This window comes from Mesorhizobium sp. M0058 (genome assembly GCF_040323095.1).
GTDB lineage: Bacteria > Pseudomonadota > Alphaproteobacteria > Rhizobiales > Rhizobiaceae > Mesorhizobium.
The window spans coordinates 1-56,441 of record NZ_JAMYUQ010000016.1 but is presented as its reverse complement, the minus strand read 5'-3'; the positions used below and the strand labels follow the sequence as shown (position 1 = coordinate 56,441).

At 61.3% G+C, this 56,441-nt stretch carries 54 protein-coding genes and 3 pseudogenes (1 of these 57 running past the window's edge); 25 read left to right on the top strand and 32 right to left on the bottom strand.

The features are described from left to right. Positions 1–503, top strand: the 3' end of a protein-coding gene (locus NKJ75_RS25690) for an indolepyruvate oxidoreductase subunit beta family protein (RefSeq protein WP_352500338.1). 1,090 nt of this gene lie to the left of the window's left edge; only the last 503 of its 1,593 coding nucleotides appear in the window; the start codon falls outside the window, past its left edge; it ends in the stop codon at positions 501–503. Positions 504–636: 133 nt separating this feature from the next. On the opposite strand, the gene NKJ75_RS25685 is transcribed toward NKJ75_RS25690, so the two are convergent. Further along, complete coding sequence (locus NKJ75_RS25685) at positions 637–1,533, bottom strand: LysR family transcriptional regulator (RefSeq protein ID WP_023834934.1); 897 nt, start codon at positions 1,531–1,533, stop codon at positions 637–639. Between the two features lie 228 nt (positions 1,534–1,761). On the opposite strand from NKJ75_RS25685, the gene NKJ75_RS25680 reads away from it, so the two are divergent. The 4 genes and pseudogenes from NKJ75_RS25680 (at position 1,762) to NKJ75_RS25665 (ending at position 4,695) form a co-directional block, all read left to right on the top strand. Further along, on the top strand, positions 1,762–2,496 hold the full coding sequence (locus NKJ75_RS25680) for an SDR family NAD(P)-dependent oxidoreductase (RefSeq protein WP_031204609.1): 735 nt from the start codon (positions 1,762–1,764) through the stop codon (positions 2,494–2,496). 50 nt (positions 2,497–2,546) lie between these two features. Continuing rightward, positions 2,547–3,299, top strand: coding sequence for an SDR family NAD(P)-dependent oxidoreductase (locus NKJ75_RS25675; protein ID WP_023834936.1), 753 nt, complete (start codon positions 2,547–2,549; stop codon positions 3,297–3,299). 33 nt (positions 3,300–3,332) lie between these two features. Beyond that, entirely contained in the window at positions 3,333–3,932 is a 600-nt protein-coding gene (locus tag NKJ75_RS25670) for an NADPH-dependent F420 reductase (protein ID WP_023823598.1), read from the top strand. Positions 3,933–4,065: 133 nt separating this feature from the next. Continuing rightward, positions 4,066–4,695: pseudogene (locus NKJ75_RS25665) on the top strand (class I SAM-dependent methyltransferase). Between the two features lie 268 nt (positions 4,696–4,963). Here the strand turns inward: NKJ75_RS25665 and NKJ75_RS25660 are convergent. Then, a complete protein-coding gene (locus NKJ75_RS25660) occupies positions 4,964–5,557 on the bottom strand; it encodes a DJ-1/PfpI family protein (RefSeq protein WP_023686902.1) in 594 nt (197 codons plus the stop codon). Positions 5,558–5,717: 160 nt separating this feature from the next. Beyond that, entirely contained in the window at positions 5,718–6,416 is a 699-nt protein-coding gene (locus tag NKJ75_RS25655; RefSeq protein ID WP_023729141.1) for a GntR family transcriptional regulator, read from the bottom strand. Positions 6,417–6,590: 174 nt separating this feature from the next. Between NKJ75_RS25655 and NKJ75_RS25650 the strand changes: the two genes are divergently transcribed. Genes NKJ75_RS25650 through NKJ75_RS25640 form a run of 3 tightly spaced genes read left to right on the top strand, consistent with a single transcriptional unit; the run spans position 6,591 to position 10,184 of the window. Continuing rightward, positions 6,591–7,817 (top strand): iron-containing alcohol dehydrogenase, encoded by a 1,227-nt coding sequence (locus NKJ75_RS25650; protein WP_023834937.1) that lies wholly within the window; start codon positions 6,591–6,593, stop codon positions 7,815–7,817. Between the two features lie 58 nt (positions 7,818–7,875). Next, positions 7,876–9,324 (top strand): NAD-dependent succinate-semialdehyde dehydrogenase, encoded by a 1,449-nt coding sequence (locus NKJ75_RS25645; protein WP_245271347.1) that lies wholly within the window; start codon positions 7,876–7,878, stop codon positions 9,322–9,324. Between the two features lie 41 nt (positions 9,325–9,365). Continuing rightward, entirely contained in the window at positions 9,366–10,184 is an 819-nt protein-coding gene (locus tag NKJ75_RS25640; protein ID WP_245274197.1) for an alpha/beta hydrolase, read from the top strand. Between the two features lie 277 nt (positions 10,185–10,461). Here the strand turns inward: NKJ75_RS25640 and NKJ75_RS25635 are convergent, their stop codons facing one another. Then, the gene (locus NKJ75_RS25635; RefSeq protein ID WP_023745682.1) at positions 10,462–11,358 is read right to left on the bottom strand and encodes an NAD(P)/FAD-dependent oxidoreductase; all 897 of its coding nucleotides are present in this window, start codon (positions 11,356–11,358) and stop codon (positions 10,462–10,464) included. Positions 11,359–11,487: 129 nt separating this feature from the next. Between NKJ75_RS25635 and NKJ75_RS25630 the strand changes: the two genes are divergently transcribed. The 3 genes from NKJ75_RS25630 (at position 11,488) to NKJ75_RS25620 (ending at position 14,390) form a co-directional block, all read left to right on the top strand. Beyond that, entirely contained in the window at positions 11,488–12,117 is a 630-nt protein-coding gene (locus NKJ75_RS25630; RefSeq protein WP_023745683.1) for a TetR/AcrR family transcriptional regulator, read from the top strand. Positions 12,118–12,655: 538 nt separating this feature from the next. After that, the gene (locus NKJ75_RS25625) at positions 12,656–13,831 is read left to right on the top strand and encodes a zinc-dependent alcohol dehydrogenase (protein ID WP_352500337.1); all 1,176 of its coding nucleotides are present in this window, start codon (positions 12,656–12,658) and stop codon (positions 13,829–13,831) included. Between the two features lie 10 nt (positions 13,832–13,841). Continuing rightward, positions 13,842–14,390, top strand: a complete 549-nt coding sequence (locus NKJ75_RS25620; protein WP_023834940.1) for a hypothetical protein — start codon at positions 13,842–13,844, stop codon at positions 14,388–14,390. A 255-nt stretch (positions 14,391–14,645) separates the two neighbouring features. On the opposite strand, the gene NKJ75_RS25615 is transcribed toward NKJ75_RS25620, so the two are convergent. Then, a complete protein-coding gene (locus NKJ75_RS25615; protein ID WP_155922421.1) occupies positions 14,646–14,870 on the bottom strand; it encodes a hypothetical protein in 225 nt (74 codons plus the stop codon). A gap of 996 nt (positions 14,871–15,866) precedes the next feature. On the opposite strand from NKJ75_RS25615, the gene NKJ75_RS25610 reads away from it, so the two are divergent. Beyond that, the gene (locus NKJ75_RS25610) at positions 15,867–16,124 is read left to right on the top strand and encodes a hypothetical protein (protein WP_245274198.1); all 258 of its coding nucleotides are present in this window, start codon (positions 15,867–15,869) and stop codon (positions 16,122–16,124) included. A gap of 289 nt (positions 16,125–16,413) precedes the next feature. Here the strand turns inward: NKJ75_RS25610 and NKJ75_RS25605 are convergent, their stop codons facing one another. Next, the gene (locus NKJ75_RS25605; protein ID WP_023753939.1) at positions 16,414–16,881 is read right to left on the bottom strand and encodes a hypothetical protein; all 468 of its coding nucleotides are present in this window, start codon (positions 16,879–16,881) and stop codon (positions 16,414–16,416) included. Between the two features lie 414 nt (positions 16,882–17,295). Here NKJ75_RS25605 and NKJ75_RS25600 point away from each other — a divergent pair, with 414 nt between their 5' ends. Next, the gene (locus NKJ75_RS25600) at positions 17,296–17,895 is read left to right on the top strand and encodes an EF-hand domain-containing protein (RefSeq protein ID WP_031204614.1); all 600 of its coding nucleotides are present in this window, start codon (positions 17,296–17,298) and stop codon (positions 17,893–17,895) included. 209 nt (positions 17,896–18,104) lie between these two features. On the opposite strand, the gene NKJ75_RS25595 is transcribed toward NKJ75_RS25600, so the two are convergent. Continuing rightward, positions 18,105–18,269, bottom strand: a complete 165-nt coding sequence (locus NKJ75_RS25595) for a hypothetical protein (protein ID WP_023667766.1) — start codon at positions 18,267–18,269, stop codon at positions 18,105–18,107. A gap of 1,011 nt (positions 18,270–19,280) precedes the next feature. On the opposite strand from NKJ75_RS25595, the gene NKJ75_RS25590 reads away from it, so the two are divergent. Both NKJ75_RS25590 and NKJ75_RS25585 read left to right on the top strand, forming a co-directional pair. Then, positions 19,281–19,940, top strand: a complete 660-nt coding sequence (locus NKJ75_RS25590) for a L,D-transpeptidase (protein WP_023682764.1) — start codon at positions 19,281–19,283, stop codon at positions 19,938–19,940. A gap of 10 nt (positions 19,941–19,950) precedes the next feature. Beyond that, complete coding sequence (locus tag NKJ75_RS25585; RefSeq protein ID WP_023667764.1) at positions 19,951–20,463, top strand: OmpA family protein; 513 nt, start codon at positions 19,951–19,953, stop codon at positions 20,461–20,463. A gap of 305 nt (positions 20,464–20,768) precedes the next feature. Here NKJ75_RS25585 and NKJ75_RS25580 read toward each other — a convergent pair whose 3' ends face one another. The 9 genes from NKJ75_RS25580 to NKJ75_RS25540 form a co-directional block, all read right to left on the bottom strand. Beyond that, positions 20,769–21,638 (bottom strand): SDR family oxidoreductase, encoded by an 870-nt coding sequence (locus tag NKJ75_RS25580; protein ID WP_023707232.1) that lies wholly within the window; start codon positions 21,636–21,638, stop codon positions 20,769–20,771. 1 nt (position 21,639) lies between these two features. After that, positions 21,640–21,804, bottom strand: a complete 165-nt coding sequence (locus NKJ75_RS25575; protein ID WP_023834944.1) for a hypothetical protein — start codon at positions 21,802–21,804, stop codon at positions 21,640–21,642. 23 nt (positions 21,805–21,827) lie between these two features. Further along, positions 21,828–23,594: a thiamine pyrophosphate-dependent enzyme gene (locus NKJ75_RS25570; protein WP_023834945.1), complete on the bottom strand. Its 1,767-nt coding sequence runs from the start codon at positions 23,592–23,594 to the stop codon at positions 21,828–21,830. A gap of 9 nt (positions 23,595–23,603) precedes the next feature. Next, positions 23,604–23,747, bottom strand: a complete 144-nt coding sequence (locus NKJ75_RS25565; protein ID WP_023751762.1) for a hypothetical protein — start codon at positions 23,745–23,747, stop codon at positions 23,604–23,606. A gap of 493 nt (positions 23,748–24,240) precedes the next feature. Then, positions 24,241–24,486, bottom strand: coding sequence for a hypothetical protein (locus NKJ75_RS25560; RefSeq protein WP_023699894.1), 246 nt, complete (start codon positions 24,484–24,486; stop codon positions 24,241–24,243). 13 nt (positions 24,487–24,499) lie between these two features. Then, complete coding sequence (locus NKJ75_RS25555) at positions 24,500–24,715, bottom strand: hypothetical protein (protein ID WP_023667757.1); 216 nt, start codon at positions 24,713–24,715, stop codon at positions 24,500–24,502. A gap of 187 nt (positions 24,716–24,902) precedes the next feature. Beyond that, a complete protein-coding gene (locus NKJ75_RS25550) occupies positions 24,903–26,030 on the bottom strand; it encodes an NAD(P)/FAD-dependent oxidoreductase (protein ID WP_023834947.1) in 1,128 nt (375 codons plus the stop codon). A gap of 60 nt (positions 26,031–26,090) precedes the next feature. Continuing rightward, positions 26,091–27,632: an amino acid ABC transporter permease/ATP-binding protein gene (locus tag NKJ75_RS25545; protein WP_023695154.1), complete on the bottom strand. Its 1,542-nt coding sequence runs from the start codon at positions 27,630–27,632 to the stop codon at positions 26,091–26,093. Between the two features lie 94 nt (positions 27,633–27,726). Further along, entirely contained in the window at positions 27,727–28,569 is an 843-nt protein-coding gene (locus tag NKJ75_RS25540; RefSeq protein WP_023834948.1) for an ABC transporter substrate-binding protein, read from the bottom strand. A 213-nt stretch (positions 28,570–28,782) separates the two neighbouring features. Between NKJ75_RS25540 and NKJ75_RS25535 the strand changes: the two genes are divergently transcribed. Continuing rightward, complete coding sequence (locus NKJ75_RS25535; RefSeq protein WP_023834949.1) at positions 28,783–29,877, top strand: LacI family DNA-binding transcriptional regulator; 1,095 nt, start codon at positions 28,783–28,785, stop codon at positions 29,875–29,877. Positions 29,878–30,063: 186 nt separating this feature from the next. Here the strand turns inward: NKJ75_RS25535 and NKJ75_RS25530 are convergent, their stop codons facing one another. From NKJ75_RS25530 to NKJ75_RS25495, 8 genes are all read right to left on the bottom strand, one after another. Continuing rightward, complete coding sequence (locus NKJ75_RS25530; RefSeq protein WP_031204616.1) at positions 30,064–31,482, bottom strand: NAD(P)/FAD-dependent oxidoreductase; 1,419 nt, start codon at positions 31,480–31,482, stop codon at positions 30,064–30,066. Beyond that, positions 31,479–32,342, bottom strand: coding sequence for a PfkB family carbohydrate kinase (locus tag NKJ75_RS25525; RefSeq protein WP_023834951.1), 864 nt, complete (start codon positions 32,340–32,342; stop codon positions 31,479–31,481). The genes NKJ75_RS25530 and NKJ75_RS25525 overlap by 4 nt, the downstream gene beginning before the upstream one ends. Next, entirely contained in the window at positions 32,339–33,193 is an 855-nt protein-coding gene (locus tag NKJ75_RS25520; RefSeq protein ID WP_023699901.1) for a sugar phosphate isomerase/epimerase family protein, read from the bottom strand. The genes NKJ75_RS25525 and NKJ75_RS25520 overlap by 4 nt, the downstream gene beginning before the upstream one ends. Positions 33,194–33,214: 21 nt before the next feature. Continuing rightward, positions 33,215–34,075: a carbohydrate ABC transporter permease gene (locus NKJ75_RS25515; RefSeq protein WP_023834952.1), complete on the bottom strand. Its 861-nt coding sequence runs from the start codon at positions 34,073–34,075 to the stop codon at positions 33,215–33,217. Beyond that, a complete protein-coding gene (locus NKJ75_RS25510; RefSeq protein ID WP_023682778.1) occupies positions 34,072–35,031 on the bottom strand; it encodes a carbohydrate ABC transporter permease in 960 nt (319 codons plus the stop codon). The genes NKJ75_RS25515 and NKJ75_RS25510 overlap by 4 nt, the downstream gene beginning before the upstream one ends. A gap of 11 nt (positions 35,032–35,042) precedes the next feature. After that, positions 35,043–36,365, bottom strand: coding sequence for an ABC transporter substrate-binding protein (locus tag NKJ75_RS25505; RefSeq protein WP_352500336.1), 1,323 nt, complete (start codon positions 36,363–36,365; stop codon positions 35,043–35,045). A 28-nt stretch (positions 36,366–36,393) separates the two neighbouring features. Beyond that, complete coding sequence (locus NKJ75_RS25500) at positions 36,394–37,407, bottom strand: SIS domain-containing protein (protein WP_023686869.1); 1,014 nt, start codon at positions 37,405–37,407, stop codon at positions 36,394–36,396. Positions 37,408–37,580: 173 nt separating this feature from the next. Further along, entirely contained in the window at positions 37,581–38,603 is a 1,023-nt protein-coding gene (locus NKJ75_RS25495; RefSeq protein ID WP_023686868.1) for a LacI family DNA-binding transcriptional regulator, read from the bottom strand. Between the two features lie 1,013 nt (positions 38,604–39,616). Here NKJ75_RS25495 and NKJ75_RS25490 point away from each other — a divergent pair. The 6 genes from NKJ75_RS25490 to NKJ75_RS25465 all read left to right on the top strand — a co-directional run bounded on the left by NKJ75_RS25490 (position 39,617) and on the right by NKJ75_RS25465 (position 46,519). Further along, on the top strand, positions 39,617–40,696 hold the full coding sequence (locus tag NKJ75_RS25490) for a LacI family DNA-binding transcriptional regulator (protein WP_023667744.1): 1,080 nt from the start codon (positions 39,617–39,619) through the stop codon (positions 40,694–40,696). A 365-nt stretch (positions 40,697–41,061) separates the two neighbouring features. Next, complete coding sequence (locus NKJ75_RS25485; RefSeq protein ID WP_031204618.1) at positions 41,062–42,054, top strand: substrate-binding domain-containing protein; 993 nt, start codon at positions 41,062–41,064, stop codon at positions 42,052–42,054. Between the two features lie 80 nt (positions 42,055–42,134). Next, positions 42,135–43,649: a sugar ABC transporter ATP-binding protein gene (locus tag NKJ75_RS25480; RefSeq protein WP_050591314.1), complete on the top strand. Its 1,515-nt coding sequence runs from the start codon at positions 42,135–42,137 to the stop codon at positions 43,647–43,649. Then, positions 43,642–44,649: an ABC transporter permease gene (locus NKJ75_RS25475; protein WP_023667741.1), complete on the top strand. Its 1,008-nt coding sequence runs from the start codon at positions 43,642–43,644 to the stop codon at positions 44,647–44,649. The genes NKJ75_RS25480 and NKJ75_RS25475 overlap by 8 nt, the downstream gene beginning before the upstream one ends. Before the next feature lie 41 nt (positions 44,650–44,690). Continuing rightward, positions 44,691–45,671 (top strand): ABC transporter permease, encoded by a 981-nt coding sequence (locus NKJ75_RS25470; protein WP_027050208.1) that lies wholly within the window; start codon positions 44,691–44,693, stop codon positions 45,669–45,671. Beyond that, positions 45,668–46,519 (top strand): sugar phosphate isomerase/epimerase family protein, encoded by an 852-nt coding sequence (locus tag NKJ75_RS25465; RefSeq protein WP_031204621.1) that lies wholly within the window; start codon positions 45,668–45,670, stop codon positions 46,517–46,519. The genes NKJ75_RS25470 and NKJ75_RS25465 overlap by 4 nt, the downstream gene beginning before the upstream one ends. Before the next feature lie 204 nt (positions 46,520–46,723). Here the strand turns inward: NKJ75_RS25465 and NKJ75_RS25460 are convergent. Next, positions 46,724–47,005 (bottom strand): annotated as a pseudogene (locus tag NKJ75_RS25460) (ABC transporter permease subunit); the annotation flags it as partial. 246 nt (positions 47,006–47,251) lie between these two features. On the opposite strand from NKJ75_RS25460, the gene NKJ75_RS25455 reads away from it, so the two are divergent. Both NKJ75_RS25455 and NKJ75_RS32895 read left to right on the top strand, forming a co-directional pair. Beyond that, positions 47,252–48,598, top strand: coding sequence for a family 1 glycosylhydrolase (locus NKJ75_RS25455; protein WP_352500335.1), 1,347 nt, complete (start codon positions 47,252–47,254; stop codon positions 48,596–48,598). 271 nt (positions 48,599–48,869) lie between these two features. Next, positions 48,870–49,178, top strand: a complete 309-nt coding sequence (locus NKJ75_RS32895; RefSeq protein WP_155923233.1) for a MucR family transcriptional regulator — start codon at positions 48,870–48,872, stop codon at positions 49,176–49,178. Positions 49,179–49,350: 172 nt separating this feature from the next. On the opposite strand, the gene NKJ75_RS25440 is transcribed toward NKJ75_RS32895, so the two are convergent. The 7 genes and pseudogenes from NKJ75_RS25440 to NKJ75_RS25410 form a co-directional block, all read right to left on the bottom strand. Then, entirely contained in the window at positions 49,351–49,899 is a 549-nt protein-coding gene (locus NKJ75_RS25440) for a hypothetical protein (protein WP_023728077.1), read from the bottom strand. Positions 49,900–50,132: 233 nt separating this feature from the next. Then, a pseudogene (locus tag NKJ75_RS25435) lies at positions 50,133–50,363 on the bottom strand (Arm DNA-binding domain-containing protein); the annotation flags it as partial. 291 nt (positions 50,364–50,654) lie between these two features. Further along, complete coding sequence (gene guaA / locus NKJ75_RS25430) at positions 50,655–52,217, bottom strand: glutamine-hydrolyzing GMP synthase (protein ID WP_352497997.1); 1,563 nt, start codon at positions 52,215–52,217, stop codon at positions 50,655–50,657. A gap of 55 nt (positions 52,218–52,272) precedes the next feature. Then, positions 52,273–52,938 (bottom strand): 5'-methylthioadenosine/S-adenosylhomocysteine nucleosidase, encoded by a 666-nt coding sequence (locus tag NKJ75_RS25425; protein ID WP_031204112.1) that lies wholly within the window; start codon positions 52,936–52,938, stop codon positions 52,273–52,275. Continuing rightward, complete coding sequence (locus NKJ75_RS25420) at positions 52,938–53,396, bottom strand: PaaI family thioesterase (RefSeq protein WP_023686843.1); 459 nt, start codon at positions 53,394–53,396, stop codon at positions 52,938–52,940. The genes NKJ75_RS25425 and NKJ75_RS25420 overlap by 1 nt, the downstream gene beginning before the upstream one ends. An 84-nt stretch (positions 53,397–53,480) precedes the next feature. After that, complete coding sequence (locus tag NKJ75_RS25415; RefSeq protein WP_023704461.1) at positions 53,481–53,933, bottom strand: TspO/MBR family protein; 453 nt, start codon at positions 53,931–53,933, stop codon at positions 53,481–53,483. A gap of 72 nt (positions 53,934–54,005) precedes the next feature. Further along, a complete protein-coding gene (locus tag NKJ75_RS25410; RefSeq protein ID WP_023834019.1) occupies positions 54,006–55,295 on the bottom strand; it encodes an RsmB/NOP family class I SAM-dependent RNA methyltransferase in 1,290 nt (429 codons plus the stop codon). A gap of 319 nt (positions 55,296–55,614) precedes the next feature. Here NKJ75_RS25410 and NKJ75_RS25405 point away from each other — a divergent pair, with 319 nt between their 5' ends. Further along, positions 55,615–56,292: an MIP/aquaporin family protein gene (locus tag NKJ75_RS25405; protein WP_023834020.1), complete on the top strand. Its 678-nt coding sequence runs from the start codon at positions 55,615–55,617 to the stop codon at positions 56,290–56,292. The last annotated feature ends 149 nt before the right edge of the window (positions 56,293–56,441 follow it).

The following is a 56,441-nucleotide window of genomic DNA, read 5'->3' as shown; positions in this document are numbered from 1 at the left end:
AGGAGTTCTGCGGCACCTTGCCGGCGGGGTTTGGCAGCTACATCGAGAACCGGCCGAAACTTGCCGGCTTTCTCGACCGGCGCATCAATCGCGGCCGGCGCATCCGCACCGACAGCTTTGCCGGCTTTGCGGTCCTCTGGTTGATTGGCGGCCTGCGCCGCTGGCGGCGGCGCCTGTTGCGCCACAAGGTCGAGACGGCGCATCTGGAGCGCTGGTTTGCGCTGGCGCTCAGCCACGCGCCTCAGGACTACGCGCTCGCCGTCGAAATCTTGAACTGCCGCCGGCTGATCAAGGGCTACAGCGACACCCACCTCCGCGCCCAGTCCAAATTCGATCGCGTGCTGTCGGCGCTCGATCTGGTCAGGAGCCGCGATGACGCTGCCGACTGGATCAGGCGGTTGCGCGAAGCTGCGCTGAAAGACGAGAAAGGCGACATGCTCGATGGCGCGCTGAAGACGGTGGCATCGTTGTCTGATCATGGTGTGGGAAGAGGTCGAGCTTAGGCTGGTACCTCTACGCTACTGCCGCCGTTTCCCTACTCCCACTGGATTCGCGGATTGAACACGCCGCTTCAAGCGATCGCAGCTCGGCTTCCACCCGGATTGCGGGAAGCGTTGCCGGCGGATCTGCCGGGCGTCAGTCGCGCGATATGGACAGCCCCGAGAGAAGCGGAGCGTACGCGGCGAGCCTGCGGGATACGAACTCTGTGAAGAGCCGCACCCGCTTCGTCTTGCGTGTCTCGCCTTGCGTGAGAAGCCAGAGTGTCCCATGCATGGGCACGTCGATCCCCGGCACCCTCACCAGCAGGGGGTCGGTATCTCCGACGAAGCACGGCAGTTTCGTTATCCCAATCCCCTGGTGCGCCGCGATGATCTGCGTCTCGGCGTCAGGTGTCCTGAACGGTACTCCCGTGACGTGAACTTCTCCCTCGCGCGCCCAGTCCGGAATTCCATGATTGTCTATGCCTATCCATCGGATAGGATCAGGCGTGCCCGCACGCCACGCGGCTAGTCGATCGCGAGACATGTAGACGCCGCTGAACAGCTCCGGTCCCTTCAGGCCGTGAAGATTGAGCGGCAGGGTCTTGCGGTCGGCGACAATGCGGATCGCGACGTCGGCCTCTCGGTTGGTCAGATTTGCCAGCTCACCGGACGACAAGATTTCCATCTCGATGTCGCGATGCAAACGCGCGAAGTCGGCGAGATCCGGCATGAGCAGGTGTGTGGCGAGGAACGGTGGAAGCGTCACCCGCAAAAGTCCGCGCGCGCTCTGGTCACGACCGAAGACGCGCGTCTCCAGCAGGTGCGACGACGCTTCCATCTGGGTCGCGAGATCGAGGACCTCTTCGCCCGCAGCCGTCAGGCGGTAGCCGGAAGGCAGCTTTTCGAACATCTGCGCCCCGAGGCGTTCCTCGAGCTGAGCGATGCGTCGCAGCACGGTCGAGTGGTTCACACCGAGGCGCGCGGCGGCGGCACGCACCGAGCCTCCGCGCGCGGCGGCAAGAAAGTAGCGAACGTCATCCCAGTCGATCATGGTGCATTCCTGCGCAGCGCAGTGCGGCTTGCAAAGCCCATACTAACACGATCAGCCGTAGTTCGTGCGGTCATCGTGGCCTTCAATCATCTAGCTGGATCGTTTTCGCACCAGCGATGTGCGCGATTGCGCACTCACCGCCCGACTTCGGCGAACCCATCTTGAGGCTCTCGCGGGACTTTCCCGTACAGCCAAAGATACGAGACGGCGAAACGAAGGATGCATGACATGAACAGACTGAATGGAAAGACCGCTGTGATAACCGGCGGCGCTACGGGCATCGGCCGCGCCGCAGCCAAGCGCTTTATCGAGGAGGGCGCCTTCGTCTTCATCTTCGGCCGCCGGCAGGAAGCGCTCGACGCAGCCGTGGCCGACCTTGGGCCTAGTGCCCGCGCGGTTAAGGGCTCGGTCTCGGATGAGGCCGACCTGGACCGACTCTACGCTGCGGTGAAGGCCGAGCGCGGAAGCCTCGATATCGTCTTCGCCAATGCCGGGGCAGGAAGCCCGCTTCCGCTCGGCCAGATCACCGCCAGGCACATTGACGAAACCTTCGACACCAATGTGAAGGGTACGATCTTCACGGTCCAGAAGGCGCTGCCGCTGATGAGCCAGGGCGGTTCGATCATCCTGACCGGGTCGAGCGCCGGCACCACGGGCGCTCCGGGGTTCACTGCCTATAGCGCGAGCAAGGCGGCAGTGCGCAACCTGGCGCGGACCTGGGCGGAAGACCTGAAGGGCACCGGCATCCGCGTAAACGTGCTGTCGCCCGGAGCGACGGCGACCGAACTCGCGAAGGAGGCGTTAGGCGAGGAAGGCCAGAAGGCCTACGGCGCGATGACCCCGCTCCAGCGCATGGCCGATCCGGCGGAGATCGGCGCCGCGGCCGCCTTCCTCGCGTCGCCGGACAGCAGCTTCATGACCGCCAGCGAGGTCGCCGTCGACGGCGGCCTGGCTCAACTCTGACCCCCAGCGCGGTCCGTACCTGGCCCGTGCGCAACGAAAGACAAAGAATTATGAAAAAACTCGAAGGCAAGATCGCAGTCATCACGGGCGGAAGCAGCGGGATCGGATTGGCCACAGCCAAGCGCTTCGTAGAAGAAGGAGCGCACGTCGTGATTACCGGGCGAAGAGAGAAGGAGCTGAAGGAGGCCGCAGCCTTCATCATGAAAAACGTTACGACGGTCGTGGGTGACGTGTCGCTCCTGGAAGATCTGGATCGCCTCTATGCCGTCGTGAAGGAGAAACATGGTCATATCGACATTCTCTTCGCCAACGCCGGCGCGGGGACGATCGCACCGCTCGCCGTCGCTACCGAGGCACATTTTGATCAGACCTTCGATGTGAACGTGAAGGGTCTGTTCTTTACGGTGCAGAAGGCCCTTCCCCTGTTCAAAGACGGCGGTTCGATCATCCTGAATTCTTCAGTGTCGAACGTGTTGGGGCTTCCAGGGTTTAGTACCTACGCCGCGAGCAAGGCGGCTGTACGCAACTTCGCGCGCGCTTGGACACTGGAATTCAAAGACCGCAAAATCCGCGTCAATGCAATGAGTCCGGGACCAATCGAAACGCCGGCCTTGGAGACAACGGCTGGCCTTACGCCTGAGCAAGCCGAGCAAGCGGCCGCCCAGTTTGCGTCACAGATCCCAATGGGCCGCAGGGGCAAACCAGAGGAAATCGCTGCTGCCGTCACGTTCCTCGCCTCCGATGAAAGTTCTTTCGTCACCGGCGTGGATCTCGCCGTCGACGGAGGCATGGCGCAAGTCTGATCCCGGCATTAGCACCAAGATCGGAGAAGCACTATGAACTATGCAATCGTAGGATTCGGCAATATCGGACAGGCCCTTGCCAAGGCGTTTGCCCGAAACGGCATCGAAGTTTCCGTTGCAACCACACGCGACCCGGAAAGCTTTGCCGCCGATGCGGCCGCGATCGGACCCACGATCATCCCCAAAAAACTGGCGGAAGCCATCAAGGCAGACATCATCTTTTTGGCTGTCCGCTTCGAGGCGCACCCGGATGTCGCGAAGGCGCTCCCCACCTGGCAGGGGAAGACGATCATCGATGTGACCAATGCCTATGGCGTGCCCCCGGAGGAACTGGGAGGACAACCTTCTTCCAAGTTCATCGCGCAGGCCTTCTCTCGCGCAAAACTGGTCAAGGGCTTCAACCATTTGGTCGCCCCGGTGCTTGATCAGGATCCGGCCGTACATGGTGGCCGGAGGGTCGTGTTCCTGGCAAGCGACGATGACGCTGCCGCAACACAGATTGGGGAGCTTGCGGAAAATCTCGGTTTCGCGCCGATCAAGCTTGGCGGGGTGTCGGAAGGTGGCCTGCTGGTCCAGGCGCGCGGAAACAGCTGGGGTCATCTGATCTTCAAGGACCTGGTCAAATTCGACTGACGAGCGCGACGTCCTCGGCAAAGAGACGACGCACGCGATCGGAACTCGGATCGGATCAAGCCCGATCCGATCCGAGCAAATGGAGAAATCACTATGAGCACCGAGAAGAATATCCACTCCTAAGGAGATTTCGATGTACGACCAATCCAAGGTGTCCGAATTAATCCGGTTCGCACGAATCGAGGCGGGCTCCACCGTGATCGACGTCTACCCTGGCGACGGAGACTGGACGCGCCTCTTCTCCGACATCGTCGGATCAGAGGGGCGGGTCTACAGCTTCGTGCCGGCCGAAGTCGCCCACTTCAAGAACGATCCGGTCGGCCTCATGCGGACGCTCGCGAAGGAGCCGGGCCGAGAGAACGTCGAAGCCGCCTCGGCGGACCTCGTCGCGATGCCGGAGGTCACGCAGGCAGCCGATGTCCTATGGCTGCACCTGTTTTACCACGATCTTCACACCGCCCTGATCCAGAAGAAAGGTGCGACGGCGGCCGACTTCAATCGAGCTGTCTACAAGCGGCTGAAACCCGGTGGGTCCTACGTCATCGTTGACCACGCCGCCGCCGCTGGGTCGGGCACGAGCGACCTCAGTCGCTGCATCGGATCGACTGCATTCGTCCGCGAGGAGGTGGAGGCGGCCGGCTTCGTACTGGACGCGGAAAGCACCGTGCTGGTGAATAATGATGACCCGCACTCGATCAAGGTGTTCGATCCCGCGACCAAGGGCGAGACCGATCGCTTCGCGTTTCGGTTCGTGAAGCCCTGACAGCTCCCGGGCGCCGACTTCATGTCGACCTCCCATTGAGTCCATCAACTCGGGTTCGCACCCGTCAAGCTGGGAAAGCTCAACGAGGATGGCGCGCTGTGCACGCACGCGATGCGGCAGCGCCTTGAAGGCGTCCGAGGTGATGATGGCCACAGGTTCTGGAGCACACCTGCCGCAGGTTCCTGATCTGAACCTGATGAAATGACGGAAGTCGCCGCGCCGTTTAGGGAGCCGGCGCATCCCCTCAGGATGCGCCGGGACAAACGGTTCAAGAATGGTGGATTTCCGTTCCCAGCACCTTCAGGCATTCACGGATGAATGCCGCAAGCGCGGTCCAGCCTTTGGCTGAAACCATGGTCCCATCGACATAGGCGTCGGTGGGAGACAAATCGATATAAGTGCCGCCGGCAAGCGTCACCTCCGGCTCGCAAGCGGCGAGCGCCGCCACCTTCTTGCCGCGCACGACGCCGTCCACCGCGATCAGAATCTGGACGCCATGGCAGATCGTGAAGATCGGCTTTTTTGCCTCGTGGAAATGGCGCACCATCGCTTGTATCCGCTTGTCGGTGCGGATGTATTCGGGGCCACGACCGCCGGCGCAATACACAGCGTCGTACTGGCTCAGCTGCCTCTCGGCGTCGGCGAAGGTCTTGTTGATCAGCGCATTGTGGCCGGGCTTTTCGGTGTAGGTCTGATCGCCCTCGAAATCGTGCAGCGACGTCTTGATCATGTCTCCGGCGCTTTTGTCGGGGCACACGACATGAACGGTGTGTCCCACCGCTTCCATCGCCTGCTGATAGACGAAGATTTCATACTCCTCGGTGAAATCACCGGTCAGCATCAGGATTTTTTTGGCTGGCATGTCTTTTCCTCTCGGCTTGTTTCAGGGGCGAGGTGCACTGCGCGCCTCCTTCCCGGTATCGAAATCGGCTCAGAACGGGGAGTAGAATTCGTAGGCGGCAGGCTGGGCGAACAGCGGCGCGCCGCGCTTGAGGGTGCCTCGGGCAAGCAGCATCGCCAGGCTACTCGAACGCAGGCAGGAGCCTGTCCCGCGAATTTTCGATGTGCGCACGCATGGCTTTTTCGGCGGCGTCCGGATCGCCCGCGGCAAAGGCAGCGAGAATAGCCTCGTGCTCGTCGAGCGCCTCTTCGGTCACCCTGGAGTGATACATCAGCCGGAAGATATGGAAGTGGGTATGCTGGTGATTCAGTGTCTCGCGAATGAGTTCGTTTTGGGCGAACTCGACGATCTTGTCGTGGAAGATCGCATCCTGACGGGCGAAGTTCGAATAGCGCAGGCGTTCGTCTTTCCCCACCCGTCGGGCCATGACGCCAGCCGCCTCCTGCAGCGCGGCAAGGCGCTCGCCGTCCATTGTTGCGGTGGCTTTGGCCGCGGCGGCAGGTTCAAGCAATAGACGCAGCTCGTAAAGTTCGTCGAAGCGCCGGCGGGTGATTTGTGGGGCGGCGCGATAGCCGATCAGGTGGGTTTTCAGAACCAGCCCTTCCCCCTCCAGCCTGCCAAGCGCTTCACGAATGGGGGTATGTGAGACGTTGAATTCCTTGACGAGATTGTCGACGGTGATGCGCGATCCCGGAGCAATCCTCAAGGACATGAGCTGCGCGAAGATTGCTTCGTAAACGTCGCCGGCCAGACTGTTGGCGCGCTGGATACGACCCCTGGCACGGGCTTCATTGTCAACCGTCAGGTCCGTGTTCTGCATCGTTTGCCTCTTGACAGAACCACCCACTAACACGATGCTCCGCGAAACTCAATCCTATATCCTATACGATTTTATTAGAGGGCATCGCATGATTATGACCTGCAGCGCCGAGGTCGGCCTCTGGCACGAAGCCAAGCCTGTCGGCTTCCAACCCGTCTTCGCAGGATCTTGTGCATGAGCTTGTTTGCAGCGGCGCGCCTGCCGAGCGAGATTCTGTTCGGCAAAGGCCAGCGCCATGTCCTGCCTGCCATCGCCGCCAAATATGGGCGCCGCGCGTTCGTCTGTACCGATGTGCGCTTCGCGGCGACGTCGCAGTTCGCCGAGATTCTCGCTGGCTTGCACAACGCGGCGATCGAGACGTTGGTCTTCGACCGAACGCTGCCGGATGTGCCGCGCGACAGCGTCGCCGCCTGCATTGCGGAGGCGAAGGGTTTCAAGCCCGACGTGGTGATCGGAATCGGGGGCGGCAGCTGCCTCGACATGGCCAAATGCGCTGCACTTCTGCTCAGCCATGGCGGCAAGCTCGAGGACTACTATGGCGAGTTCAAGGTACCCGGCCCTACCCTTCCGGTAATCGCAGTGCCGACGACGGCTGGAACAGGCTCCGAGGTGACCCCCGTCGCCGTGATCTCCGACCCGGATCGGACGCTGAAAGTGGGTATCGCCAGTCCGCATCTCATCGCGGCAGTGGCGCTTTGCGATCCGGATCTGACGGTGACCTGTCCACCGTCCTTGACGGCGATCGCCGGCGCCGACGCGCTGACGCACGCAATCGAGGCCTATACAGCGGCCAAACGCGGCGTCGACCCTCATTTGCCGCAACAGCACGTGTTCATCGGCAAGAGCGCTCTGACCGACCATTTCGCGCTTCTGGCCATCAGGCTGCTCGGCCGCAGTCTGGAAAAGGCATATCGCGACGGATCGGACGAGGATGCGCGCGCCGACGTCATGATGGGAGCGCTGGCCGCCGGTTGCGCCTTCGGTACGGCGGGAACGGCCGCCGCCCATGCGGTGCAGTATCCCGTTGGCGCGCTTACCCACACCCCGCATGGCCTGGGAGTGGCCACGATGCTGCCCTATGTGATGGCCTACAACCTGGCCGCAGCAGCCGCGGAGATTGCGGAAGTCGGCACTGCTCTTGGCCTTTCCCTTCAGGGCGGCGGCGCCGATGCCTTGGCGCACGCCACCATCCGGGAGGTGAGCCGGCTGTTTGGCGCCATCGGCATCACGCCGACATTGGCCGAACTGGGTCTTCCCGAAGACAAGATCGACTGGACGGCCGAGCAGGCGCTGGGCATCGACCGGTTGATCAAGAACAATCCCCGCCGGTTCGACCTTGCCGCGATGCGACGGCTGGTCAGGGCTGCTTATGACGGCGACATGTCCGCCACCATGATGTGACCGACCAGGAGTTCATCCAATGAACATTGCCGCAGGCATATCCGACGAGGATCAAGATATGTTCGACTACGCCACGGTCTCGCACGGTCTCTACATTGGCGGACGCTGGCGGCCTTCATCGGAGGGTCGCGTGATCGAAGTGGTCGATCCCTCGACTGAAGCCGTGATCGCTGCGGTTCCCGATGCAACGCTCACTGATGCCGCCGCCGCCGTCGACGCTGCCGCGAAGGCGGCGGCCGGCTGGCGCGAGACCCCGCCACGCAGGCGATCGGAAATCCTGCGGCGCTGCTTCGAACTGATGACCGAACGGATGGAGACGTTGGCTGCGCTGATCTCGCTGGAGAACGGCAAGGCGCTGCGCGATGCGCGCGGTGAAGTCGCCTACGCCGCTGAGTTTTTCCGCTGGAACGCCGAGGAGGCGGTCCGCATCAGCGGCGAGTTCGGCCTTGCACCCTCGGGCGCGAACCGGATCATTGTCGACTACCAGCCCATCGGCATTTGCGTGCTCATCACGCCATGGAATTTCCCAGCCGCCATGGCGACACGTAAAATCGCTCCGGCGCTGGCGGCCGGCTGTACGGTGATCCTGAAGCCCGCCAGCGAGACACCGCTGACGGCCTATGCGCTTGCGGCGCTCTACGAGGAAGCCGGCGTGCCGCCCGGCGTCGTCAACGTCCTGACGACCTCGACCCCCGGACCGGTGACGGCGGCCATGCTGGCCGATCCGCGCGTGCGAAAGCTGTCCTTCACCGGCTCGACCGGCGTCGGGCGCGTGCTGCTGGCCGAAGCCGCAAAGCACGTCATTTCCTGTTCCATGGAGCTTGGCGGCAACGCACCCTTCATCGTCTTCGACGACGCCGACCTGGAAGCCGCCCTCGACGGTGCGATGGTTGCCAAGATGCGCAACGCCGGCGAAGCCTGCACGGCCGCCAACCGGCTTTACGTCCAGGCCGGCATCCATGATGCCTTCGCGGAAGGCTTGAGCAAACGCATGGCGGCACTCAACCTGGGCCCGGGCACAGACTCAGACACAGAATGCGGGCCGATGATCACCAGGAAGGCTGTGCACAAGATCGACCGGCTTGTGCAGGACGCCGTTGCCCGCGGCGCCAAAATCCTGTGTGGCGGCGGCGTATCTGAAGGCAGAGGCTTTTTCTATCCGCCAACGGTGCTCAAGGACGTGCCGGCCGACGTTGCCATGGCTCACGAGGAGATCTTCGGTCCCGTGGCGCCGATCAGTCGCTTCGACAGCGAGGCGGAGGTCATCGCCAAGGCCAACGACACAGAATACGGTCTCGCGGCCTACATCTACACGCGCGACCTGGCCAGAGGAATGCGCGTGGCATCAAAGATCGAGTCGGGCATGATCGCGCTCAACCGCGGCCTGATGTCGGATCCGGCGGCGCCCTTCGGCGGAGTCAAGCAAAGCGGGTTGGGGCGAGAAGGCGGCCAGAAGCATGGCGTTGCCGAGTTCATGGAGGCCAAGTACATCGCCGTGACCCTGTGAGCGGACATCACGCCAAAGATCCGTTTCGCATTCGCGATCATGTGGTCGAGTTCGACGACATGGTCGCCGAGATCGTTCGCAGAAGCGAGGACACCAGGGCGAATGTTCCCATGGTCGCCGATGTCGCCTACGGGGCTGACGCCACCGAAACCGTGGATCTGTTCTTTCCCGAGGGCAAACGGGACCGCCTGCCGGTGCACATGTTCATCCACGGGGGCTATTGGCGCATGTTCTCCAAGCGCGACTATTCCTACGTCGCCGAGACCGTTACGAACGCAGGTGCGATCGCGGTCATTGTCGACTACGCGCTGATGCCGACCGTCAGGATGGCCAGGATCGTCGACCAGGTGCGCCGCGCCAAGCGATGGGTATTTGACAATGTCGCACACCATGGCGGCAATCCCGGCCTGCTGACCGTTAGCGGTCATTCCGCCGGTGCGCATCTGGCAACAATGCTTTTCGACGGTGACGAGCGGGCTTCCGGCATCAAAGCTGCGCTGCTGCTTGGCGGCCTTTACGACCTGAAGCCATTGCAGATGTCGTTCCTTGCCGCCGAGATCGCGATCACCGACGAGGAGGCCCGCCGATTCTCGCCCATCGATCACAGTTTCGATCCATCCGTGGGCGTAGATATCTTGGTCGGCGCCGATGAAACGCCGCCGTTCCACAGCCAGGCCGCACTCTTCACCGACCACCTTGACACACAGGGACTGACTGTTTCGCGCACGACCCTTGGCGGGGCCAATCACATGAGCAGCGTCCGTGACCTTGGCTTGGCTGGTACCGACTGCTGGCCCGCGTCGTGGCCGCCTGAGACTTCCGCCAGAAGCGCTGCTGGACGCGACCGTTCAGCAAAGTAGCGTCGCAGCATCGGGTACCGACAGCGGTGGCCAATCTCCCGCCACCGGTCCCCATACCGTAAGCCCGCCGTCGATGTCGACGTCGACGTGGTTCATGCTTTCCAGCGTGATTGAGCTTGATAACCGATGTCGGCGATCGCCGCCATGCCGGCAGCGCAGTTGAGTTCTCAAAGCCAACCGGCCAAAGATGCCCCTCAGGGGAGAGCGGGCCGGCGTTCCGTAACCTCGCCTTCAGAATATGATAGCCCGCGGCACCCGGAGAAGGGAATCTGCGCTCTCAAACCAGCATCGACTGCTGGGCGGAGATCCCAGCCGTCGCGCCGTGCGATATTGCCAGGGTGACCGATGGCGGCGTGAGGGGGTTGGCGAGGTCGCCCGCGGCGTAGATGCCGGGCATGCTGGTTTCGCGGCGCTCGTCGACCTTGAGGATTACGCCGAGGGGCGTATCGACCGTGGCGAGGCCCAGTGATTCGTGCAGGCTTGCGGACGGCTTGTTGCGCGGATGCGCGAACAGGATGTCGACCGCGACATTGGGGCCGGTATCGAGCTTGACGGTGGCGTTATGCCCCCCGTGATGGGCGATCTCGCTGATCCGGCCGTCGACGACAGGTATGTTGCGGCGCGCCAGACCGGCCCGGATATCGGGCGGAATGTCGTGACCATCAGCGAAGACCGTCAACCTGTCGGTCCAATCGTGGAACAGCCTGACCTGACTCATCGACTGTGGGCCGGACCAGACGAGGCCCCAATGCTGGCCGGCGACTTCAAAGCCGTCGCAATAGGGGCAGGGCACGATGGACGTGCCCCAACCTTCGGCAAAGCCCGGAACATCAGGCATCTGGTCGGCGACGCCATAGCTCAGGATCAGGCGGCGCGCGCCGAGGCTTCCGCCATCGCCAGTGAGGACGGAGAAATCGTCGATGGCCCCGGAGAGGCTGTCGGCCCGGGCATTGACCAGCTTGATCGTGGGATAGCGCGCCAGCTGCCGCCGCGCCTCGGCCAGGATGTCCAGCGGTGGCTTGTGATCGTGGCCGAGCAGGCCATGCGAGTGGCCGGCGAAGCGGTTGCGCGGCAGGCCGGTATCGAGAACGGTGACCTTACGGCGGGCACGGCCGAGTTGCAGGGCGCCGGCGAGACCGGCAAAGCTGCCGCCGATGATGATGACGTTATCCATGATGGGCTCCGTGTTGTGGATGAGGGGCTGGTTGGACCTGGTTGAAACCTACCCATCGGCTTGCGCATTTCAGAAACTACATGGTATCGTAATCCGATAATTAGGATACTGTCAAGGACTGGAATTGTCGTGACCGAAAATAGCCAGGGCCGGCGCGGCCGGCCCGCCAACGAGGCGCTTGGCCAAACGATACTCGACGCTGCGTCCGAACTCTTTGTGGAATTGGGTTTTCAAGCGACCACATTGGACAAGGTCGCGCAGCGGGCGAAGATATCCAAACTCAGCATCTATCGGCACTTCGAGAACAAGGAGGCGCTGTTCAGCGCGGCCATCGCGTCCGGCTGCCATCAGTTGTTTGCACCACAGGCCCTTCTTGAAGGCGTCGGCGGTTCGGTCGAAGATCAGCTCATGGCGGTGGGATCATCCCTGCTTCGGACGCTGTTGAGATCAGACGTCCGCAGTGTCGAAGCCATGGTCATGGCCGACCAGACGAATCCAAGGTCGTTAAGCAAGCTCTATTTCGAAGCCGGCCCCGCCCATGTCATCGCCCAAATCGAGGTCCTGTTGCGTCAGTTGCACGCGAAGGCGGTTCTGAACGTGCCCGATCCTCTCCGGTCCGCCCGCTTGTTTGCCGCGCTTTTCAAAGGATCCGATCTTTTGATTATCGCACGCTTCGATGAGGCGAGAGCGGCGGACGACAACGAAATCGAATCCTATTGCCGGTCGGCCGTCGCCATGTTCATGGCTGCGCACGGCTAGCAGTCTGCCCTGCCCGCTAATCGTTGTATTTCTGCGAAATACTCCGCTAGAGCCGCCGTCGCGATGGCGCCCATCCACCTCGTGTCGATCGCGTCGGGGTCGGACTGCGCGCCCGCCGGTGATCGGCATCTCCTACCTGCTCCGGTCACACAGCGCTGACCCTTGAGCGCCTCGGCCGACCTGTGAGGGAGAGGAAGAGAATGCCGGTTATGGCCGCGAGAATCGAGCAGATGAGGTGTCGATCGCCGCGAAGGGACACCTGCGGACGGACCTTCTTTGGTACACTTGAGTACGTCCATTCGTGGGTGGGGCTCCAGCGGTTCGTGCCCCGACGCGCCCGCGAAGGCCGCTGGTGCCCGCGACAGATCCTTCCAAGGTGCGGGTCTGGAATGGCCCAAAAATTCTCTCGAGCTCCCGGAACATCGGTCCGCCCCTGTGGTTCGACAAGCAGCGGCACAGTCGATCCAACCAGGCATCGGCCCGCTTAGGACAGGCGCGAGGTCCCTACCCACAGATCTTGCGAAAATAGGAGCAAGCTATGCGAGCGTTGGTCTGGCACGGCAAGGAAGACATACGCTGCGATCAGGTTTCGGACCCGGAAATTGAGGATGAACGTGACGCGATCATCAAGGTGACGAGTTGTGCCATATGCGGCTCCGACCTTCACCTCTACCACAACTATGTGCCAGCCATGCTGCCTGGCGACATCATGGGCCACGAGATGATGGGAGAGGTCGTTGAGGTCGGCAAGGGCGTCAACGGCGCTCTGAAGGAGGGAGACCGCATCGTCGTGCCGTTCACCATAATCTGCGGTGAGTGCGACCAGTGCAAGCGACAGAACTTTTCGGTTTGCGAACGCACAAACCGCAAGAAGAATCTCGGTGACAAGGTGTTCGGGCACACCACCGCGGGTCTGTTCGGCTACACTCATTTGACCGGCGGCTATCCCGGGGGACAGGCGGAATACATGCGTGTGCCGTTCGCCGATGCCACGCACGTAAAGGTGCCCGACAGCCTTACCGACGAGCAGGTCCTCTTCCTCGGCGATATTTTTCCTACCGGATGGCAGGCGGCGGCACAGTGCGACATTGAGCCCACCGATACGGTTGCGGTGTGGGGCTGTGGCCCAGTCGGGCAGATGGCCATACGCAGCGCCCTGCTGCTCGGCGCGAAACAGGTGGTGGCGATCGATTGCCTGCCGGAGCGGCTTTCCATGGCCGCGGCCGGCGGCGCCATCGCCATCAATTTCGCCGAGGAAAGTGTCGTCGAACGACTGGGGGAACTCACCGGCGGAAAGGGCCCGGAGAAGTGCATCGATTGCGTCGGCATGGAAAGCCACGTCTCGCTGGCCCAGCCCGATACCGTCTACGATCGCGCAAAGCAGTTGATGCTGATGGAAAATGATCGACCGCACGTTTTGCGTGAGATGATCTATGTCTGCCGGCCGGCCGGCGTGATCTCGATCCCCGGCGTCTACAGCGGGCTGGTCGACAAAATTCCGATGGGACAGGCAATGAACAAGGGGCTCGCCTTCCGAATGGGGCAGACCCATGTCAACCGTTGGACCGAGGATCTGTTGCGCCGCATCGAAGATGGCCAGATCGACCCATCCTTCGTCATCACCCATACCGTGGGGCTCGAGCAGGGACCCGAGATGTACAAGGTGTTTCGCGACAAGCAGGACAGCTGCATCAAGGTTGTACTGAAACCGTAGGGAAATCGTCATGAACGTGATTGCCAAACTTACCAACATCACCCGATCGCCTGGCGATCCCAAAGTGCTGAAGACTGGGCAGAGTGCGGTCGCGGCCTCCGATGGCCTTGCCCGCAAGCTCGGCTGGTTCAGCATCGCGCTTGGCGTCGCCGAGCTGGTTGGCGCCGAGCGGATTGCCGGCGCGCTCGGCATGCGCGGCAAGGAAGACCTGATCCGCGCTTATGGGGCGCGGGAAATAAGCAGCGGCATACTCTCGCTTTCAGTGGACAAGCAGGCCGGGCTTTGGAGCCGGGTGGCCGGCGACGGCCTGGATATCGCGACATTGCTGACAGCATATCGGCATGGCAACCCAAAGCGCGATAATGTAGGCCTTGCGCTTGCCATGGTCGTCGGCATCACATTGCTCGACATCATCGGTGCGAAAAGCGTGACCGCGCGCCACTCTCGGAGGGGGACCAAGCCACGCGACTACAGCGATCGAAGCGGCTTTCCCGGAGGCACTGCCGCAGCCCGGGACCGTGCCCGCTCGCAGCGCAGCCAGAAGGCCGGCGCAGCCTGATAGAGATTGCGGAACCCTGGCGGCATGCGACCTGAACAGGTGGCATCTCGTCAGGCCCTAACGCCAGAGGTGGTAGCTCTCGGCGAGCCGAGTTTGCTGGAACAGAGTGGACCGTCGCGCGGCCGTTCTCGCCGTCTCCTGGGTGACCGCCGCGCATGGGTTGTGTGGCCGGTGCGTTAAAGGCACGAAGCAAGCAGCGATCCGACCGGCATCGAGCCTTCCATGTCTCTTGCCTTGGCAAGGTTCCGGCGATCCTCAGGCCGAGCCGCGTTCGGGAAGCTCGGTCTCTTCCGCCACCCCTTTCCGCAGGTCTCGGCGCAAGCGTTCCGCTTCGTCGGAATTATTATCGTCGTCTGTCCGCTCGAGTTCGCGATCGATTGTCTCGCGCGACCCCTCTGCCGGATCCTGTTGCGGAGATGTGTTCGGGCCGGTTTCGATCTTGCCGTCGCCGGGAACGGTGCGGTCGCGAGACTTCGTCATCTTCAGCTTCCCTTTCATCTGTCATCTGCCTCGGCATCTCCGATGGCATGAATTTTGGCCGCTTCCCTGCCGAACCGGATCGTCGACGCTTTGTTCCGGGAAAGCCCCCGCAGGTTCGTGCTGGTCGGCCCCGGGGCATTGGTCGATGCCCTTGCCGGGAAGCATCCTATGCCAACGAGGTCGGCGGCAGCCTCATCGATGTCGTATCAACATGTGGGCTGTGAAGGCGTTTTCGGCCCGGACACGCGAGCACGCCAGGCTCGCGGCGAGTTTTCGAACCGAAGCAGATGCGCAGCGTAACAGCTGGATGTATACGGAAAAGGCTGCCTCATCCACGACATCGCGCTTTCGGTAATGGCCGGCGGCATGCTCGCCTGGGCGGTCCGGCAGCTGGTAGCGAACTGGTCATAGGCCTTTGCAAAGCCGCGTCGATGAAGCGGGTGCGGTAGCGCTGGTCGGTGTAGCGTCGAGGCATCTGTCAACCGGAGACAAGCGCGACCGCTTTTGGGACCTCACTGTTTTTTCCACCGGGACTCGACATCTCACTATCATAGTTGATTGTGGCTGCCGGTGACCCTGCGTAATGGATAGCCATTCCAACTCTCCAACAGGAAAACGGTATGTTGTATCCGGGTCGGTTTTTGGGGCCAAGCGAGATTGAGATGCTCGCCCAGGTTTGTCACACGGTCTGCAAAGAGCGCGCCCTACCTCTTGCTTCGCAGAACGGAGAGCGCATAGCTGCGCATATACTCAGGCTGTTTATGAATGGCTTGATTGAGCAGAATGAACTGCTCGATGCTGAGAGGAACTGGGCTCTTCGGCTTGACCGTTCGGTCCAGCAGACGATGTCAACTACACGCACATGAGAGGCCGCGGGACCCAGTTTGGTAGTCGGAAAGCCGCCAAGGCCGGTTGGGAACAAACCTGACATTTGAGCGTTTGTAGAGCCCTTTCACCGGGCAACTCACCGAAATGCTTCTTGCCGTGCATGATGCGATGTCTACGGCCGTTTTGGCGGGCAGGAGCGCCAATGCGGAAGTATTCGGTGTGGTCGACCTCACCAACAAGGCTGAGGTCGACATCGGCATCACCAGCTTGGGAAGAGCCATCCAGTTCGTGGCCAACGCCTCGGTGCTTGGCTATGACATTCGCGGCGCCATGGTCTTCTATGGCTCGCCCGGCACCCCGAGCCTAAGGGCGAGAGAGTGCGAGCGCTTGTGGGCGCAGTTTGGCGGCGCGCTTCTACAGCCGTAGCTCTATCAGGACGTTCGCCCCACCCGTTTCATGGTATGAACGCGTACGGAGCTGAGGCGCTACCCAGCCAGAGCGGGAATGGCTCAGTGCTAGGTCTAGCGCGCGACCGCACCAAGCAGCTTTTCGGTGAACGGCTTTGAGCGGTTGGGCCAGCGTGAGAGCGTCCGGCCGCATACCTGCCGCTGCCTGCTTTCATGTGACTGGGCGGGGCTATCGGGGAGCCCGGTTTACCGCTGGGTCGGGCCCTTAGCCGAGGGAAGCACAGTACGGCAACCCCGCTCTTTGCTGGCTAACATCCTTCCGCTCTCAGGGACCGGACCATGCGCACAACAACAGGGTCATACGGTTTCTTTTCGGATTTCCGATAATTCATTGTGAAAAGCGCGGCACGCCGGTTGCAGACCATAATTGCACGGACGTAGCGAATCTCGCCATTCTTGACCCCGGAGTAGCTGGCCCATTTCGGGGCTAGGCGCCGATAGGTCAGTCGCCAACCGGCCTTTTCGTCCTCGATCATGCGATGTTCAATCTCGGCGCGAAAACTTGCTTTGCCCAGTCGCGCGCCCCAAACGACCAGAAACGCGTCTCTTGGGCCCTGAAAAGCCGCGCCCTGCTCCGAATTCTGGGTCAGGACGAAATTCGGAGGAATATCGAAACTAAAGCCAAGCTGTCGGACGCCGAAGGGCTGCCACGCCTCGGCCTGAAGCAACGTGGTCCAAAAGAGAAAAACTGTAAGTCCCAGCAGGAGGCGTCGCATTGCTCTGATTTAGCGCTGGCTAACATGGTGTCCAGACGACAGAGGTCCGTGACATAAAAGATATGCATCATGGCCGCGCAGCATATGGACGCGGGATTCGCGATTGACGGCGTGCGGTCGAAACGGCTTCCGTCCCACGAAAGGAGAGGACGCAGAGGGAATTGGTGCGTCGGTATGATCGACTGGCAGAAAATTGGCGAGGCCGAATGTCCAACGTTCATTGCCCGCAAAATGGGCGCCGGCTTCCTCTTGTGCCTAGGGAAGAAGAGCCGAAATTATTCCCTGGCGAAGACCCTGATCTACCTCAGACGGGGGGCATGCCCTGTAACTTCGCCGTGACCTGATCCCCTTCGGGGAACAATCAGATCGAGCTCCAGTTTGGCCTTCCAAGCGAAGGCACTGATGGAGCATGCCATGAGATTTCCACACAGCACGACGGCCGCGGCCGCCGTTTTCATTGCCCTGACCTCCCCCGCGCTCGCCCAGAAAAGCGGAACACCATCACCCTCGACACCTGCACCCGCTCCGGCAACCGAACCGCCGGCCGCCGGACAGTTGCCGGATGCGACCGGACAAGCGGATGCACCAACACGCGAAATGATCCGCCAGATGGTTGAGCAAGCTGTCCGGGAGAGAATGCAGCAGGATCGCGGTTCCGAAGAAGGTTTCCGCGAGGAAGATAGTCGCAACTATCAAGGCGATCGCAACGAGGGTGCTGACCGCCACGATGAAGATGGCGGCCGTTGGCAGAACCACGGTGGCCGCGATCGTGGACACAGAATGGCTGGACGCTGGCATCATCAGCTGATGCGCGGTGCCGGCATGCGACTGATGTTCGGGCTGTTGGACACCGATGGCGACGGATCGGTTTCCGAGGACGAGGTTCAACGCGCGGTGGGCAGGATGTTCAGTAGCATTGACGAGAATGGTGACGGCAAGATCGATGCGGACGAGATCCAGTCCTTCATGCATGGCTCCAGCATGCATGGCACTGATAGCGAGGACACGCCGTAGCTGCCTTCAAAGTGAATGCCCTCCCTCGGACAAAGCGGGCGAGCGCCTGGCGGTCGAATTCGAAGCGGTGTCTCTTGGCTATAGGCGCGGCGGCCCTAACAGCACCCTCCAGCCTTGCGTTATTCCCGCAGTCCCGCGAGACGCCAGCCGTGACAAAAAAAGGCTGCGCAGTGCTGATCAAGGAACGATCGAAGCCGACCAACGCAGGGTCACTCGGGCGCCCGGTCCTCCAGCAGAACGAAGGATGCGGCGATCAAGTCGTCGCCATTGATACGTCCTTGGCTGTCCTCCAACATAGTTGCAACCTTGTGGAAGGCCATCATTTCACCCGCGTCAATCTGCGCTTCACGCATCTTGGCTGTGAGATCAGCCACGCGATTTCCTAACGAATGTGATTTTGCAGTCTCGCAATTCGACATGATTAGTCATCCTTTGCCTTGGGGTTTCACGCTGCCGAACGCAATGCTTCAGCGGATGTTCCGAATTTGGCCATCAGTCTTATGGGATAGGACTTGCGTCTGATGGCGGTTGGAAGAAGCCCGAACGGCGGAACACGCAGCCGGACGCCGAATTGGAAACCCACCGTCGATCGAAGTCCCTTGTCGCCGGTTGAGATCCCGCCATCTTCACTGTCGAGAGGGTGGCGGGATCGCCTTCCGAGGAGCGAGCGCATATGAGGTAATAGATATTTGGCAGATGTACTCACGGCCATCCTGCTCGCTTCTTTTGTCTGCGCATGTTCATTCTTTTCGGGAAACCCCATCTCTCCAACAACACGCAACAACCGCGTTGCTACCCACGATTGATGCGATGACAACTGCATCAACAAAGCAAAGCCTCTTCGCCTAAGGTGCGATTGCCGCGGGCTTTTTCGACTTGAAGGTCGTCCAACGCGCCCGGTGGTCAGGCCATGGCGTTCAGCGGGAGCCAGGTAGACTCATCGCGAAAATCCCGCAGCGAGGCATGTCGCAAGTCCTCCTCGCCGCGTGCGGATACTGGAATCCGCCTGGCTCGTTGTGACAGGCATGCGAAGATGAGTGTCGGCGCATGGACGCGGAAAAACCCGCCAGCGTGAGCCAGCGGGCCTTGTGATGGGATGGCCCGCGCGTGCGGTCAAGGCTGCGCGGGCCGACCATGATGAATGAGGGGACATCTTGGTCACCGGCACGACCGATGAAGAACGAGCCGGGTGTGACAGAACACCCTTGGAGCGAGGATGTTCCCGTCCGCACAAAAAAGCTCGCCGGCGTGAGCCGGCGGGCAGTCGCTATTTTGCCGTCAAGCGGACAGACCGCTTGCGGCCCACCCACTGCAGCATTTTTCCACTTTGAGCCGAAATCATTCTCAACTATGGTTCGCCAGGCTTAAGGCATGGGGGATTGCCGATGGTTTTATCACGCAGGGGTGTCGTGCTCGGCGGTCTGGCGCTGGTCGCGGTCGGCGGAACCAGCAATATTGTTCAAGCCGCGGGGGCAAAATCCTTTTTCGCCGGTACCGCCAGCGATAACGATTTCGTCTATCGCAAGACCAACTTCGCCAAGATCGACAAGAGATGGCATCGCCAGATCGTCAAGTATTTCAGCAGCGAGCCGGTCGGCACCGTCGTGGTCGATACCCGCCACCACTTCCTCTACCTCATCATGGAAAATAAGACTGCCATCCGCTACGGCGTCGGCGTCGGCAAGGAAGGCTTCAAATGGTACGGCCGCGCGACGATCGATCGCCGCGCGCTGTGGCCGCAATGGGTCCCGCCCCCCGAAATGCGCGAGCGCAAGCCGGACCTGCCGCCCATGATCGCGGGCGGCGCGTCCAACAATCCGCTCGGGCCGCGAGCGCTCTATCTGTACCGCGACGGCGCCGACATCGGCTACCGCTTGCATGGCACGCTGGAGCCATGGAGCATCGGCACCGACGCTTCCAGCGGCTGCATCCGCATGTTCCCCGAAGACATCATCGACCTCTACCAGCGGTGCCCGATCGGCACCGCGGTGGAGGTCCTGCCGCACATCGCCGACCAGGCGCCCGCTTCCACCACTGTCGAATGATTGGCGCATCATGAACCGCATGATTGAAAACACGCGCCGGCTGCTCGCCGCCGGCCTGCTGGTTGTGGCCACATCCTGCTCGACCAGCAACACGCTGGCCCCGTCGACGCCCGACGTCACCAACGCCGAGATTGCCGGCTTCCAGAACGTGCAGCCGGGCAGCGAGGAGGATTTTATCCTCAATGTCGGCCGCCGCACCTACTTCACGAAAGGTTCGGCCGCGCTCGATTCTGTCGCCAAGGCCACCCTCGACACCCAGATCGCCTGGTTGACAAAGCATCCGCGCTGGCTGCTCAAGCTGCAGGGTTTCGCCGACGATCCCGGCGCAAGCGAAACGGCGCTGTCACAGCAGCGCGCCGATGCGGTGATGGACTACCTCGCCGCCGGCGGCATAGACCGGAACCGCATGTGGGCCAAGGGCTACGGCAAGGACAGGCTGGTCCGCGACTGCCCCGACTCCGCCTGCAGGTCGCAGAACCGCCGCGTTGTGTCTAATTTGCGCGATGAGAGGGACGAGTCGTAGAGGCTGCTGTTTTGCTGGTCGCCAAATCAGTCTCACAACGCGACGGCGGCATGGCTGCAATGCGCCTATCGGGGACATTCACCCAGCGTTTGCCCCTCCCCGAAAGCTGACGCTCCGGTTGAACCCGGAATGAAGTCAGCTTCCCGTCTACCAACCTCCGGTTCAGGGTCTGGTGGGAGGCTTCGGCATCCGCCTCGACCAGTTTGCGGACGTGGCGGTTGTCCGCGATCCTGATCGGCATGAGCCTCGCCACATGTCGGTGTGCTACGGGGAGTGGGCGCCGTGGAGCTGGCAGGTACGCTCGCTCAAAGCATCGGCCGTCCGCCGGTGACCTCGTAGAGTGCGCCGGTGGTGTAGCTCGATCCTTCCGAGGCAAGCAGCACATAGGTCGCTGCAAGCTCTGCCGGTTGCCCGGGACGCTTGAGCGGCGTGTTCTTGCCGAACTCCTTGACCTTCTCAGAGGGCATTGTCGACGGGATCAGCGGCGTCCAAATCGGCCCGGGAGCGACCGCGTTTACCCGAATGCCGCGTTCAGCTACCAGTCCTGCTAGTCCGGCGGTGAAGTTGGCGATCGCTCCTTTGGTAGTGGCGTAGGCAAGCAGTGCCGGCGATGGACTGGTCGCGTTGATCGAGGATGTGTTGATGATGGTCGAGCCGGGTTCCATGTGCTTCACTGCTTCCTGGGACAGATAGAACATCGCATAGACATTGGTGCGAAAGGTGAGATCCCATTCCTCCGCGCTGATGTCCTCCAGCTTCTCGAACGACGCCTGGTGGGCTGCATTGTTGACGAGGATGTCCAGGCGCCCGCATTCATCGATAGCTCGCTGCACAAGCGACCGCGCGAAGATTTCGTCCGAGATGTCGCCGCGTGCGAGCACCGCCTTGCGCCCCGCTTCCTCGACCAAGCGCGCCGTCTCCTGCGCATCTTCGTCCTCTTCAAGGTAGGAGATGATGACGTCGGCGCCTTCGCGTGCAAACGCGATAGCCACCGCCCGGCCGATGCCCGAGTCCGCGCCGGTGATCAGCGCGACGCGGTCCGTCAGCTTACCGCTGCCGCGATAGCTCTCCTCTCCGTGGTCGGGCCGTGGATCCATCTCGTCGGTGTAGCCGGGCATGTCCTGCTGCTGTTCGGGAAGCGGCGGCTGAGGATATTTCTGCTGGGCATCCTGCATGTCAGGTCCTTTTTTGGCTGGAGTTGCGGTTGTGTCGATCCGGTTCCGTGATCGGTCCCTTGGCGGCTTTCGAGCCACCGCCCCATTCCTCGGCCTTGCACGCTTGGTCGCCGCCCATGAGGTCCGGCGAACTGCGATTTGCGGTGCCGCTGTCGGTCTTGTTCAACTCGTGCTCCTTCTTGCGTGTGGTCAGTCTTTGTCGCCGGCGGTAATCATCGACCTCAGCGGCTCTTGCGCCACATTCGCCTCGATTTCCGCGCGTCCGGGGGTATCCGGTAGCGCCTTGCGGAAATTTCTCGCATAATCCGGTGGCATCTTCGGTGGCATCATCGGTTCGTACGGATCGACCACGGCCTCGATGACCACCGGACCCTCAGCAGCCAGGGCAGCGTCGAGAACGCCTTCCACCTCCTCGGCGCGAGAGACGCTGTAGCCGATGCCGCCCATGGCTTCGGCGGCCATGGCGAAGTCGATGGGCTGGAGTTCGCAGGCGAATTGCGGGTTACCGAGGAACATCATCTGCTCCCAGGCGATCTGATTGAGCATGCCGTTCTTGAGCACGAGCACCTTGAGTGGGACCCGGTACCGAACTGCCGTCGAGAACTCGCCGAGTTGCATCGCGAGACCGCCGTCGCCGACGACCGCGAAGACCGGCCGGCCGGGAAAGGCCAGGCCCGCGGCGATCGTATAGGGCAGTCCGCATGCCATCGAGGCCAGCGCGCCCGAGACGCCGAAGGCCTGCCCGTCACGCAGCTCGATATGGCGGGCCGCCATCTCGGTGTTCTGGCCGGAATCGGCAACCAGGATCGCATCATCGGGCAATCGTTTCCCAAATGCGCGTGTAACCACCTGGGGCTTGAGCGAAGTGGCGGCCTTTTGCTCCGACTGCGCCATCATCTCGCGCCAGCGTCGCATGCCCGCCTGCGCCTTCTCGAGGAAGCTGCGATCATCCTTGCGCTTCAGGCGCTTGTTCAGCAATCGCAGCGTCACGGCGGCATCGCCGGCAAGGCCGGCCTCAACGGGATAGCGCAGGCCGATGCGCTGCGGGTCGCGCTCGATCTGCACCCCGCGCGCCTGTCCCGGCTTCGGGTAGTATTCGATGTAGGGAAAGGTCGAGCCGACGACGAGCAGCGCGTCACATTCCTCCATGATTTCCTGCGACGGCAGCGTGCCGAGAATTCCGATGCCGCCAGTCGTCAGCGGGTGATCGTCGGGCAAGGCAGCCTTACCGAGCAAGGCCTTTGCGACGGGGGCACCAACCAGCTCCGCCGTCTCTTCCAACTCGTGCCTGGCACCAAGCGCGCCCCGACCGGCGAGGATCGCGACCTTCGTCGCCCCGTTCAGGATCTCGGCGGCTTTCGCAAGTTGTTCTTCGTCGGGAAGCCTGCTTCCTTCGAACCAACGATCCGGCGTATGCGACGGTTTGTTGCGCTTCGAGCGCTTGGCCTGGTCGAGCGTGTGCTCCTGCACATCGCTGGCGATCGACAGATGCGCAACGCCGCGACGTGCCAGCGCCGACCTGCAGGCGAGACCGGCCAGGCTTTCCATATGCGCCGCGTCGGAGACCTGCGCGTTGAAGACGGCGACATCGCTGAAGACGCGCGTCAAGTCGACATCCTGCTGGGTGAAGGTCTCGATGAGGTCGTGGAACTGCATGCCGGTAATGGCGAGCACCGGCGCTTGGTCGAGCTTGGCATCGTAGAGTCCCGTCAGGAGGTGTGTGCCGCCAGGGCCGGAAGTTGCGAGGCAGACACCGAGCTTGCCTGTCCATTTTGAGTAGGCGCACGCCATGAACGCCGCGGATTCCTCGTGCCGCACCTGAATGAAGCGGATGCGGTCCTGCCGCCTGCGCAGCGCCTCCATGATGCCATTGATGCCGTCGCCCGGCAGGCCAAAGATGATATCGACGTTCCAGTCGATCAGCGTCTCGATGAGGATGTCCGCGGCGGTCGCCATGTCTCAGTCCTACCGCGATGCGGATCCCGCCGCCTGGCTGCTCTTGTTCGCGGTCTTGTCAGTCTTACGCTGGTCCTTGTCGCCGCCGCGATTGCCGCCATGCAACTCGTCGGAAGATTGAGCGGTCTTGCCGTCTTCCAAATTAGTGGCCATGCGCAAAGCTCCCTTCATCCGGCCTGCCTAACCAGAAAGTCGGTGAGATGTTCCGTGCCCGAAGGCAAGGCCGCCTAGTCAGGTGCCGAAGGCAAACTTGTCAGTACCACCCGATGAGGCGCTGTTCGGCAGTCAGCGGCTGAACAGGCGAGGTGCGATCGAACAGACCAAGGCATCGAACTGCTGCGAGGCCGAGCTTGCATGTAGTGGCTGAGGCTGCCTGATCGCCAAAAGCGCTCGCGGCAGAGCTGGCCGATGTTCAGGTCGCGTCTTCGCAGGTCCCTATAGCCAGAGCGCAACGCCGCCCGGACCGTCCCCATAGGCGAACTCCTCGCACCCCTCGTTGACGAATTTCCCGCGCGGGATTCCGCCTCAGTGGCGAAAGGACTCGTTCGTCGCGCACACCGCGGCGGGCGATGTGCGCTTCGACCATGCGGTGCCTGGCGTGCCGGTAGTCTGGCATGGCTCCTCGATAGCCTTAAAGACGACAGGCTTAGTCGTCCTGCCTGCGCTTGTGGTGCTCGCTCTCCTGGTTTTCGCCGCGGATCATCTGGCGATCATCCTTGTCGGTCAATTCCACGCCCTCGTCGCGTAGATTGGCGCCGCCTTGCCGCGCCTCGCGCTCCTGCTTGGTTCTCTTCAGCTCATCCTCGGCATTGAAATCGTCGCCGGCATTGCTGGTGTTCTCGCGCTTTTCGATGATGCGCAGCTGCTGCTCGTGGGTCTTCCGGCCGGCCATGGCAAGGCGCCTCCTACTTGTTCGTGCGTCCGGTCTGGTCAGGATTGATGCCGCCCTGAGGCGTGACATCGTTCTCGACATCGCCTTCGAACGTATTGTCCCCATCGAGAGCATCGTTCTCGTCGAGCATATCGCCGCCCTTGACCGCGCCCTTCGAGGTGCCGATTCCCGGGTTGTCTCGCAGATCCTTGTCCGTGGGCTGTTTAGTCTTGGGGTGTTGGTTGGTCATGGAATTTCTCAGCGCTGGTTGAGCTTGAACGAACGACGGTCCTGGCGCTGTCCAACTTCAACGTGGAGAAAATGTTCCGGAACATATTCGCTTGTCAGGTGCGCGTAAGCGGCCAGGCGGCCGCCGTCTCGGCTAGCGAAACTTCAGGCATGCCACATTACATCCCATTCCGAGGCGAATTGGCAGGCTAAAGTGAAAATCGAGACGGTCGAAAGCTTGCAAGGAGTGGGTGCTCTGTTCCGGTGGCGATCTCGGTTGCAAGCAGTTCGCCGGCAATCAAGCCAAGTGTTGCGCCGCTGTGGCTGAAGGCGACGTAATACCCCTCGATGTCCCGCAACTGGCCGAAGACCGGCTCGCCGTCTCCGGGGATCGGCTTGGGCCCGACACCGTAGCTCTCCAATTCCAATTTCGGATGACCGTCGAGAACATTCGACGCTTCGTCGAGAAGCCCCTGGATGGTCGATGCTTTTACGCGATAAGTCCCGTCCGGATTGACTACCACCTCTTCTTCCGACCAGGCAGAATCGAGCGCGAGGGCGCCATCAGGCGTCGGCCGGATGGCGACGCGCGGCGTGTTGAGCACGGCGCGTAGCGGCAAGTCGACTGGCTTGGTCCTGACCAGCAGCGCGATTGGTGTCCCATCGGCAATACGCTGACCGGCCACGGCGACCATTCGCGGCACATCCGCACCGGTCGCCAGAAGCACCGCGTTGGCGGCGAAGCTGATCCCGCTGGTGGTGGTGACGCCGGTGGCGCGGCCGTTGGCGACGGTGACGGTAGCGCTTCCGGCCTCGGTGACCACCTGGCCGCCCCGCTCCACGAATTCCGCGATCAATATTTCGATCAGCGACGGCAGGTCGACCCAGCCCTCACCCGCGTTGAAGATCGCGCCTTGAGGCGTGACAGCGCTTGCGCAGACACCCGGCGTGACCAACCTTATGGCGTCCGCGGACAGATGCTGCGCATCATAGCCGAGACGTTTTTCGTGAGCGAAGACATCGGCGATCTCGTTTGAGGCATCGTCCGCATCCCACGTCAGGCCACCGTCGAAACGCAGCCAGGCGGCATCCGGGCATCGCGCCGACAAACTGCGGTAGCGGTCGATACCGATCATGCGCAGGCGATGATATTCAGCCGAGCGCCTGCGCGCCGAATTGATCCAGGCGAGCGAGCGGCCGGAAGCTCCCTTGGCGAGCGGTCCATCATTGACCAGCACGGTCTCGATGCCGAGCCTTGCAAGATGAACGGCCGAGGAGACGCCAAAAATGCCGCCGCCGACAACAACGACCTTGGAAACCTGATGTGATGCAGCCATGAGATATCTTTCACTGGTGGAGGTTGGTTTGGGCGGCCGTCTTGAAGGGCTCATGCGTGATCAAAGCACTTCGGCAAGGAAGTGCTTCAGACGCGGGCTTTTCGGCGTGTCGAAAATCGCGGCAGGCGTGCCGGCCTCGATGATGCGGCCTTCATCCATGAAGACGACCTGATCGGCGACCTTGCGGGCGAAGCCCATTTCATGCGTCACCACGACCATTGTCATGCCGCGCCGGCCGAGATCCGCCATGAGGTTGAGCACACCCTTCACCAGTTCTGGATCGAGTGCGCTCGTTACCTCATCGAACAAGATGACCTCCGGGTCCATCGCCAATGCACGAGCGATTGCCACACGCTGCTGCTGGCCACCGGAAAGGCTCCCTGGACGATGGTGTTTGCGGGTCGCAAGCCCGACGTCGGCAAGGCGCGCCTCGGCGATGCGCTCAGCTTCCTGTACAGGGAGCCCCTTTACCTTGGTCAGCGACAGCATGACGTTTTCGAGCGCGGTGTGGTCGGGGAACAGATTGAACTGCTGGAAAACCATGCCGACACGCCGGCGCAGTTTTTCAGGCTTCATCGCCAGGATGCTCGCACCATCGAGCAACACCTCACCGCCCTTGGGCTCGACCAGGCGGTTGAGGCAGCGCAGCAGGGTCGACTTGCCCGAACCTGATGGGCCGATCACGCATGTGACCGTGCCAGGCTTGACTGCCAGGCTGACGCCTTTGAGAACATCGAGGTCGCCATAGGCCATGTCGAGATCGGTAATGGCGAGACTGCCGCCCTTGAAGCGGGGCAGCGCTGAGCGGGCATCAGAGCCGGCCTCCGAAAGTGCACTGCCGGTGGCGCCCTCCAGTTCGCTCACTTCGGCCAGGCCGCTGATGACGAGGCCGGCCTTTTGCTTTCCGACCCGCAGCGAGTTGTCGATGTAGTTGACCACATGGGTCAACGGCACGGTGATGACGAGATAGAACACGCCGGCCAGAAGCAATGGCGAGAGGTTTCCAGTGACCACTGCCTGGTCCTGACCGACACGGAAGATCTCGCGCTCCGAGGCGAGCAGACCGAGGAAGTAGACAAGGCTTGAATCCTTGACGTTGCCGATGAACTGGTTGACGAGGGCCGGCAAGACGCGGCGGATGCCTTGCGGGATCACGATCAGGCGCATGCCTTGGCCGTAGCTCATGCTGAGCGCCCTGCAGGCCTCCATCTGCCCGCGCTCGACGCTCTGGATGCCCGAGCGAAAGATTTCGCCGATATAGGCGCCGGCGATCAGGCTCAGCGCAAGAATGCCGAGCGGAAAGGGCGAAGGCCCGAAGATTTCACGGCCGATGCGGGCAAAGCCCTGGCCGATCAGCAGGATGGTGACGATCGCCGGCAGGCCACGGAAAATATCCGTGTAGACCCGCGCCGGAATGCGCAGCCAGCGCGATTGCGAGATGCCCATGACCGCCAGGATCATGCCGAGGATGACACCCAGTACCGTCGACGCGGCGGCGAGGATCAAGGTGTTCTTCAATCCGATGGTGATCATGCTGGGCAGCACGTCCGCCATTGCCTGCCAGTCGAGGAAACTGCGCCGCAGGTTTTCGAGCCAGTTCATTCGCCCCCCTTTTGGTTGCGCTATTTACATCGTCCGCATCAAGGACGGCGGCGTAATCCGGCCGCCGGCATGAAAGCCAGCGGCCGGGTACGGTCTACTTCTTGGGAAGATACTGGTCGGGCATCGGCGAGCCGGGGAACCACTTTTCATAAAGCGTCTTCCAGGTGCCGTCCTGCATGGCCGCGTGAAGGGCGGTGTTCAGCGCATTGCGGAGCTTGTCGTTGCCCTTGCGCAGGACGAAGCCGGCCGGCGCGTCAAAGGAAGGAATATTGACCGCGATCTTCAGGTTCGGATAGCGAACGCCATAGTCCTTGGCAGCCTCGTAATCGAGGAAGTGGGCATCTACGGTTCCGTTGTTAAGCGCCGAAACGGCGGAGTTGTTGTCGGGGAATTTGACGAGATCGGTTCCGACAAAATTCTTCGCCGCGTAGATTTCCTGGAGCGTGCCTTGCACGACGCCGAGACGTTTGCCCTTGAGCCCGTCCGCCGACGTGATCGCCTTGTCGGCGGTAAGCACGGACAGATAGCCTGCGATATACCCGTCGGAAAAGTCGACGGTCTTTTTGCGTGCTTCCGTCGTGCCGATTGCCGCGACCGCGACATCGAAGCGCTCGTTTGCAACGGAAGGCATCAGCGCCGAGAATTCCTGGCCGGTGAAGATCACCTGGTCGGGCTTGAATCCAAGGCGGCTCGCGACGTTGCGGAACAATTCGATGTCGAAGCCGGTGAACGACCCATCGGCCTGGGTGAAAGCGTAGGGTTTGGCATCGCCCATGGTCCCGACGCTGATGACCTTCGCATCAATGAGGCCATAGGGATTGTCATCCGCGGCGGCCACTCCTGAAACCAGCCCAGCGCCGACGCACATCGCCATAAGAGCCATTGCGCCGGTTCTGACCGGGCACATCAACGACTTGAGAATTTCTTTCCTGCTCATGTCTTTCTCCACTCTGAAGGTCTGTTCTTCTTGGTATTTGCGTCGAGCCGCCATCTGGCGCCCCGACATGCCCTTGACGAGATTACGGTCCGTCACGCCTCTCGGCTCCACTCCTTCTAAAGAGACCGGTCTCATATTGCATGAGACCGGTCTCTTTGATAATCGTTATCGCCACATTGACCTCCCGTCAACAACTCTTGTAGTCGTCATCCAATGAAAAGAACCGCCCCCAAGACCCCGTCGATAACGGTCAGCGACGTCGCCCGTGCGGCCAATGTTTCGAAAGCGACAGCCGCGCGCGTGCTCGGCGGATACGGCGTCGTCAGCGACATGATCCGCGCGGAAGTCATGGCCGCGGCCAAGGCCTTGGACTATCGTGCGAACGAGTTGGCCCGCAGCATGACGACCGGCCGCTCCGGCATCATCGGCGTGGTCGTCGGCGACATCGAGAACCCGTTCTTCAGCCTCGCGGTACGCGGCATCAGCGACGCGGCAAAGGCAGCCGGGTTCAACGTCATCCTGGCCAATTCCGGCGAGAAGATCGAGGCGGAAAAGGCGGCCGTGAAACTGCTCATCGGCAAGCGCGTCGACGGGCTGATCGTCACGCCGTCGGAATCGCGCGACATCGCGCACCTGCGCGATATCCACCGCTCGGGCCGACCGCTTGCCCTGCTGGATAGGGCGCTGGCAGATCTGGATGTCGATACGGTCACGACCGACGATCGCGGCATCGCCATGCTGGCGACCCGCTTTCTAGCCGATGCCGGCCACCGTAACATCGCCTATGTAACCGCGGTCGACGCCGAAGGGCACGAGTACCGGGATCTCGGGCAGATCTACACCTCGTCGGTCCGTGAGCGCATCGACGGTTTCCTCACCGTGTGCCGAGAGGCCGGACTTGATCGGCCAGAACGCTATGTCCGCCTTGGCGCCACAAGCCCCACCGAAACGCGCAGGGTTGCCGGCGAGATGCTGTCGGCGCCGGATCGGCCGACGGCGATCCTCGCCTCCGACAGCGTCATTGCGCTGGAGATCTTCAAGGTGACCCGCGAGCGCGGCCTGCGGGTTCCCGACGACATTTCGCTCATCACTTTCCATGATGCGGACTGGACGAGCGTCACCACGCCGCCCATCACCGTTATCGACCAGCCCGTCTACGCGCTTGGCAAGAGCGTCGCGGAATTGCTCATCCGGCGATTGAAGGGAGATTCCCGCCCGGCGGAAAAGCTCGTTTTGCCGACCGCCATCATTGCACGCGGATCCGTTGGCCCGCCCTTGAATGGAAAGCCGCAAGTGCGCCAAGCATAGGTGTGACGGCGATACGGCCCACATTGAATACGCTAGGGAGCCAAGGTCGACGCACCCCCGCTTTAAGACTGATACGGGTCAATGAAGCCCAGCAAACACCCTGATCGCAATGCCACGTCCACCGCCATCGGGACGGCACGTGCCGGCTCATGGTTTGAAGAGCGTGACGATGAGCCAGATGCCCGGCTACTTCTTGCGCCTGCCTGGCTTCAGGGCCGCCAAAAGACTGCTGATCTTGCCGGCCTTGCGGTTGCGGATCTCGGCCTCGTTCTTGCGGCGCACCGCGGCGCGGACAAGCCTGGCGCCGAGATAACGCAAAGGCTCGGGCGGCAGCGACATGCGCCGCTCGATGCCGACCAGACCACTTTCGCTCCAGCGATCCTTTCGCTCGAGCACCAGGCTCGCCAGAATGCGTCCGGCTATCGGCGTCTGCGCGATGCCGGTGCCGTTAAATCCCATGCCGTAGAAGATATTGGGATGATCGCGCAGGTGGTCGAAGACAGGAACGTGTTCAGGCACGCAGTCGATCGGCCCCGACCAGTCATATTCGATCGCCACACCGCGCAGCGACGGGTAGACCCGATGCAGCTCTCGCATATTGTCGCGGCCGTGCTCCGGGCTGCGGTTGAAGCTGGCGCCGAAATTTCCACTGAAGGCGACGTTGCCGCTGCCACGACCGAAGACCACCCTGCCCCCCATGGTGCGCTGGTAGTAGAGCACCTGGGCCTGGGAATCGCAGATCGAGGCACCGTCGCGCCAGCCGATGCTGTCGAGCAGTTCGGGAATGGCAGCAGTGGCAATCACCTCGCTGCCGACCACATAAAGATGCCGCCGCAGTTCCGGCAGCGCCGAAAGCCAGGCGTTGGCGGCAAGCACGATTTTGTCAGCCCGTACCGCGCCATGCCCCGTGCGCACCGTGCATGTCATGCCGGGTTCGATGGCGAGGACCGGGCTGCGCTCGTGGATGATGACGCCGCGTGCCAGTGCCAGCTTGCGCAATCCGATGGCAAGTTTGGCGGGATGGACCGTGCCGGCGGTGGTCTCGACGACGCCGACATAGGAGGCCGATGAACCGGTGCGGCGTTGAATGTCCTCGGCCGTCAGCGGGCTGAAACGGTTTTCTCCAACAGCCGCCGTCAAGGCCACGGCGGTCTCCCAGGCGCCTTCCTGCGCAATGGAGCTTGCGGTCCACAACCATCCGTCCAGCCTCAGGTCCATGTCTATGGTGCCGTTTTGCTGCAGCGCCTTCAGCTCCGCGATCGATGCCACCGTGTCGGCGCACAGCAGGCGCGCTTCCTCGAGACCGACGACCGCACTGATCTGGTCGATTTCGGCGAACCATGAATGGACCTGACCGCCGTTGCGCCCCGAGGCCCCCGATCCGCACAGATCGGCTTCAAGGATGACCACCCGCGTTTGCGGCGCCAGTTCAAGGATCCGCAGCGCGGTCCACAGACCGGTATAGCCGCCACCGACGATCACCACGTCGGCGCGCTCGTCGCCTCGCAATGGCTCGGTCGCAGGGGCGGCGGTAATGTCCTGCAGCCAAAACGACCGGTCAGATGCAAGCGCGACCGCAGGCTGCCGCAAACGAAGTGTACTCACGCTTGGGCTCCCTGCGCATCGACAATGAAGCTGGCATATTTGGCTCGCAGCCAATCGGGTATCGGACGCGGTCTCTGAGGAAACCCGCCGAGATGGGTGCAGGTCTGTGCCGCCGCGATCGACGCCCTGTGCAATGCCTCCAGGGCGCCAAGGCCGCCGAAATGGAAGCCGGCGAGGAAGGTGGCAATAAAACTGTCGCCGGCGCCACACGTATCCACGACATCGACAAGCGTCGCCGGCGCATGCACGACATTCGTGCCATCGTCGAAGTACGAGCCGCGTCGACCACAGGTCAAAACCACCTGCCTTGCGCCGGCCTTCCTGAGCGCGCCCAGCGACGGCTCGATGGGAACATCGACATCGTCCGGTCCGGACGCAAACAAAAGCGGGACACCGTCGAGCGGCAGCGCCATATGGGCGGTTGATAGATCGACGCTGAACGGCACATGGTCCGCTACCAATCGTTGGACGAGGTGCTTGTTGGCGTTGGTGCCGAGATGCACCCAGTCGGCCGCGGCGATGACCGCATAATGCGCGGGCGCCGGCATGAAGTTTTCGCCCACACCGAAGGATTCGTGCAGGAACTTCCGGTCGCCGGATTCATCGCGCAGCAAGGTGACGGCCGTATCGCCGGGACGCCGTTCGACGTCGTCCGGGGATAGGCCGGCACCTGCCAGCTCGGCAAGCACCACGTCGCCTTCGGGATCGTTCCCGACGGCGCCGAAATAGCGCGCGGACCAGCCGTTGCGCCGCCATTGCGCCGCGACATTCAAGGCATTGCCGCCCACCGTCATCAAGTTGTTGGTCAAATAGGCATCAAGGCAATTGTCCCCGACCGCGATAAGCTTCTTCGACCTCATGCCGGCACCGTTGCGCGATTGAGGTATGGCGCGATGGCGCCAAGGCAGCGTGTCCAGGCTTTTACCGGATCGAGCGCGTAGGAGCCGTTGCCGAACGGCTCGAAGGTGAACTTTCCGGCATAGCCCAGGCGCGCGAGCTCGCTGACATAGTGGCCGAGCGGCAGCGTACCATCCCCCCACACCAGATGCCCGCCTGGTGTGCCGTCGACCAGATGGACATGCGCCAGCCGCGAGCCGAACAGGTCGACATAGCCGGCCACGGTGTCGCCGGCCGTGGCCATGGCGACAGTGTCCAGCACGACGTCGATGTTTTCAGCGCCCACCTCGTCCAGCATTTGGCGCAGGCCTGCCGCATCATTGACGAGGTTGCTCTCGAACCGCTGCAACGGCTCGAGCAGGCAGCGCACCCCGTTTGCGGCGGCGCGCCGGGCGATCTCGCCGATCGAACCGACCGCGCGGTCCCATGCCGGTTGCCGGGGTTCGCTCTCGTAGCCCCGGCCGGGCGTCAGGAAGAGATAGCGGGCGCCAAGCGCCGCGCAGATGTCGGCTGCACGGCAAAACCGCTCGATGCTGTCCTGGCGCAGTGCGGCGTCGCCGGAGGCAATGTTGATTGGATACAACACCTGCTCAGGCGTAAAGCACCAGGCCGACAGCTCGTTGTCGGCGAGTACCCGGCGAACGGATTCGACACGTGCGTCCGTGGCGTGGAACAGGTCCAGATGCTGGGCAATCCCCCACAGCTCGATCTCGCGCAGGCCAAAGCCTCGGATCGTCCTGGCGACCTCATCGAAGGGGAAGTGCTGGAAGCTGAAATTGGCTCCGATCAGCTGATGAGCAGCGAGCTGCGGCATGAAGGCTCCTTTCGGGAATTGTTATTTGCCGATGCCTTCGGCCAAGCCACGGATGAAGTAGCGTTGCGCGCCAAAGAACACGATCACGATAGGCAGCGCCGAGATCGTCATGGCCGCGAACACCACGGCATAGTTGGTCCCGTGGGTTGCCATGATCGACGTCAGTCCGACCGGCAGCGTCTGCACATCCGAGCCGCTCGTGAAGATCATCGCGAAGAGATATTCGTTCCAGGCGAACAGGACGTGCAGGATGACGCAGGAAATGATGATCGGCCGGCACAGCGGCAAGGTGATGCGCCAGAAGATCTGACCCTCGCTGGCGCCATCCATCGTCGCCGCCTCGTCGATGTCTTCAGGCAGATCCAGCATGTAGGCGCGGATGAGGAAGGTGGTGAACGGCACCCGGAACGCCGTGTAGAGAATGATCAGCGCCCAGTAGGTGTTGTAGAGACCGAGCGCCTGCAACATCTTCACCAGTGGAATGATCGCCACCGTGGGGCTCAGCATCAAGCCGCCCAGAACGATGGCGATAACCAGCGGCTTTGCCGGCATCTTCGTGCGGGTCAGGCCGAAGGCCGTCCAGGCGCTGATCAGCACGGTGCATATGGCCGAAGCGATGGTCACCAGCACCGAGACTGTCACGTAGCCACGCACGCCCTGGTTCCATGCCTGCACGTAATTGTTCCACGACCAATGGGTGGGCAGGGCGAAGGGATCGTCGAAGATCTGCGCATTGTCCTTGAAGCCGCTCAGCGCCATCCAGATCAGCGGATAGATGACGACGACACCAAGGCAGACCAGGAATGAATAGAGCAACGTCCTGGCGATGACCGACCACACATTGACGTGCCGGCTGCGACCGGCTGCGACCATCGCACTCATAGCTGCACCCGGCGGCGCTTGGTGTACCAGAGCTGTGCCGCACCTGTGAGCATGGTCAACATGAAGATGACGGCGGCGATCGCCGCGCCATAGCCGAAATTGTCCTCGATGAAGGCCTTCTGGTAGAGCCACGTGCCCAGCACCTGGCTGCTGTTGTTGGGCCCGCCTGCGGTCATCACCATAACCTCGTTGAACACCTGGAACGCGCCCGTGATGGTGACGATGATCATCAATCCCGTCATTTCCCGGGTGAGCGGAAAAGTGATGCTCCACAGGCGGCGAAGCGGACCCGCGCCGTCGATCGTTGCGGCATCGTAGAGGTCGCGCGGGATCTTCTGGATGGCAATGGCGAACAGCAGCGTCGAATAGCCAAAACCCTGCCATTGGCTCATGGCGATGATGGCATAGATGGCGGTGTGCTCATTGCCGAGCCAAGGCATGACGAGCTGGCTCAGTCCAACACGGCTGAGCGCGGCATCCAGCAAGCCGATCTGCGGCTGGTAGATGAAATAAAACAGCAGGCCGGTCACTGTGATCGAGATTGCCGACGGCACGAAATAGACGGCGCGCCACAGCCGGCGCCAGCTTTCGCTTTTCAGGTCCTCGATAATGGCCGCCAGCAGGAACGCGCCGAAGACCTGGAAGATGACGGAGATGAGAGCGTAGAGGCAGTTGTTCCACAGCGCCAGCAGCACGACCGGGTCATGCAGCAGCCGGTCGTAGTTGGCGAGGCCGACATTGGTGACCTCGCCGGTGTAGATGTCCTGGTCGGTGGTGCTGACGATGAAATTGTCGACGATCGGATAATAGACGAACCAGCCGATGAGGATGAGCGCGATCGCCGCCCATCGCAACGATAACAGGTTGGCGAAGCAGGCCCGCCGGCTCTTTGGCCGTTGCGGCCTGGCGACTCCGATGTCGGCGCCGCTGTCCACTGTGTCCGAGGCCCTTGCCATGCTCGCCTGCTTTATTTGGCCGCGGATGCGGCTTTGCGCACCTCGTCCATCACTTGCTCGGGCGTCATCGAGCCGCCCGCCAGCGCCTGCAGGCTGGACAGCCAGACGGCGGCGACGCGCGGTGGGTTGGCCGTATCCAGCCAGGGCATGAGGTATGAGGCGGCGTTGATATCCCTGAGGCCATCGACCACAGCCGCGCTCATGTTCGATTCCGAGGCGCCGCCGATGGTGGCGCTCGGCTGGCCATAGGGTGGCGCAGACAGCACCTGCGCATTTTCCTTCGAAGTCACGAACTTCATGAAATCGATCGCCAGCGGGATGTTCTTCGATGCCGCATTGATCATGTAGCCCTCCGGCGCGCCCTCGATCGACCTGGCGTCACCCTTGGCGCCGGCGGGCACCGGCAGCCGGAAGAATCCGAAATCGGCGGGCTTTAACGCCGACTCCGGCGTGGCGGCCTGATCGAACTCGATGATCTCCTGGTAGTACATGGCCGACTGCGCGTTGGTGAAGGCCTGGAGAGCCGAGGCATAGGATGTGCCGTTGACGCCGGCGCCATCGGTGCAGCGCTCGACAAGCTGGCTGAACTGCTTGAGTGCTGCGACATAGCCTGGATCGCTGTATTGGGCGGTGGCCGGATCGAAGTCGCGTTCCAGCGTTGCCTGCGGCACGTTGTAGGCGAGCAGCTGGCCTGCAAAGTGGATCGCCGGCCAAGCCTCCTTGTTGCCGAAGGAGATCGGTGTCACGCCGGATTTGCGGATGGCGTCGCAGCTGGTCAGCAAGTCCTCGAAAGTGGCGGGTGCCTTGAGGCTGAGCTTGGCGAACATCTGCTTGTTGTAGCCCATGAACTTGGCATCCTGGTAAAGCGGAATGCCATAGAACTTGCCGTTGTACTGGAACGCCTTGACGGCGGCTGGAGACAGCGACTTGCCCCACTCGGTATCGGCAGCAATGACGGGCGTGAGATCAACGGCGCGATTGCCGCGCACGAAATTGCCACCCCAACTGCCTGTCCAGGAGAAATAGATATCGGGCAGCGAGTTGGAAGCGACCAGCGTCTTGGTCTTGCCCTTCACGCTGTCGTCGCTCTCCTGGATAAGTTCGACCTTCACATCCGGATGGAGCTTCTCATAGGCCTGTGCCAGGTTGACGAAATAGGGCGACAGCTGTTGCAGCCCGAACTTGGTCAGGACCGAAAGCGTGCCGGTGTATTCCACCTTGGCGTTTGGGTCGGCCGTGACAGCCGGCGAAGCGGCGGAACTGCCGCTTATCGACAACCCCAATGATGATACCGCGGCCACCGTGACCGCCACGACTTGCAGCGAACGTTTCATGGATAGCTCCTTCAGAGGTAAGAGGGGATCAATATTCCACGCGTTTGTAGTAGCGACGGGTGGTCAGCGGGTGGTTGCGCAGCACCTCGAGATGGGCGCTCAGCCGCTCGAGCAAGGTGGCGAGCAGAACCGGCGAGATCATGCCGCGGACCTTTGCGGAGATGCCCGGCAACTTGACCGAGGCCGCGTCCAGCGTGCGAACGCGGTCCGTGTAGCGCCTGGCGAAGTTCTCGACCCGGTCGGCCAGGGGCCGAAGGGCATCTTCGCCCTTGAACACGAAAACGCTGACGCCCGGCTCGACCAACTCGAGCGTACCGTGGAAGAAGTCGGCGGCGTGCACCGGGCGGGTGCGAATCCACTGCATCTCTTCGAGGATGCACATGCCGTAATAGTGTGCCTCCGGCCACACCGAGCCGGCGCCGGTGAAGATGTGATAGGTATCGTCCTTGATTGTCTGGGCCAGTTCGGCCGCCCTGTCCTCAAAGGCAGCCTTGGCGTCGGCAAGCAGATCCGGCAGCAGTTTGAGTTCGGCGACAGTGCCATCAAAATCATCATATTCGCCGCGCTCTTCCAGCAGGGCCAGGACGATCAGCAGCGTCTGCAGGTAGAAGGATTCCGACGAGGTGTCGTCTTCGGCGAAGTTCGTGAAATTGTGGTCAGCCTCCCGTGCGATTGGCGTATCCGAATGGCCGGTGAGCGAAATCGTGCGCACACCACGTTTTTTCAGAAAGGCCATGAGCTCGACGCCTTCCTTGGTCGTGCCCGACAAGGACGGGATGACCACCACGGCCTTGCTGTCGAGACCGGCGGGCGGATCGATCACGACCTGCGCCGGATAGGCACCGCTCACCGGGAAGGTAGAACAGCGCTGCGCCAACTCGATCGCGGGCAAGGTTAGAAGCTGCACGCCGCCGGTGCCCATGAAAAACAGCCGCTCGACGCCATCTGCCAGCAGTGTGCGCATGAGTGAGCGAACCTCACCTGCGACGGCGACGGCCCCGCTTTGGATCTTCACGAAGCGGTCCCTATCGAAGTTCAGCATGACGTTTTCCTTGTATTTCGCATGTGACAGGCCTCTAGCCCGCCTTAGGCGTCGGTGGGCCGTCTAGCTCGTTTTTCCGATGTGAGATCGATCTCACAAGCAATAATGGGCACGCAATTTCGCCAATGGCAAGTCCTTTAGACGAAATTCTCCGAAATCGAGGGGTTTGCTCTTTAGCGCACAGCGCGCCGGGCAACCGATCCGCGTACGATCAAGCGGGTCTGAAATCGGGTACGGCGCGGTGCAACCTTTTTGCCGGCAAGCCGCTCCAGCAGATATCTGGCGGCGAGCGGTCCGATCTCGGAGATGGGTTGCGCCACGACCGTTATCTGCGGATCGGTGAACGTGGCGAGGTTGAAGTCATCGAAGCCAACCACCGACACATCATGCGGAATCGAGAGCCCCATTGAACGCAGGCCAAGAAGCGCGCCTTGCGTCATGAGGCTGTCCACCGTGAACAGTGCGGTCGGGCGATTGCGCCGGCTGAACAGGCGGATCGTGGCTTCGATGGCGTGCTCCACGGTCGAGCGCGATACGCCGATGAGCGCTTCATCGATTGCGATCCCATGCGAGTGGAGCGAGTTTTGGTAGCCAGCCAAGCGTTCCTGTGCCGTAAAGATGCGTGACTCGTCGCGCAAAAGACCGATCCGGTGGTGACCGTTGCCAACCAGATAGTCCACTGCCTCGCGTGCCCCGCCCTCGTTGTCGACGACGACGCTGTCGCATTGCAGGTCCTTTACCACGCGGTCGATGAGCACGATCGGTGCGCCTTCGCGGGCCAGTTGCACAATATGCTGGCTGTCGGTTGCAGACGTTGGGGCAAGGATGAAGCCGCGAATGCTGAGCGAGCGAAGGCTCTCAAGCAGTTCTTTCTCCTGTTCTACATTCTCCTCGCTGCTGGCAATCAGAAGATTGTGGCGGTGCTTGCGCAGTTCCACCTCTATGTCGTGCGCGATTCGGGCGAAGAACGGATTCTGGATATCGCCGGGCACGAAGCCTATGATCGGCAATTGTCCGCTGCGCAGCGCCTGCGCGACGAGGTTGGCCCGATAGCCCAGCCTTTCGGCTGCCTCAACCACGCGGAGCGCCGTCTCGTCGCCAACGTAACCATAGCTGTTGAGCGCCCGGGCGGCCGTGGCGCGCGACACCTTAGCCGCTGCGGCAACGTCCTTTAGTGTGATTCCTTTCTGGGCCACAGGTAACCGTCCTTCTTGGATCTGAACATTGCGTCAGATCATTCTCGGCTCGTCTTGCCGGCATCGTTGTGCGGCATATCGGACGATTCTCAAACTGCGAACATAGCTTTCGCAACTCCTTGCCACCTAATCGAGATACGCGCGCTGCTTGGCTATCTGGAAATTTGATCCACGAATGCACCTACATGTTGTGCAGTCAGTTCATTGCCTTGCACTGCCAGCATACGGCAATGAGTTCACGCCATGGTCCAGGCGGCCTCCCTGGCATCGATCATAACACCGATGGAGACGACTAGCCTTGCCGCCAAACTCGTCCACCGATTGGAGGCGAGCTTTCAAAAAGGTCGAGCCAGACGCTCAAGGCCTGCTGCACGGAGAGCCACAGGCTGGGAGACTCTGAGCAAATCGGGAATCTGAGTCGCTTGCTCTGAACCGTCGGCATCATGCTGCTAACCGGTTTTGATCCTCCGGGGCTCCGCATTGGCAATAGCGACGAAAATGCTGTCGAGCAGACCCTTGTCGCGGAAGGAACTTGCCAAGCAAGGGCACCTCGGCCAAGTACGCAAACAACGCCCGGAGACGAAGGCGCATCCGGCAGCACCCTTTTGGGGCCAGATAGAGACTCAGAAACCCAAAGCTTCATCTTCCCGCTATTGAAACGGAGGACTCGATCGTGACGCGTGCGCCCGACCATCGCCAACGGTGGGCTCCAAACTGATCGAAACTTCTCGTCGACCTTTGCAAGGTGATTGATCATCGGGGAGACCAAAGCCGAAACACTGGGGTTGGTGTCTCCAGGGACGCTGAACGAAAGCTTCAGGGAAAATCCCAAATCTGCCGATTTCCCTGGCGCTGTCATTGCAACGATCGAGACAATCAGGGAGACCGGACCGGAGGCACGAGAGGCCGCGTCCTTCCGTGGGGTCGCTCCTCCAAACCGTTTGACGCAATTTAGAGATGTTGCCTTGACCCCGCACTAGCGTCTACTGCATCTGCTAGTAGGAGCGTCACGAATGGCGAGAAAGTCTGTCCGGCGCAAGTCAACGATTTATGACATCGCGGTGGCGGCAAAGTTGTCCCCGACAGCGGTTAGTCTCGTCCTCAATGGCTCGTGGCAACAGCACCGGATCAAGGCGGAAACCGCAGCGACCATCCTCGATTGGGCTGAGCGGCTTGGCTATGCTGTCAACCTCAAGGCACGAGGATTGCGGCTTTCCCGATCCGGGCTCGCTGGAATGATCTTGCCACATTACCGCAATCGCTTCTTCGCCGGATTGGCCGAAGCCTTTGAAGCGGAATCCCGCGTCCACCGCTTGTGCCCGATCGTCGTCAGCACCCATCGCAATCCTGATAACGAGTTGAGTGTGACGGAAACCCTGCTGGCCCAGCAGGTGGAATTTCTCTTCCTTGCGGGCGTTCGTGACCCCGATCCGCTGAATGATCTGTGCCGGGCAGCGGGCGTCCGGTGCATCAACATCGATCTGCCAGGCCGCCGGGCTCCCTCAGTTGTTTCTGACAACTACGGGGGCGCCAAGGCGCTCACAGAGATCATTGTTCAGAAATTGAAAGAACGAGGGGGCTCCACCGAAGATCTCTTCTTCTTTGGCGGGGTCAGCGATGATGACGCAACACGTAGCCGTTTGCTGGGTTTTCACGATGCGCTGGCAGCGCATGGGATTGTTACGGGCCCGGGCACGATTGACTGCTGCGGATACGCACCGACCAACGCTGCTCGGTCTCTCGCTGCACGATACGCTCAGCTTGGGCATCTGCCCTCAGGTATGTTCGTCAACGGCGTGACCGCACTTGAAGGAACATTGCGGTTCACTTCGACGCTAGCCTCAAGTGAGCTTGGACGGGTTGTTGTCGGAAGCTTCGACTGGGATCCATTCGCGGCGCATTTGCCCTTCGATGTGACCATGGTCCGACAGAATGTCGAGGTGATGATTGCTGAAGGATTTTCGCTTCTGGAGAATTATTCGATAGACCACTTTCCGCTGGTGACCGTACCGACCAGCTTTGGGCGAACCGGAGAGCATGACGGCGCCCAGGAAGATTGGGATTCGGCATCCAAATCGAGCATCGACCACTAGCAATTCTTTGTCACGAGACATCGTTGCAGAAGTTCAACTCCGTTCATCAGCACCTCGGATCTGGGTAGCACCGCCTCCACCCAAGGCTCGCGGGGGATCGCATGTCCTTTCTACGGGTGCAGCCTGAGTGCGAAAGGGCGGATCGTTTACATCAATCGAGAAATGTTTTTAGACGCTGGTGGCGTGACCGCCTTGCTAAATCTATTTAGCACCTTGACCGGCCGGCATTCAAAGTCTTTTATGGCGCGTTCTGGGAGGAATGCGGCGCCGAGTGCGTCAATGCCGTCGGGCACAAAGGGGTGGGCCAAACAAAGCCGACATGGGCAATAGGCAACTCAAAAACTCGTCAATCAGGGAGGAATTAAATGTTAGCAAGAACTATACTCGCGGCAGCGTTCGGCGCAGCCCTTTCGGTCGCCACAATGAATGCTGCGCTGGCAAAGGACGTCAAGGTTGGAGTCGTCGTGAAGATCGGCGGCATTCCCTGGTTCAATGCCATGGAAACGGGAATAAAGGAAAAGTCGAAAGAGCTTGGCGACGACGGCTTCATGGTCGGGCCGACCAGCGCCGACCCGGCACTTCAGGTCCGCGCGATCGAAGACCTGATAGCTCAGGGCGTCAGCGTAATTGGCGTCGTGCCGAATGATGCAAACGTTCTCGAGCCGGTTCTAAAAAAGGCGCGCGACACGGGCATCAAGGTCATAACCCATGAATCGCCAGACCAGGTGAACGCTGATTGGGACTTCGAAATGGTCTCGGCCGTTGGTTTCGGTGAGGCCCATGCCAAGCTATTTGCCGAGAAAATGGGCGGCAAAGGCAAGTACGTGGTGTACGTAGGTTCTCTTACTGTGCCCGCACACAATGCCTGGGCCGATGCTGCAATCGCCTACCTGAAGAAGAACTTTCCCGACATGCAGATGGTTGGCGACAGATATGGCGTCGCCGAGAGCGCCGATGACAGCCGAAAGACGGCTCTGGATGTGCTTGCCGCCAATCCTGACCTCGGCGGCTTCCTGACGTTCGGCAGTCAGGGACCGATCGGCGCCGGACGCGCGATCGAGGAGCAGAAGCTTGGTGACAAGGTGGTTCTTGTCGGTTCATTCTCGCCTAGCCAAGGCAGCGCAATGCTCAAATCCGGCATTATTGACGGCGGCTATATGTGGAATCCTCTGGAAGCGGGCAAAGTATTCGTAACGATGGCTGATTTTCTGGCGGGCGGCGGTGAAATCACCGACGGCATGACGATCGAAGGTCTGGGTGTCGTTCACCCTGACTTCAAAACCGGCACCATCATCGTGGACGCTGTGCAGCCTATCACGGTCGAAACGGTCGATGGTCTTGCAGCCCTAGGGCTTTAGATGGCGGACCATGGCTGGCGTGCCGGGGTGGCAGATCAATCCCGGCACGCCCCATCCTTGTCATTTCAGAAGGGCCCGCCGTGAACCTCGTCGCGTCTACGACGCAGGACCTCCCATCGGTTCTGTCGTTTAGCAACATAAGCGTCACATTTGGTGGCGTTAGAGCCCTCCAGGATGTCGCCTTCGAGGTTCTCCCGGGTGAAGTGCAATGCATCGCCGGTGAGAACGGCAGCGGCAAGAGCACCCTGATCAAGGTAATCACCGGCGTTTGTCAGCCACTAGCCGGCGCAAACATGTCGATCGCCGGAAAGTCTGTCGACATCATGTCGCCGGCTGCGGCGCGCAGCGCCGGGGTGGAAGTCATCTGGCAGGACCTCGCACTGTTTCCTGAAATGACAGTCGCGGAAAATATCGGGATCAGAACTGTCCTCGGCAACATGCCTCGGCTCGTCGATCATTCGCGCATTCGCGAGGTGGCGCGAGGGCTGTTGGCGCGGCTTGGCGCCGACCTCGATGTCGACGCGCCTCTGCGTAGCTTTGCAATCGCCCAACGTCAGATCGTCGCCATCGCCCGGGCGCTCGCCGGCGATGCGAAGGTTATTTTCATGGACGAGCCCACATCGTCGCTTACTCAATCGGAAACAGACCGGTTGCTCGCGATCGTTCGAACACTCTCGAATGAAGGCATGGCCATCGTCTTCGTCAGCCATCGCCTTGCAGAAGTTCTGGAGATCTCAAGTCGCGTCACCGTTCTGCGCGACGGTAAGGTCGTTGGGGTGTTCCCGACCGCCGGAATGACCCAATCACGCCTCACCGAACTAATGACCGGCAAGACTTTCGACCAAACCGTGAGCACGAGAAACCTTAGTGGATCACCCGTCGTGTTGAAGATCGACCGATTGACCCGCGCAGGCGACTATGACGACGTTTCGCTGACAATACGGCGCGGTGAAACGCTTGGCCTGACCGGGCTACTCGGCGCCGGTCGCACAGAACTCGCGCTTTCGATTTTCGGCATGCTGCGCCCAGACCGCGGCAGCATCGCACTCAACGGGACGGTTCTTCATCTGAACTCCAACCGCGACGCAATCCGCGCGGGTATTGGATATCTCTCCGAAGACCGCTTGTCCCTTGGTCTCATACAAGCTCAATCCATCGCCGACAACGCCGTTATCCCGGTGCTCGACAAGATCCTTGATCGAGGGCTGATCTCCTCGGAGAAGAAGGATGCGCTCGTCAATCATTGGATCGAGGAATTGGCGATAAAAGTCGGGCGGCAGACCGATGCGATTTCCACGCTCTCAGGCGGCAACCAGCAAAGGGTGGCCATCGCCAAATGGCTGGCGGTCGGACTGAAACTGATCATTCTTGATTCGCCAACCGTGGGGGTGGACGTTGGCGCGCGGGCCGGCATCTTCGAGATTGTCGCCAAGCTTGCTGCCGAAGGCCTGGCGATTCTGCTGATATCCGATGAAGTGCCGGAGGTCTATTTCAACGCCGACCGCATCCTCCATATGGCCGCGGGCAAGATGGTCGCCGAATACGACCCGCACGCCATCTCGCTCGGCGACCTGGAAGCTGCCGTCTATGCGTAACCGCGGCAAGCTCTTCCGGGCTCATCCCACCGAGACATGGCTCGTTGTGGTTCTTCTCATCATGAGCGCAGGTCTCTCCGTTGCGAGCGACAAATTCTTCACCATTGCCAATCTCTTCAATCTGCTCAACACAAGCTCGACAAATCTGATCTTCGCGGTTGGGCTGCTGGTGGTGTTGATCGCTGGGGGCATCGACATCTCCTTCGCCGTGGCCGCGTCAGTGGTTCAATACGTTGTGGCGCTGGCTCTAGCCCAAATGGGAGGTGGTGATTGGTTCATCGGCCTCACCTTGGCGGCAATCGTCGGGATCGCCCTGGGTGCGGTGAACGCCGGCCTCATCTACTATTTCCAGATCATTTCAATCGTTGTCACCATCGCCACCTTCAATATTTTTTTCGGCCTGCTGATGTTCTTCACGCACGGTGTATCGATCTACAATCTGCCTGCCTGGTGGACGCATCGCACTGTGCTTTTCGAGTTCCAACAGGCGAATGGCAATTGGGCCGAGCTAACACTGCCGGTTGCGATCATGGCGGTCTGTGTCGCCGCCACCTGGGGGCTTATCCGGTATACCACCACGGGACGGCAGCTATACGCTTTTGGCGATAACCCGGAGGGCGCCCGTCGCCTCGGTATCAACATCGCGGCGATGCACTTCATTGCCTTCGGCTGGCTTGGTTTGATGGCCGGGATCGCGGGACTTGTGCAGGTGCACTATTCCCAGGAAGTCGTGCCCAACGCATTGGTGGGGCGCGAGCTGGACGTGCTGGCAGCTGTTGTCCTTGGCGGTGCCAGGCTGGGTGGCGGGCGCGGCACCGTGCTCGGTTGCATCCTTGGCGTGTTTCTTGTGTCGGTGACGCAAAACGGGCTGAACCTCCTCGGCATCTCTCCCTATGCTTTCAAGATGATCGTCGGGGCGATCATCTTGATTGCCATCACGCTGTCCAACGCGCCGCTCGGGCATATCCTCGCGGGCTTGCGGCAGAGGATGGGTACGTGACGCAGCGCGTGCTCGAAACTGGAGCGCTACGGCACGGATTCTTGCGCCGTCTTGCCGGCACGTTGGGCGCCGAGAATATCGGACTTTTGCTGGCATTGATTTTGGTGATTGCATTCTTCGGATCTCTCTCGCCGCGATTCCTGTCCAAAGCTACCTTTGAATCGGTGGCCTTCCAGTTGCCTGAACTTGGACTGCTTACACTCGCGATGTTGATGCCGATCATCTCGGGCGGCATCAATCTCGCCGTGACGTTCACGGCCAATCTCTGCGGCCTCACGCTCGCCTGGGTTCTTCAGGCCAACGGAGGACCGGACGCAAGCATCTATGCCTTTCTACTCGGTTCCGTTCTTGCGGTCGGCGTTGGCACGGCAAGCGGCTTGGTCATGGGCCCGGTGATAGCCTATACCGGCGCGCACCCCATCCTCGTCTCGCTCTCGGTGATGATTTTCCTGCGCGGCCTTGGCGAGTTTCTGACCCGCGGCGCCGATATTTCGGGCTTTCCCGAATTCATCCAGCCGCTCGGCCACGGCAGCATCGTCGGCATTCCTGTCCCGCTGCTGATACTGCTCGGCGCAGTCATCGTCTGGCATGTCTTGATGACCCGAACCAGGCTTGGCTTTTCAAACTATATGGTCGGCTCCAACATCGAGGCGACGCGCTATTCCGGCATCTCGACGCGACGCGTGATCATTCTGATCTACGCGCTGTCTGGCGCCATGTGTGCGTTGGCCGGCATTATCATGATGGCACGATTCAATTCCGTCCGTGTCGGCCATGGCGAGTCCTATGTGCTGATTACGGTGCTTGCCTGCTTCTTGGGCGGGGTGAATCCGTTTGGCGGCTTCGGCAAGGTCGTTTCGGTCTTCCTAGCCCTCATCGTTTTGCAGTTGCTTTCTTCGGGACTGAATCTCTTGGGCGCCAGCCAGCACCTGGCCACAGCCATTTGGGGCATCATGCTGATCGGCGTCATGATCTTGCGGTGGGCTGCCGGGCAGCTCAATTTCATGAGGATAACACGATGAAGGGTTTTGGCGTTCATACGAGCATGTGGACGAGTGGTTGGTCCGTAGAGGGCGCCGAGCACACTGTAGCGGCGGTGAAAAAATACGATCTCGATTTCATTGAAATTTCGCTGGCCGATCCATTTTCTTGCGATGCCGATCACACCCGCAAGCTGCTGGCGGCAAATGGCATGCAGGCGGTGTGCTCGCTAGGGTTGCCCGAATATGCGTGGGCATCGCGCCACCCACAGGAGGCGATTGACTTTCTCAAGGTGGCTATCGACAAGACGTCCGACATCGGAGCCCAGGCGCTATGCGGCGTAATCTATGGCGGCATCGGCGAGCGTACTGGCGTGCCACCTACGCAGGACGAACTTGATAACATTGCGAAAGTGATGACGTCCGCCGCCGCGCAAGCCAAGTCTCGCGGCATCGAACTCGGTGTTGAAGCCGTGAACCGCTACGAGAACCACATCATCAACACCGCGGCTCAGGCGGTGGCACTAATCGAGAGAGTCGGCGCCGACAATATGTTCGTGCACCTTGATACCTACCACATGAATATCGAGGAGAAAGGTATGGGCAACGGTATTATCGTCGCCCGCGATTACCTCAAATATATCCACCTCTCCGAGTCTGATCGCGGCACCCCAGGCGAGGGCAATTGCAATTGGGATGAGACGTTCGCGACGCTGGCCGCGATCGGCTTCAAGGGCGGGCTCGCGATGGAGAGCTTCATCAACATGGATCCGCGTCTGGCGTTTGGCCTCAGCGTGTGGCGTCCGGTGGCCGAGAGTGAAGCGGTTGTAATGGGCAACGGTCTGCCGTTCTTGCGCAACAAGGCACGGCAGTACGGGCTGATCGCATAAGTTACATCGCCATGCGAGATCGAAACTCGGCACATCATGAGCCGACTGCATCGACATTGCGGCGACTGCCTTCGAAGCAGGAGCCGCTCGAGAGGCAATATTGCGGCGTTTTAGATCCCGGCCTTCGGCTGCCCCCCGGGCGCAAGCAGCCAACCGGTCGGCGATCGAAACTGCCGCGAACAACCTATTTCACCGGCTCGGGCATCACAGCCTACCTTCGGCGGTTGCGAGCCGGCCCCGCATCAATTCGCGGCGCTTTCGAAACTCTGTGTATTCCTGGTCGGCCAGTACCCCGATCTGGATCACCGATCCACTCACGGCAAAGTTGAGTGAGGAGGGAATGCCTAGAAGATTGACAAGGTTCTGAAGCACCTGCAGCAAGATCGTTCCAAGCACCACACCAATGATTGAGCCTTCCCCGCCCCGCAACGAGAACCCTCCAAGGACGGCGGCGGCGATCGCGTAGAGCTCGTAGAAATTGCCGTACCGCTTTCACTCGCAAAGACCCGTTTGACGCCAACTGGGCTGGCCCGAAGCCGACCTCTCCGTCCAGCATAGTCCGACCATGTTCGGCGCAAGCTGCTCGCTTGAACCGTGGGATAGAATTCCGCCAATTTCAGGCACGTGGTTGTCAGGCGCCTACCGAACTTGACAAGCAGTCTTGCAGGAACTGCGTCGAGCACTGAACGTTTGAGCAAGCGCGGGCATCTCCGCCTTGGCTAAGGACCATCAATGTTCACGTTCATGTTTGCCACCGGCATCGAGAACAGCACCCCGACCATTCGACAAGGCCGGGAGCGCGTCGACGAAATGGAAAAATGCCGCTTCTACGAACGATGGCGCACCGACTTCGAACTGGTCCAGGATCTCGGGGTGCATTTCCTCCGCTACGGACCTCCCATCCACAAAACATGGCTGGCTGACGGACGTTATGATTGGGCATTCGCCGATGAGACCTTCGCGGACCTGAAGGCGAAAGACATTCTTCCGATCGTCGACCTTTGCCATTTTGGCGTGCCGGACTGGGTTGGCAACTTCCAGAACCCGGACTTTCCGACACTATTCGAGCACTACGCCAGGGATTTCGCGATGCGCTATCCGTGGATCCAGCTCTTCACCCCAATAAATGAGATGTTCATCTGCGCCACCTTTTCGGCTCGCTGGGGATGGTGGAACGAACAACTGAGCAGCGACACTGCTTTCGTCACCGCCCTCAAGCACATCGTGAAGGCGAACGTGCTTGCCATGCGGGCGATCCTCGAGGTGCGGCCGGACGCCATCTTCATACAGAGCGAATCCTCGGAATACTTCCACGCCGATTCTCCCGAGGCGGTCGGCAGAGCGGAACGGTTCAACAGCGAGCGTTTCCTGTCGCTTGATCTCAACTACGGTCATGACGTCGACGCGCACACCTATCGCTATCTTCTCGAAAACGGGATGACGGCCGAAGAATACAGTTTCTTCCTGGAGAGCCATCTGCGCAGGCATTGCGTGATGGGCACCGACTATTACCAGACCAACGAACATCGGGTTTGGGCAGACGGAACGACGTCCGGGTCCGGCGAGGTGTTTGGCTATGACGAGATCACGCGGCAGTACTTCAACCGCTACCGGCTTCCCGTAATGCATACGGAGACCAACATCAGCGAAGGCCCCAATGGAGACGAGGCCGTCTATTGGCTGTGGAAAGAGTGGGCCAACGTGCTGCGGATCCGCAACGATGGCATCCCCATCGTAGGCTTCACCTGGTACTCGCTGACGGATCAGGTGGACTGGGACAGTGCGCTTCGGGAGAACAACGGACGGATCAATCCGCTCGGCCTCTATGACCTCGACCGAAATCCGAGGGCGGTGGGGCGCGCTTTCAAGGCGCTGATCGCGAACTGGAACAAGCTGTTGGCCACACAAAGTGTCTGCCTTGCTTTGCCGGTCTTTCTTCCCTCACAGCAAGACGATGCCATTGTTCGCGCGCAACAGGATTATGCGCGCAGCCTGCTGAGCGTGGATCGGGTCGCTGAAGGCTGGACTGAACCACTTGCTGCTCCCCAGAAAGAGGTCGAACCCGATGCGCCTGGATAACAAGGCTGCATTGTAACCGGTGCTGCAAGCGGCATTGGACTGGCCATCGCCATGCGGTTGGGCACCGAAGGTGCACGGGTGAGCCGACGTGGGTGGAGGCAAGGTCGAGAAGGCGCGCATCGGTTCGACAAGGGGCGCGCCGGGGAGGCCGCTATCACGGTGCTGTCAACTTGCGCTCACGCGTTCGGCAGGTTGGTAATAATCGTCAACAACGCGCCGGCCTGATAATCTTTAACCCATTGAGGCATTCACTAGAGCGGGCTGGCTGAAGGTGCTGAGCGTCGACCTGCTGGGAGCAATTTATTTCGCCGGAAAGGCATTCGCTCATATGACATCTGGCGGCGTCATCGTAAAACATATTGAGTGTGCGCGGTCGAGACGAGCTCCGCATGTCGAGCTATACGCCGCGGCAAAGGCCACCCTCCTGTCTCTAACCGAGACCCGACGCAGTTCGCACCTTGGCCGACTGGGCATGAATCCGGACGATTACCGAACCAAATGGAACCTGCCTCGCAATTACCCGATGGTGGCACCCAACTATTCGGGAAGCGTTCCGCATATCGCCTCTAACACCCAGTAGCGGACAGCTCTCGCCTGAGGCGTCAGTCGTCGTTGAAGCGCTCCGGCATCGCATTCGAGACCAAGGCTGGTGCACAAGGATCATGACATCGAATTCCACTCTATACAGGAACAAGTGCCTTTCCTCGAGATTAGGGTTCGACGCCGCAACGGCGTCGAACCCCAAAGGAGACTCACATGAAACGTAAGATTTTGACAGCTACAGCGATCTCTCTCTGTCTCGCCACCGCGGCCTTGGCGCAGTCGTCGGGAACATCCAGCGGCACGAACGGAACGTCCGGCTCATCGGCCGGGTCGGGTATGAGTTCTACGTCCGGCTCAGGCCAAAGCGGTATCCCGAGCGGCTGGGACAGCAAGCTCTCGGGCTCATTCTTCAGCGACGCCAATTCGGGAAGACTTCTGTCGCAGGATGAGATCCGCAAGAACTGGTCGTCCCTGAGCTCTGAACAGCAGGCACAGGTTCGCTCCGACTGCTCGAGAATGACGGCCAGTAACGGCACTGGCTCTGGCACAATGACCGGCACGTCAGGTAGCTCGGCTTCGACCGGCAGTGATACAACGGCGAGTATCGGCACCGGCTCTGGCACAGCCACCGGCACTTCAGGCAGCTCTGGTTCGACCGGCAGTAACACCACGGCCAGCAACAGCACTGGTTCGGGTACAACCACCGGCACGTCGGGATCCTCGAATACAGCTGGCGATACGACCGCCAGAACCAGCACGGGTTCGGGCGCAAACTCGGCTGCTCAAATGGCTTCGATGCAGCAGCTCTGCACTCAGGTTCAAGGGATGTGAGTGAATGCGGCGCTCCGGGCCGGCTTGGCCGGAATAGATGAGGCCTTGAAGGCCCGGACATCGCTGTGGTTTGGTAGCCATTTCGGCGCTGAAGTCGGCCGGAGACCGGGGTGACAACTCGGCGCTTGTCGCGCTGCTTTTCTATCGCCGGCGACCGTCACTCGCCAATAGCGCGCTTCGCGTCGAGACACTTCTCCCGGCTGAGGCAAGCGAGATTCCGTCCCGTCCATACCTGCCAAGATAGAGCGTCTCGCGGCCTCCGTTGAGCCTGTAATCCAGCCGAAAGGAGATCGCGCCACTAGGCATGACGCGAACATACATGCCGTCACGGTCCGCAATCTTGTAGATTTCTCTTTTGGTTCAGGGCTTTAAGGGCGACGTCCGTCAGCATTCCCCGGTACCTCCTGAAAAGTACCGTCAGTACAATTTCGAGGCTCTTCGGCAGAACATTCGTTTTATCTCCAGTGCCTTAAGGCATCAAAAAACACCGTCAGAGCCTCATTGGATCTGACGGTACTTCGAAAAATCTGAGCTAGCAATTTGCGGAAGGTCCGTCAGCCGGTCCGTCAAATCCAATCTCCGCACCGATTGTCGCTGATTGTCTCCGAATGGATTTATACGTGTTATCAAATGGTTGTGGCGTACAATGGCGTGTTTTCGGCGGCGTTTGAGTGGGCCTGAATCACTCCCACTCGATGGTGCCTGGCGGCTTTGACGTCACGTCGTAGACGACGCGGTTGATGCCGCGGACTTCGTTGATGATGCGGGTGGCCGCCGCGCCGAGGAAAGCCATGTCGTAGTGGTAGAAGTCGGCGGTCATGCCGTCGACGGACGTCACGGCGCGCAGGGCGCAGACGAATTCGTAGGTGCGGCCGTCGCCCATCACACCGACGGTCTGCACCGGAAGCAGCACGGCGAAAGCCTGCCAGATGGCGTCGTAGAGGCCGGCCTTGCGGATCTCGTCGAGATAGATGGCGTCGGCCTCGCGCAGGATTTCGAGCTTTTCGCGGGTGATACCGCCGGGGCAGCGGATGGCAAGGCCTGGTCCGGGGAACGGATGGCGGCCAATAAAACTTTCGGGCAGGCCGAGTTCCTTGCCCAGTGCCCTCACCTCGTCCTTGAATAGTTCGCGCAGCGGCTCGACCAACTGCATGTTCATGCGCGCCGGCAGGCCGCCGACATTATGGTGCGACTTGATGGTCACCGACGGGCCGCCGGTGAAGGAGACGCTCTCGATGACGTCGGGATAGAGCGTGCCTTGCGCCAGGAAATCGGCGCCGCCGAGTTTCTTGGCCTCTTCCTCGAACACTTCGATGAACAGCCGGCCGATGGTCTTGCGCTTCTTCTCGGGGTCGGACTCGCCTTCCAGCGCCGAGATGAATTTTTCCGACGCGTCGACCAGGATCAGCGGCAGATTGTAGTGCTGGCGGAACATCGCCACCACGCCGGCGGCCTCGTCCTTGCGCATAAGGCCATGGTCGACAAGAATGCAGGTCAGCTGGTCGCCTACCGCTTCGTGGATCAGCAAGGCAGCGACCGATGAATCCACGCCGCCCGACAGCGCGCAGATCACCTTGCCCTTGCCGACCTGTTTGCGAATTGTCTCGACCGCGTGCTCACGATAGGCGCGCATCGTCCAGTCGCCTTCGATGCCGGCGATGATGTGCACGAAGTTTCTCAGCAGCCTGGCGCCATCCGGCGTATGCACAACTTCCGGGTGGAACATGATGCCGTACATCTTGCGCGCGACATTGCCGAAAATGGCGAAGGGCGAGCCTTCCGACTTGCCGAAGACCTCGAACCCCTTGGGCAGCGAGATGACGCGGTCGCCATGACTCATCCACACCTGGTGACGCTGGCCGGGCGCCCACAGGCCTTCGAACAGCGGGCTGTCCTTTTCGATCTCGACGAAGGCGCGGCCGAATTCGCGATGGTTCGAGCTTTCGGCGACGCCGCCCATCTGCACGCACATGGCCATCTGGCCGTAGCAGATGCCGAGCACCGGCACGCCGGCATCGAAGACGATCTGGGGCGCGCGTGGGCTGCCGATGTCCGATGTCGAGGCGGGACCGCCCGACAGGATCACGGCTTTCGGATTGATGCGCTTGAAGGCAGCTTCGGCCGATTGGAACGGCACGATCTCGGAAAACACGCCAGCCTCGCGGATGCGGCGGGCGATGAGCTGCGTAAACTGGCTGCCGAAATCGACAATCAGGACTGTATCGGGATGATTGGCTGTCGTCATGGCGAGCCTTTAGAGAAAGAAACGAGTCGGCGCAATGGGGTGCGTAGCCCGACTTTCAGAGCGCTGCCGGCTCTTGCCCAGGCTGCTCCTTGTGTAGCGTGCCGGAGCCGATGGCCTGTTCGAGGCGCACGACTGCATCCGCCAGCTTCTCGTCGATGACATGCAGATATTCGGTCCAGTCGCCAACGTGGCGCAGATCGGCTGCACCGTCTGAAATGCCGCGCAGGCCGATAAGCGGGACATCGAACAACTGGCAGGCGCGCAGGCAGGCGAAGGTTTCCATGTCGACCATGTCGGCGGCGATGGCGTCATAGGCGGCACCGGTGATGATGGCGCCGCCGGTCGACAGGCTGGCTTCTTTAATGCCCGGAATCCTGAATGATAGCGGGAGGGTCACCGGCAGGTCGAGGAACGGCGTCGCGCCTTTTTCGAAGCCTAGCGGCGAAGCGTCGATGTCGCGATAGCTGACCGAGACCGCCTGGTAGATTTCCGTCTGCTCTAGTGTGCGGCTGCCGGCGGAGCCGAGCGAGACGACGAGATCGGGCAGCGTCTTCTCAGACTTCAGCCATGATAGTTCGGCGCCGAGCCGCACACCTGCCTCTACCGGGCCGACGCCCGTCATCAGCGGCGTGAACAGTTTTTGCAGATGCGGACCGTACTCGGCCTGCGCCGCCATGACGAAGAGGACGTCCTTGCCACCAATTCGCGTAATTTTGGCCATCAGCCTGCTATCCCGTCACGGCCAACCACCGTCATCATCGTGCCGGTCATGGTCGCGATCAGCTTGGCCTCGCCATCGGCGGCAAAGGCGTAGGCCTGGCCGTCGGCGACGATGATGGTGCGGCCGGGCTTGGTCACCGAGCCGCGGAACAGGAAGCGTTCGCCCCGGCCGGGCGCCAGGAGATTGACCTTGAACTCGATGGTCAGCACGCCGGAATTTTCCGGCATCAGCGAGAACGCGGCGTAGCCGCAAGCCGAGTCCAGTGCGGTCGAAATCACGCCGGCATGCAGGAAACCATGCTGCTGCGTGAGTGCGGCCGAATAGGGCATTTCGATCTCGATGATGCCCGGCGTCACAAGCGTCAGTTCGGCGCCGATGGTCGCCATCGCCTGCTGGCGCGCGAACGACGCCCTGACGCGGTCCTCATAGTCGGGTGCGGGTACGATCTTTGCTGCCATGGCCATCGCCCTGATTTATCTGCAAAGCTTATCGCAGACGCCTGAACGCCACGCAAATGCTTTTGCTGCACTGCAGCAAAGCACTCAGTTCAACAGGAGCAGCGACGCGTTGAGCAAGGTGGCGAAGGCTACCCACGCGGCATAGGGCGCAAACAGCCAGCCGGAAACCCGGTCGCGGTTCCACACCGTGGCTATGAACAGCGCAATGCTGGCGAGAAGAGCCAGGATCACGACCAGTGCCGGCCCCATCTGTTTGGCGCCGAAGAAAGTCGGCGACCACGCGAAGTTCAGAACAAGCTGGAGGGCCCAGATCTTCATCGCGGCGGCTGCTCGTTCCCGCTCCCATGTCCGCCAGCCGGCCACGGCGATCAGCACATAGAGGAGCGTCCAGGCCGGCGCGAAGACCCAGTTGGGCGGGTTGAAGGGCGGCTTGGCGAGCGAGGCATACCATTCACCCGGCAGCGTCGCATAGCCGATCAACAGGCCGCCGCCGAGCACCAGAAGGAGGAAAAGCAGAAGCGACACATATCTTTGCAAGAATTCTACCCCGTCTGGCGGCCGACGCCGCGCATCTGCAACTGGCGCTATGTCAGCCTGTCAATCGCAGCGTCAATTCGCCCGACGCAGCGCACAGAAATGGAACCCGTCGGTGCCGCTCAGAGCCGGCGACAGCGAGATATCGCTTGTCTTGCCGATCCGGGCGGCCGCTGCGTGACCGGGGAAGCTGGCATCCCAAAGCGCGCGATGATCGACCGGAACGAAGCCCTTGTGGCGTTCGCGAAAGGCGGCGACCTGCTCGCCATTCTCCTCGTCGAACACCGAACAGGTGATGTAGACCAGCAGGCCGCCCGGTTTGACATAGGCCTTCGCCGCGTCGAGGATCGCCGACTGCTCGCCCTTGCGGGCATCGAGCTGTCTCTGCGTCAGCCGCCATTTGGCGTCTGGACGGCGCCGCCAGGTGCCGCTGCCGGTGCAGGGCGCATCGACCAGCACGATGTCCATGTGGCCTGCGAGGGGGCTGAGCTCAGCCGGCTTGGTGACAACCTGGACGTTGCGGTTTTCCGAACGGCGGAGGCGGTCGAAGATCGGCGCCAGCCGCGCTTTTTCGGCATCATGGGCGAAGACCTGGCCTTTGTTGGCCATCGCCGCCGACAACGCCAGCGTCTTGCCGCCGGCGCCGGCGCAGAAATCGAGCACCTGCATCCCGGCTTGCGCGCCGGCAAGGGCGGCAACGATCTGCGAGCCTTCGTCCTGGACCTCGAACCAGCCTTTCTGGAAGGCCGGCTCGGCCTGTACGTTCGGGTGCCTGCCGTCGCCGTCGATGGGCGGGATGCGAATGCCTTGTGGCGCGATAGCGGCTGCCGTGGCGCCGGTTTCGGCGAGTTCCGCCAGCACTTTGGCGCGGTCGGACTGCAGCGTATTGACCCTGATGTCGAGCGGCGGGCGGGTCGCCAAAGCCGCCCCTTCCGCAACCCAGTCTGCGCCAAAGGATCGTTCGAAGAGCGGCGCGCACCAGTCGGGTATGTCCGCCCGCACCGCCTCCGGCGCGTCTTCAGGCCGGCGCTCGGCCAGCGCCTGCAACTCGGCGGCGCTGAGCAACGGCGGCGCGAACTTGTCACCTTCGAGCGCATCGTTGAGCGATTGCGGCGTCTGGCCCCATTCGATGAGCAGCGCGCCGAAGCCGATGGCGCGGGGCGTGTCTTCACCCAAAAGCCAGCCGGCGGAACGTTTGTGGCGTAGCGCGTCGTAGACGATGTTGCCGATCGCCGCGCGGTCGCCGCCGCCCGCAAAGCGATGCGACAGGCCCCAATCTTTCAGCGCATCGGCCACCGGCCGGTGGCGCCGGCCAATGTCGTCCAGCACTTCAATGGCTGCCGCCAGCCGTCCGCCCAGTCGCATTCGTCATTCCATCTATCGAGCACAGTATCTTTCGGCCTGCTCTTAGAGCGTTTCGCGTCGAGATTGAACCCCGCTTGAATTTCGCGGCGACGAGGCCTTCCGCTCGCGGCCGACGATTTTCCCCGCCGGCAAATGTCCGCCCGCCGGCGATAACAAATCTCAAATATATGCAAGGTCTCTAATGTTGGTAACTGGCCGCCGTAAGCACGATCTGTGGCGCAATTGCTCTGCTTTCCAAGCTTTTGCGTTGGGAATACTCTTTGCGCCATGATTCGCGGCGCGGAAAAGCGGACCGGCGGATCGATACGAGGAGAGGGCAATGAAAACGTATCTTGCGGAAGTTCTAGGGACATTTCTATTGGTGTTTATCGGCACGGCGTCGGTGGCGACGGGTGGCTTTCTTGCCGACTTGCCGCTGGGCCAGGAAGCCATCGGCCTGGCGTTCGGCATCGGCCTGATTGCGGCGGCCTATGCGGTCGGCCCGATCTCGGGCGCGCATCTCAATCCGGCCGTCACGCTCGGCGTCTTCCTTGCCGGCCGGCTGCCGGCCAAGGATGTCATTCCTTACTGGATTGCACAAATCATCGGCGCCATCCTGGCCTCGCTGGCGCTGTGGATCATCGTCTCCGGCCAGACCGGCGGGCACACCACCGGTTTCGGCGCCAATGGCTGGGACGTGGCGAAGTGGGGGACGAGTTCGGCCTTCCTGTGGGAGCTGATCGGCACCTTCACCTTCGTCACCGTCATCCTCGGCGTCACCGCCGAGAAGCACTCGACGGCGTTCGCCGGCCTTGTCATCGGCCTGACGCTGGCCGGGCTGCATTTCGCCATGATCCCGGTGACCGGCACCTCGCTCAATCCGGCGCGTTCGATCGGCCCGGCGCTGTTTACGGGCGGCACAGCCCTCGGCCAGCTCTGGCTGTTTATCGTTGCGCCGCTGATCGGGGGCGCGATCGCCGGCGTCGTCGCCAAGGCGCGCATCTTCGAAAAGGACTGATTTCGAAGCCTGCATAACAAAAAGGCGCCGGGCACCGGCCCCCGCGTGTTTGTTTGGGGGCCCAGGGGAAAGACGGGGCGGTTGGAAAACGGCGGGGTGATAAACATGGGTGCCCCCGGTGGGCCAAAAACGACGAAATTTTTCCCCGG

Excerpts from the sequence above, each read along its gene's own strand:
- NKJ75_RS25685 (WP_023834934.1), bottom strand. The coding sequence starts at position 1,533 with ATGATCGACTGGGATGACGTTCGCTACTTTCTTGCCGCCGCGCGCGGA.
- NKJ75_RS25680 (WP_031204609.1), top strand. The coding sequence starts at position 1,762 with ATGAACAGACTGAATGGAAAGACCGCTGTGATAACCGGCGGCGCTACG.
- NKJ75_RS25675 (WP_023834936.1), top strand. The coding sequence starts at position 2,547 with ATGAAAAAACTCGAAGGCAAGATCGCAGTCATCACGGGCGGAAGCAGC.
- NKJ75_RS25670 (WP_023823598.1), top strand. The coding sequence starts at position 3,333 with ATGAACTATGCAATCGTAGGATTCGGCAATATCGGACAGGCCCTTGCC.
- NKJ75_RS25660 (WP_023686902.1), bottom strand. The coding sequence starts at position 5,557 with ATGCCAGCCAAAAAAATCCTGATGCTGACCGGTGATTTCACCGAGGAG.
- NKJ75_RS25655 (WP_023729141.1), bottom strand. The coding sequence starts at position 6,416 with ATGCAGAACACGGACCTGACGGTTGACAATGAAGCCCGTGCCAGGGGT.
- NKJ75_RS25650 (WP_023834937.1), top strand. The coding sequence starts at position 6,591 with ATGAGCTTGTTTGCAGCGGCGCGCCTGCCGAGCGAGATTCTGTTCGGC.
- NKJ75_RS25645 (WP_245271347.1), top strand. The coding sequence starts at position 7,876 with ATGTTCGACTACGCCACGGTCTCGCACGGTCTCTACATTGGCGGACGC.
- NKJ75_RS25635 (WP_023745682.1), bottom strand. The coding sequence starts at position 11,358 with ATGGATAACGTCATCATCATCGGCGGCAGCTTTGCCGGTCTCGCCGGC.
- NKJ75_RS25625 (WP_352500337.1), top strand. The coding sequence starts at position 12,656 with ATGCGAGCGTTGGTCTGGCACGGCAAGGAAGACATACGCTGCGATCAG.
- NKJ75_RS25620 (WP_023834940.1), top strand. The coding sequence starts at position 13,842 with ATGAACGTGATTGCCAAACTTACCAACATCACCCGATCGCCTGGCGAT.
- NKJ75_RS25615 (WP_155922421.1), bottom strand. The coding sequence starts at position 14,870 with ATGACGAAGTCTCGCGACCGCACCGTTCCCGGCGACGGCAAGATCGAA.
- NKJ75_RS25610 (WP_245274198.1), top strand. The coding sequence starts at position 15,867 with ATGTCTACGGCCGTTTTGGCGGGCAGGAGCGCCAATGCGGAAGTATTC.
- NKJ75_RS25605 (WP_023753939.1), bottom strand. The coding sequence starts at position 16,881 with ATGCGACGCCTCCTGCTGGGACTTACAGTTTTTCTCTTTTGGACCACG.
- NKJ75_RS25600 (WP_031204614.1), top strand. The coding sequence starts at position 17,296 with ATGAGATTTCCACACAGCACGACGGCCGCGGCCGCCGTTTTCATTGCC.
- NKJ75_RS25590 (WP_023682764.1), top strand. The coding sequence starts at position 19,281 with ATGGTTTTATCACGCAGGGGTGTCGTGCTCGGCGGTCTGGCGCTGGTC.
- NKJ75_RS25585 (WP_023667764.1), top strand. The coding sequence starts at position 19,951 with ATGAACCGCATGATTGAAAACACGCGCCGGCTGCTCGCCGCCGGCCTG.
- NKJ75_RS25580 (WP_023707232.1), bottom strand. The coding sequence starts at position 21,638 with ATGCAGGATGCCCAGCAGAAATATCCTCAGCCGCCGCTTCCCGAACAG.
- NKJ75_RS25570 (WP_023834945.1), bottom strand. The coding sequence starts at position 23,594 with ATGGCGACCGCCGCGGACATCCTCATCGAGACGCTGATCGACTGGAAC.
- NKJ75_RS25565 (WP_023751762.1), bottom strand. The coding sequence starts at position 23,747 with ATGGCCACTAATTTGGAAGACGGCAAGACCGCTCAATCTTCCGACGAG.
- NKJ75_RS25560 (WP_023699894.1), bottom strand. The coding sequence starts at position 24,486 with ATGGCCGGCCGGAAGACCCACGAGCAGCAGCTGCGCATCATCGAAAAG.
- NKJ75_RS25555 (WP_023667757.1), bottom strand. The coding sequence starts at position 24,715 with ATGACCAACCAACACCCCAAGACTAAACAGCCCACGGACAAGGATCTG.
- NKJ75_RS25550 (WP_023834947.1), bottom strand. The coding sequence starts at position 26,030 with ATGGCTGCATCACATCAGGTTTCCAAGGTCGTTGTTGTCGGCGGCGGC.
- NKJ75_RS25545 (WP_023695154.1), bottom strand. The coding sequence starts at position 27,632 with ATGAACTGGCTCGAAAACCTGCGGCGCAGTTTCCTCGACTGGCAGGCA.
- NKJ75_RS25540 (WP_023834948.1), bottom strand. The coding sequence starts at position 28,569 with ATGAGCAGGAAAGAAATTCTCAAGTCGTTGATGTGCCCGGTCAGAACC.
- NKJ75_RS25535 (WP_023834949.1), top strand. The coding sequence starts at position 28,783 with ATGAAAAGAACCGCCCCCAAGACCCCGTCGATAACGGTCAGCGACGTC.
- NKJ75_RS25525 (WP_023834951.1), bottom strand. The coding sequence starts at position 32,342 with ATGAGGTCGAAGAAGCTTATCGCGGTCGGGGACAATTGCCTTGATGCC.
- NKJ75_RS25520 (WP_023699901.1), bottom strand. The coding sequence starts at position 33,193 with ATGCCGCAGCTCGCTGCTCATCAGCTGATCGGAGCCAATTTCAGCTTC.
- NKJ75_RS25515 (WP_023834952.1), bottom strand. The coding sequence starts at position 34,075 with ATGAGTGCGATGGTCGCAGCCGGTCGCAGCCGGCACGTCAATGTGTGG.
- NKJ75_RS25510 (WP_023682778.1), bottom strand. The coding sequence starts at position 35,031 with ATGGCAAGGGCCTCGGACACAGTGGACAGCGGCGCCGACATCGGAGTC.
- NKJ75_RS25505 (WP_352500336.1), bottom strand. The coding sequence starts at position 36,365 with ATGAAACGTTCGCTGCAAGTCGTGGCGGTCACGGTGGCCGCGGTATCA.
- NKJ75_RS25500 (WP_023686869.1), bottom strand. The coding sequence starts at position 37,407 with ATGCTGAACTTCGATAGGGACCGCTTCGTGAAGATCCAAAGCGGGGCC.
- NKJ75_RS25490 (WP_023667744.1), top strand. The coding sequence starts at position 39,617 with ATGGCGAGAAAGTCTGTCCGGCGCAAGTCAACGATTTATGACATCGCG.
- NKJ75_RS25485 (WP_031204618.1), top strand. The coding sequence starts at position 41,062 with ATGTTAGCAAGAACTATACTCGCGGCAGCGTTCGGCGCAGCCCTTTCG.
- NKJ75_RS25475 (WP_023667741.1), top strand. The coding sequence starts at position 43,642 with ATGCGTAACCGCGGCAAGCTCTTCCGGGCTCATCCCACCGAGACATGG.
- NKJ75_RS25465 (WP_031204621.1), top strand. The coding sequence starts at position 45,668 with ATGAAGGGTTTTGGCGTTCATACGAGCATGTGGACGAGTGGTTGGTCC.
- NKJ75_RS25455 (WP_352500335.1), top strand. The coding sequence starts at position 47,252 with ATGTTCACGTTCATGTTTGCCACCGGCATCGAGAACAGCACCCCGACC.
- guaA (WP_352497997.1), bottom strand. The coding sequence starts at position 52,217 with ATGACGACAGCCAATCATCCCGATACAGTCCTGATTGTCGATTTCGGC.
- NKJ75_RS25425 (WP_031204112.1), bottom strand. The coding sequence starts at position 52,938 with ATGGCCAAAATTACGCGAATTGGTGGCAAGGACGTCCTCTTCGTCATG.
- NKJ75_RS25420 (WP_023686843.1), bottom strand. The coding sequence starts at position 53,396 with ATGGCAGCAAAGATCGTACCCGCACCCGACTATGAGGACCGCGTCAGG.
- NKJ75_RS25410 (WP_023834019.1), bottom strand. The coding sequence starts at position 55,295 with ATGCGACTGGGCGGACGGCTGGCGGCAGCCATTGAAGTGCTGGACGAC.
- NKJ75_RS25405 (WP_023834020.1), top strand. The coding sequence starts at position 55,615 with ATGAAAACGTATCTTGCGGAAGTTCTAGGGACATTTCTATTGGTGTTT.